58 protein-coding genes, 5 tRNA genes and 1 pseudogene (1 of these 64 cut by a window edge) are annotated in these 55,822 nt (G+C 44.1%); 32 read left to right on the forward strand and 32 right to left on the reverse strand.

The window, feature by feature from the left end:
* Positions 1-392: 392 nt before the first annotated feature.
* The 3 genes from I8J31_RS11320 to I8J31_RS11330 all read left to right on the forward strand — a co-directional run bounded on the left by I8J31_RS11320 (position 393) and on the right by I8J31_RS11330 (position 2,705).
* The gene (locus tag I8J31_RS11320) at positions 393-602 is read left to right on the forward strand and encodes a cold-shock protein (protein ID WP_024024079.1); all 210 of its coding nucleotides are present in this window, start codon (positions 393-395) and stop codon (positions 600-602) included.
* Between the two features lie 164 nt (positions 603-766).
* Positions 767-1,318 (forward strand): DUF2058 domain-containing protein, encoded by a 552-nt coding sequence (locus I8J31_RS11325; RefSeq protein ID WP_199468679.1) that lies wholly within the window; start codon positions 767-769, stop codon positions 1,316-1,318.
* A 451-nt stretch (positions 1,319-1,769) separates the two neighbouring features.
* On the forward strand, positions 1,770-2,705 hold the full coding sequence (locus I8J31_RS11330; protein ID WP_199468680.1) for a porin: 936 nt from the start codon (positions 1,770-1,772) through the stop codon (positions 2,703-2,705).
* 153 nt (positions 2,706-2,858) lie between these two features.
* Here the strand turns inward: I8J31_RS11330 and I8J31_RS11335 are convergent, their stop codons facing one another.
* Positions 2,859-3,269 (reverse strand): hypothetical protein, encoded by a 411-nt coding sequence (locus I8J31_RS11335; protein ID WP_199468681.1) that lies wholly within the window; start codon positions 3,267-3,269, stop codon positions 2,859-2,861.
* Positions 3,270-3,530: 261 nt separating this feature from the next.
* On the opposite strand from I8J31_RS11335, the gene I8J31_RS11340 reads away from it, so the two are divergent.
* Positions 3,531-4,169, forward strand: a complete 639-nt coding sequence (locus I8J31_RS11340; protein ID WP_199468682.1) for a cupin domain-containing protein — start codon at positions 3,531-3,533, stop codon at positions 4,167-4,169.
* 28 nt (positions 4,170-4,197) lie between these two features.
* A complete protein-coding gene (locus I8J31_RS11345; protein WP_199468683.1) occupies positions 4,198-4,905 on the forward strand; it encodes a fumarylacetoacetate hydrolase family protein in 708 nt (235 codons plus the stop codon).
* Here I8J31_RS11345 and I8J31_RS11350 read toward each other — a convergent pair.
* Positions 4,895-5,353 carry a DTW domain-containing protein gene (locus tag I8J31_RS11350; protein WP_199468684.1) on the reverse strand — a complete coding sequence of 153 codons (459 nt, stop codon included), beginning with the start codon at positions 5,351-5,353 and terminating at the stop codon, positions 4,895-4,897. The genes I8J31_RS11345 and I8J31_RS11350 overlap by 11 nt on opposite strands.
* 354 nt (positions 5,354-5,707) lie before the next feature.
* On the opposite strand from I8J31_RS11350, the gene I8J31_RS11355 reads away from it, so the two are divergent.
* The 3 genes and pseudogenes from I8J31_RS11355 (at position 5,708) to I8J31_RS20880 (ending at position 6,682) form a co-directional block, all read left to right on the forward strand.
* Positions 5,708-5,920 carry a cold-shock protein gene (locus I8J31_RS11355; protein ID WP_199468685.1) on the forward strand — a complete coding sequence of 71 codons (213 nt, stop codon included), beginning with the start codon at positions 5,708-5,710 and terminating at the stop codon, positions 5,918-5,920.
* A 111-nt stretch (positions 5,921-6,031) separates the two neighbouring features.
* Positions 6,032-6,238: pseudogene (locus tag I8J31_RS20875) on the forward strand (glutathione S-transferase N-terminal domain-containing protein); the annotation flags it as partial.
* Positions 6,239-6,265: 27 nt separating this feature from the next.
* A complete protein-coding gene (locus I8J31_RS20880) occupies positions 6,266-6,682 on the forward strand; it encodes a glutathione S-transferase C-terminal domain-containing protein (RefSeq protein ID WP_233402740.1) in 417 nt (138 codons plus the stop codon).
* A 45-nt stretch (positions 6,683-6,727) separates the two neighbouring features.
* Here the strand turns inward: I8J31_RS20880 and I8J31_RS11365 are convergent, their stop codons facing one another.
* On the reverse strand, positions 6,728-7,570 hold the full coding sequence (locus I8J31_RS11365; protein WP_199468687.1) for an outer membrane protein assembly factor BamD: 843 nt from the start codon (positions 7,568-7,570) through the stop codon (positions 6,728-6,730).
* 161 nt (positions 7,571-7,731) lie between these two features.
* Here I8J31_RS11365 and rluD point away from each other — a divergent pair, with 161 nt between their 5' ends.
* The 3 genes from rluD to clpB all read left to right on the forward strand — a co-directional run bounded on the left by rluD (position 7,732) and on the right by clpB (position 12,222).
* Entirely contained in the window at positions 7,732-8,715 is a 984-nt protein-coding gene (rluD, locus tag I8J31_RS11370) for a 23S rRNA pseudouridine(1911/1915/1917) synthase RluD (protein ID WP_199468688.1), read from the forward strand.
* A 60-nt stretch (positions 8,716-8,775) separates the two neighbouring features.
* A complete protein-coding gene (gene pgeF, locus I8J31_RS11375) occupies positions 8,776-9,522 on the forward strand; it encodes a peptidoglycan editing factor PgeF (protein WP_199468689.1) in 747 nt (248 codons plus the stop codon).
* Between the two features lie 120 nt (positions 9,523-9,642).
* Entirely contained in the window at positions 9,643-12,222 is a 2,580-nt protein-coding gene (clpB, locus tag I8J31_RS11380) for an ATP-dependent chaperone ClpB (protein WP_199468690.1), read from the forward strand.
* Between the two features lie 90 nt (positions 12,223-12,312).
* Here the strand turns inward: clpB and I8J31_RS11385 are convergent, their stop codons facing one another.
* The 13 genes from I8J31_RS11385 to I8J31_RS11445 all read right to left on the reverse strand — a co-directional run bounded on the left by I8J31_RS11385 (position 12,313) and on the right by I8J31_RS11445 (position 20,603).
* On the reverse strand, positions 12,313-12,900 hold the full coding sequence (locus tag I8J31_RS11385) for a TIGR04219 family outer membrane beta-barrel protein (protein WP_233402729.1): 588 nt from the start codon (positions 12,898-12,900) through the stop codon (positions 12,313-12,315).
* A gap of 542 nt (positions 12,901-13,442) precedes the next feature.
* Positions 13,443-13,517, reverse strand: a tRNA-Gln gene (locus I8J31_RS11390).
* Positions 13,518-13,534: 17 nt separating this feature from the next.
* Positions 13,535-13,611 (reverse strand) — tRNA-Met (locus tag I8J31_RS11395).
* A gap of 19 nt (positions 13,612-13,630) precedes the next feature.
* Positions 13,631-13,705 (reverse strand) — tRNA-Gln (locus tag I8J31_RS11400).
* Positions 13,706-13,719: 14 nt separating this feature from the next.
* Positions 13,720-13,796: transfer RNA gene (locus tag I8J31_RS11405), tRNA-Met, on the reverse strand.
* A gap of 9 nt (positions 13,797-13,805) precedes the next feature.
* Positions 13,806-13,880, reverse strand: a tRNA-Gln gene (locus I8J31_RS11410).
* Positions 13,881-13,993: 113 nt separating this feature from the next.
* Positions 13,994-15,085, reverse strand: coding sequence for a redox-regulated ATPase YchF (gene ychF / locus I8J31_RS11415; RefSeq protein WP_199468691.1), 1,092 nt, complete (start codon positions 15,083-15,085; stop codon positions 13,994-13,996).
* 27 nt (positions 15,086-15,112) lie between these two features.
* Positions 15,113-15,697: an aminoacyl-tRNA hydrolase gene (pth, locus tag I8J31_RS11420; protein ID WP_199468692.1), complete on the reverse strand. Its 585-nt coding sequence runs from the start codon at positions 15,695-15,697 to the stop codon at positions 15,113-15,115.
* Positions 15,698-15,716: 19 nt separating this feature from the next.
* Complete coding sequence (locus I8J31_RS11425) at positions 15,717-16,295, reverse strand: 50S ribosomal protein L25/general stress protein Ctc (protein ID WP_199468693.1); 579 nt, start codon at positions 16,293-16,295, stop codon at positions 15,717-15,719.
* Between the two features lie 69 nt (positions 16,296-16,364).
* On the reverse strand, positions 16,365-17,312 hold the full coding sequence (locus tag I8J31_RS11430) for a ribose-phosphate diphosphokinase (protein WP_199468694.1): 948 nt from the start codon (positions 17,310-17,312) through the stop codon (positions 16,365-16,367).
* 59 nt (positions 17,313-17,371) lie between these two features.
* The gene (ispE, locus tag I8J31_RS11435) at positions 17,372-18,226 is read right to left on the reverse strand and encodes a 4-(cytidine 5'-diphospho)-2-C-methyl-D-erythritol kinase (RefSeq protein WP_199468695.1); all 855 of its coding nucleotides are present in this window, start codon (positions 18,224-18,226) and stop codon (positions 17,372-17,374) included.
* Positions 18,227-18,231: 5 nt separating this feature from the next.
* Positions 18,232-18,807, reverse strand: coding sequence for a lipoprotein insertase outer membrane protein LolB (lolB, locus tag I8J31_RS11440; protein ID WP_199468696.1), 576 nt, complete (start codon positions 18,805-18,807; stop codon positions 18,232-18,234).
* Positions 18,804-20,603, reverse strand: a complete 1,800-nt coding sequence (locus tag I8J31_RS11445) for a tetratricopeptide repeat protein (protein WP_233402730.1) — start codon at positions 20,601-20,603, stop codon at positions 18,804-18,806. Before I8J31_RS11445 ends, lolB begins: the two co-directional genes overlap by 4 nt.
* A gap of 223 nt (positions 20,604-20,826) precedes the next feature.
* On the opposite strand from I8J31_RS11445, the gene hemA reads away from it, so the two are divergent.
* The 3 genes from hemA (at position 20,827) to prmC (ending at position 24,102) form a co-directional block, all read left to right on the forward strand.
* Positions 20,827-22,095 carry a glutamyl-tRNA reductase gene (gene hemA / locus I8J31_RS11450; protein ID WP_199468698.1) on the forward strand — a complete coding sequence of 423 codons (1,269 nt, stop codon included), beginning with the start codon at positions 20,827-20,829 and terminating at the stop codon, positions 22,093-22,095.
* Between the two features lies 1 nt (position 22,096).
* Entirely contained in the window at positions 22,097-23,185 is a 1,089-nt protein-coding gene (prfA, locus tag I8J31_RS11455) for a peptide chain release factor 1 (RefSeq protein ID WP_199468699.1), read from the forward strand.
* 74 nt (positions 23,186-23,259) lie between these two features.
* Entirely contained in the window at positions 23,260-24,102 is an 843-nt protein-coding gene (gene prmC / locus I8J31_RS11460) for a peptide chain release factor N(5)-glutamine methyltransferase (RefSeq protein WP_199468700.1), read from the forward strand.
* A gap of 45 nt (positions 24,103-24,147) precedes the next feature.
* Here prmC and yaaA read toward each other — a convergent pair whose 3' ends face one another.
* Positions 24,148-24,933 (reverse strand): peroxide stress protein YaaA, encoded by a 786-nt coding sequence (gene yaaA / locus I8J31_RS11465; protein ID WP_199468701.1) that lies wholly within the window; start codon positions 24,931-24,933, stop codon positions 24,148-24,150.
* 91 nt (positions 24,934-25,024) lie between these two features.
* On the opposite strand from yaaA, the gene I8J31_RS11470 reads away from it, so the two are divergent.
* From I8J31_RS11470 to I8J31_RS11480, 3 genes are all read left to right on the forward strand, one after another.
* Positions 25,025-25,210 carry a hypothetical protein gene (locus tag I8J31_RS11470; protein WP_199468702.1) on the forward strand — a complete coding sequence of 62 codons (186 nt, stop codon included), beginning with the start codon at positions 25,025-25,027 and terminating at the stop codon, positions 25,208-25,210.
* A gap of 100 nt (positions 25,211-25,310) precedes the next feature.
* A complete protein-coding gene (locus tag I8J31_RS11475) occupies positions 25,311-26,222 on the forward strand; it encodes a hypothetical protein (RefSeq protein ID WP_199468703.1) in 912 nt (303 codons plus the stop codon).
* A 187-nt stretch (positions 26,223-26,409) separates the two neighbouring features.
* Positions 26,410-27,960, forward strand: a complete 1,551-nt coding sequence (locus tag I8J31_RS11480) for a methyl-accepting chemotaxis protein (protein ID WP_199468704.1) — start codon at positions 26,410-26,412, stop codon at positions 27,958-27,960.
* Between the two features lie 95 nt (positions 27,961-28,055).
* Here the strand turns inward: I8J31_RS11480 and I8J31_RS11485 are convergent, their stop codons facing one another.
* Genes I8J31_RS11485 through hemC form a run of 4 tightly spaced genes read right to left on the reverse strand, consistent with a single transcriptional unit; the run spans position 28,056 to position 32,316 of the window.
* A complete protein-coding gene (locus I8J31_RS11485) occupies positions 28,056-29,288 on the reverse strand; it encodes a heme biosynthesis HemY N-terminal domain-containing protein (protein WP_199468705.1) in 1,233 nt (410 codons plus the stop codon).
* Entirely contained in the window at positions 29,285-30,607 is a 1,323-nt protein-coding gene (locus tag I8J31_RS11490) for a uroporphyrinogen-III C-methyltransferase (RefSeq protein ID WP_199468706.1), read from the reverse strand. Before I8J31_RS11490 ends, I8J31_RS11485 begins: the two co-directional genes overlap by 4 nt.
* On the reverse strand, positions 30,600-31,361 hold the full coding sequence (locus I8J31_RS11495) for a uroporphyrinogen-III synthase (RefSeq protein ID WP_199468707.1): 762 nt from the start codon (positions 31,359-31,361) through the stop codon (positions 30,600-30,602). The genes I8J31_RS11490 and I8J31_RS11495 overlap by 8 nt, the downstream gene beginning before the upstream one ends.
* 31 nt (positions 31,362-31,392) lie before the next feature.
* Entirely contained in the window at positions 31,393-32,316 is a 924-nt protein-coding gene (gene hemC, locus I8J31_RS11500; protein ID WP_199468708.1) for a hydroxymethylbilane synthase, read from the reverse strand.
* Between the two features lie 193 nt (positions 32,317-32,509).
* Here hemC and argH point away from each other — a divergent pair, with 193 nt between their 5' ends.
* Entirely contained in the window at positions 32,510-33,916 is a 1,407-nt protein-coding gene (gene argH / locus I8J31_RS11505; protein ID WP_199468709.1) for an argininosuccinate lyase, read from the forward strand.
* Positions 33,917-33,997: 81 nt separating this feature from the next.
* Here the strand turns inward: argH and I8J31_RS11510 are convergent, their stop codons facing one another.
* Entirely contained in the window at positions 33,998-34,702 is a 705-nt protein-coding gene (locus tag I8J31_RS11510) for a hypothetical protein (RefSeq protein ID WP_199468710.1), read from the reverse strand.
* Between the two features lie 213 nt (positions 34,703-34,915).
* On the opposite strand from I8J31_RS11510, the gene lptM reads away from it, so the two are divergent.
* The 6 genes from lptM (at position 34,916) to trxA (ending at position 39,008) form a co-directional block, all read left to right on the forward strand.
* Positions 34,916-35,035, forward strand: coding sequence for an LPS translocon maturation chaperone LptM (gene lptM, locus I8J31_RS11515; RefSeq protein WP_199468711.1), 120 nt, complete (start codon positions 34,916-34,918; stop codon positions 35,033-35,035).
* Between the two features lie 11 nt (positions 35,036-35,046).
* Entirely contained in the window at positions 35,047-36,300 is a 1,254-nt protein-coding gene (lysA, locus tag I8J31_RS11520; protein ID WP_199468712.1) for a diaminopimelate decarboxylase, read from the forward strand.
* A 10-nt stretch (positions 36,301-36,310) separates the two neighbouring features.
* Positions 36,311-37,141, forward strand: coding sequence for a diaminopimelate epimerase (dapF, locus tag I8J31_RS11525; protein WP_199468713.1), 831 nt, complete (start codon positions 36,311-36,313; stop codon positions 37,139-37,141).
* Between the two features lie 60 nt (positions 37,142-37,201).
* Positions 37,202-37,867, forward strand: a complete 666-nt coding sequence (locus I8J31_RS11530; RefSeq protein ID WP_199468714.1) for a DUF484 family protein — start codon at positions 37,202-37,204, stop codon at positions 37,865-37,867.
* Complete coding sequence (locus tag I8J31_RS11535; RefSeq protein WP_199468715.1) at positions 37,864-38,577, forward strand: HAD family hydrolase; 714 nt, start codon at positions 37,864-37,866, stop codon at positions 38,575-38,577. The genes I8J31_RS11530 and I8J31_RS11535 overlap by 4 nt, the downstream gene beginning before the upstream one ends.
* Positions 38,578-38,681: 104 nt before the next feature.
* A complete protein-coding gene (trxA, locus tag I8J31_RS11540) occupies positions 38,682-39,008 on the forward strand; it encodes a thioredoxin TrxA (RefSeq protein ID WP_199468716.1) in 327 nt (108 codons plus the stop codon).
* A gap of 340 nt (positions 39,009-39,348) precedes the next feature.
* On the opposite strand, the gene I8J31_RS11545 is transcribed toward trxA, so the two are convergent.
* From I8J31_RS11545 to I8J31_RS11555, 3 genes are all read right to left on the reverse strand, one after another.
* A complete protein-coding gene (locus tag I8J31_RS11545) occupies positions 39,349-39,549 on the reverse strand; it encodes a type II toxin-antitoxin system VapB family antitoxin (RefSeq protein ID WP_199468717.1) in 201 nt (66 codons plus the stop codon).
* 228 nt (positions 39,550-39,777) lie between these two features.
* Positions 39,778-40,428, reverse strand: coding sequence for an antA/AntB antirepressor family protein (locus tag I8J31_RS11550; protein ID WP_199468718.1), 651 nt, complete (start codon positions 40,426-40,428; stop codon positions 39,778-39,780).
* Between the two features lie 478 nt (positions 40,429-40,906).
* Positions 40,907-41,605: a pirin family protein gene (locus I8J31_RS11555; RefSeq protein ID WP_199468719.1), complete on the reverse strand. Its 699-nt coding sequence runs from the start codon at positions 41,603-41,605 to the stop codon at positions 40,907-40,909.
* A 149-nt stretch (positions 41,606-41,754) separates the two neighbouring features.
* Here I8J31_RS11555 and I8J31_RS11560 point away from each other — a divergent pair, with 149 nt between their 5' ends.
* Together I8J31_RS11560 and I8J31_RS11565 are read left to right on the forward strand one after the other, a co-directional pair.
* Positions 41,755-42,657 (forward strand): LysR family transcriptional regulator, encoded by a 903-nt coding sequence (locus tag I8J31_RS11560; RefSeq protein WP_199468720.1) that lies wholly within the window; start codon positions 41,755-41,757, stop codon positions 42,655-42,657.
* Positions 42,658-42,703: 46 nt separating this feature from the next.
* On the forward strand, positions 42,704-43,648 hold the full coding sequence (locus tag I8J31_RS11565; RefSeq protein WP_199468721.1) for an AEC family transporter: 945 nt from the start codon (positions 42,704-42,706) through the stop codon (positions 43,646-43,648).
* Positions 43,649-43,736: 88 nt separating this feature from the next.
* On the opposite strand, the gene galU is transcribed toward I8J31_RS11565, so the two are convergent.
* Positions 43,737-44,567, reverse strand: a complete 831-nt coding sequence (galU, locus tag I8J31_RS11570; protein ID WP_199468722.1) for a UTP--glucose-1-phosphate uridylyltransferase GalU — start codon at positions 44,565-44,567, stop codon at positions 43,737-43,739.
* A gap of 76 nt (positions 44,568-44,643) precedes the next feature.
* Positions 44,644-45,525: an ArgP/LysG family DNA-binding transcriptional regulator gene (locus tag I8J31_RS11575; RefSeq protein WP_199468723.1), complete on the reverse strand. Its 882-nt coding sequence runs from the start codon at positions 45,523-45,525 to the stop codon at positions 44,644-44,646.
* A gap of 103 nt (positions 45,526-45,628) precedes the next feature.
* On the opposite strand from I8J31_RS11575, the gene I8J31_RS11580 reads away from it, so the two are divergent.
* On the forward strand, positions 45,629-46,237 hold the full coding sequence (locus I8J31_RS11580) for a LysE/ArgO family amino acid transporter (RefSeq protein WP_199468724.1): 609 nt from the start codon (positions 45,629-45,631) through the stop codon (positions 46,235-46,237).
* A gap of 32 nt (positions 46,238-46,269) precedes the next feature.
* On the opposite strand, the gene I8J31_RS11585 is transcribed toward I8J31_RS11580, so the two are convergent.
* From I8J31_RS11585 to betI, 5 genes are all read right to left on the reverse strand, one after another.
* Positions 46,270-47,553, reverse strand: a complete 1,284-nt coding sequence (locus I8J31_RS11585; protein WP_199468725.1) for an MFS transporter — start codon at positions 47,551-47,553, stop codon at positions 46,270-46,272.
* 239 nt (positions 47,554-47,792) lie between these two features.
* On the reverse strand, positions 47,793-48,983 hold the full coding sequence (choV, locus tag I8J31_RS11590; RefSeq protein WP_199468726.1) for a choline ABC transporter ATP-binding protein: 1,191 nt from the start codon (positions 48,981-48,983) through the stop codon (positions 47,793-47,795).
* 3 nt (positions 48,984-48,986) lie between these two features.
* A complete protein-coding gene (choW, locus tag I8J31_RS11595) occupies positions 48,987-49,832 on the reverse strand; it encodes a choline ABC transporter permease subunit (protein ID WP_199468727.1) in 846 nt (281 codons plus the stop codon).
* A gap of 110 nt (positions 49,833-49,942) precedes the next feature.
* Positions 49,943-50,878, reverse strand: a complete 936-nt coding sequence (locus I8J31_RS11600) for a choline ABC transporter substrate-binding protein (RefSeq protein ID WP_199468728.1) — start codon at positions 50,876-50,878, stop codon at positions 49,943-49,945.
* Positions 50,879-50,982: 104 nt separating this feature from the next.
* Positions 50,983-51,576 carry a transcriptional regulator BetI gene (betI, locus tag I8J31_RS11605; protein ID WP_199468729.1) on the reverse strand — a complete coding sequence of 198 codons (594 nt, stop codon included), beginning with the start codon at positions 51,574-51,576 and terminating at the stop codon, positions 50,983-50,985.
* Positions 51,577-51,854: 278 nt separating this feature from the next.
* On the opposite strand from betI, the gene I8J31_RS11610 reads away from it, so the two are divergent.
* The 5 genes from I8J31_RS11610 to I8J31_RS11630 form a co-directional block, all read left to right on the forward strand.
* Positions 51,855-53,003, forward strand: a complete 1,149-nt coding sequence (locus I8J31_RS11610; RefSeq protein ID WP_199468730.1) for a MalY/PatB family protein — start codon at positions 51,855-51,857, stop codon at positions 53,001-53,003.
* A 64-nt stretch (positions 53,004-53,067) separates the two neighbouring features.
* Positions 53,068-53,460, forward strand: a complete 393-nt coding sequence (locus tag I8J31_RS11615) for a DUF1801 domain-containing protein (protein ID WP_199468731.1) — start codon at positions 53,068-53,070, stop codon at positions 53,458-53,460.
* A 178-nt stretch (positions 53,461-53,638) separates the two neighbouring features.
* A complete protein-coding gene (locus I8J31_RS11620; protein WP_233402731.1) occupies positions 53,639-54,307 on the forward strand; it encodes a sterol desaturase family protein in 669 nt (222 codons plus the stop codon).
* Between the two features lie 33 nt (positions 54,308-54,340).
* Positions 54,341-55,006, forward strand: a complete 666-nt coding sequence (locus tag I8J31_RS11625; protein WP_199468733.1) for a YceH family protein — start codon at positions 54,341-54,343, stop codon at positions 55,004-55,006.
* Between the two features lie 79 nt (positions 55,007-55,085).
* Positions 55,086-55,822, forward strand: the 5' portion of a protein-coding gene (locus I8J31_RS11630) for a Gfo/Idh/MocA family protein (RefSeq protein WP_199468734.1). It continues 307 nt past the right edge of the window; the window shows 737 of its 1,044 coding nt (coding positions 1-737); it begins with the start codon at positions 55,086-55,088; its stop codon lies beyond the right edge, outside the window.

The raw sequence follows: 55,822 nt of genomic DNA on the forward strand, positions 1-55,822 counted from the left end.
GCTTGCGCCTGTTTCGCAAGCTCAACGCGTCGGCGCGAATCTAATGCCAATGGCATATACATTACATTATCCAATGGGCTCAGAAGCGACCTTTTATTCGCCGCTGGTGCTTGCCATCACCGATGGTGTATAGCTAATATTTTTGTCGATCTGTAAGGAAGGGATTATATGGCTATTATAAAATTATTCAAAACTTGATTGACCCGGCCTCTTAAAGAGGATTACAATGGGCCTCGTTTAAAAGAGTTGGCAATATTTATGTCCAGAGTTGCGAATAATACGTCAGTATGTTCGGTCCTGTTAAGTCATAAGTAATACCGAGTTTTTTTAGCACTATATCGTAGATGATAACATTTGCGTATAAATTAACTTAACCTACAGGATAAACAGACATGTCTGACGTAGTAACTGGTACAGTAAAGTTCTTCAACGAAACTAAAGGTTTCGGTTTTATCACTCAGGATTCAGGTCCTGATGTTTTTGTTCACTTCTCTGCAATCAACACTTCTGGTTTCAAAACTTTGGCTGAAGGCCAAAAAGTTGAATTCCAAGTAGCTCAAGGCAAAAAAGGCCCTGAAGCTCAAAACGTTACTCCTTTATAAGGTAACGTTGCTGAGGATTCTCTCAGCAGTGCGAATGCTAAAAAGCGACTTTTAAGTCGCTTTTTTTGTTTTTGTAGGAAATGAATATGTTCTAAATTGAAATGTTAATGTCTTATATCTGTATTAATGAATGAAAGGCATTGTTGGTATCTAGGGGGAAGGGTATGGCAGCGAAGTCATTACAGGAACAGCTTTTAGGGGTTGGTTTAGTTGATAAAAAGAAGGTGAAAAAGCTTAAAGCTGAAAAGTTACAGCATAAGCAAAAAGTAAAAAATGGTAAGGCTTCCTTAGACGATAATAGTGATCGTCAAGCTGAGTTGAAACGCCAAAAAGAAGAAAAGGTAGAAAAGGATCGTAGCCTCAATTTGGAGCGTCAAAAATTGGCTGAGCAGAAAGCGATTCAGGGACAAATTAGACAAATGATAGAACAGAACCGTGTTCGTAAAGAGGATGGGGATATTGCTTATCATTTTACAGATGATAAAAAAGTAAAGAAGTTGTACGTCAGTCAAACTATGCACAACGAATTGACTTATGGCCGTTTGGCAATTGTTAAACTCGATGGTCTTTATGAGTTACTTCCAGAGCCTGTGGCTTTGAAAATTAACGAGCGTGATGATAACTATGTGCTGGTTTGTAACAGCAGGGTTGAGCGCGTAGAGGATGAAGAAGATCCATATGCAGAGTTTCAAATTCCTGATGATTTGATGTGGTAAGCACTGTTTTATTACCTTCTACTTTTTCATTTTGATCAGGGTGGCGCTAGTCTTACCCTGATTTGTCCATTTTTCTGTATATCCTGCTTAAATTTCATTTGTTTTTTGCTTTAAGTGGCGCGGCTTTCTCTCATATTTACACATAATTTTCGAATCTATAGTCGTTAAGTTGATAAAAATTGTTAGGAGTGTGCAAGTATAGCTTATTATGTGAAGTTTTATATTATTGATTAATAAAGATTTTTATCTTTTTTTTAGATATTCATTAATGATTCCATTTCCTTTTTCTTTGTTATTTTTCATTAAAAAAGACCTTAAATCGAATTTAGTATGCAAGTAGTTTGCGTGATGTTGCCTATTTTTGAGATTTGTTTAGATTATTGATCTGTTGCTTGCATGTATCAAGCGCTCACAAAAAGAACGCGTACTAACATCTATAAGGGAAACGAGAATGAAAAAATCAATTATCGCTATTGCTGTTTCTAGTGCTGCATTTGCTGCTATTTCTGCTCATGCTGCTGAAGAGTCTACAGTAGATATCTACGGTAACATCCAATATGCATATACAAACGCTGATGCTGGTAGTGACTTTGTTGATAACGGGTCAACTATTGGCTTGAAAGGTGAAACTAAAATCAATGATGATTTAACGGCTTTTTTCAAGTACGAACTTGAAGCAGATGCTGACGAAAAAGATGGTGACGTTAGTGTTGGTCTTGATCAGGCCTTTGTTGGTTTGAAAGGTAATTTTGGTAAGGCTCAAGTTGGTTCGTTTGATACAATTTACAACAACGCTATCCAAGATTCTGTGGATCAGTTTGAAAATCTTGGTTTTAAGAGTGGCGACAAGAGCTCTGAAGGTGACACTGTCGCTTATTTCTCTCCTTCTATGAATGGTTTTGAAGTGCAGCTTGCTGCTCAAGTGAAAGGTGATACAGATGCAGTTGATTCAGATGGCAATAAGGTTAATGAATTTGATGGTACAGCTGTCATGGCGGTCGCTAAATACTCTAACGATCTAGTTTCTGTCGCGTTGGGCTATGATAACCGTGAGAATACCTCAGCCGATCCTAAGGCGACAACAGGTTTGTCTGTTACTGTAATGCCCGTTGCCAATTTGTCTGTCACTGGTAAGTATGAGACAACTGATGATACCTATGATATTACTGGCTTAGCTGCACGTTATGCTTACGGTGCCGGTGATGTTTATGCTTCAGCGCAGTCTATTTCCCCAGAGGTAGGTGATGACTACAGCGAGTACGGTATGGGCGTAACATACAGCCTAGCATCAAATGTTTATGTGTATGGTGAAGTTGGTAGTTTTGAAGATGCTTCAGGTGGCGACGCTGATACTCAAACAGCGGTAGGTGTTTATTACGGTTTCTAAAATCATCCAAAGATGATTTTATTTACTCTAAGGCTCCTTATTTAGGAGCCTTATGTTAAATACGATCATTCAAGGTTCCATATTTCTTCTCTTGTAGGCAGATTGTTGGAACATTTTGGCATCAGGTGCTAGCATCTGGTGCTTTTTTTTGCCTTATAAAAAAGGACTTGGTTTTTTAGCTGGGTTTTCTGTGAACCCTGTTGCAGCTTGATATTCTTTTATCACTTGAACGAAGGTATCTGTGGCTATTTTTTTACCATATTGTTGATAAAAGCGTGAGCGAATATCTGAGGGGGGTTGTTTTGTCTGTTTGAGCTTGGCTAGTAATTGTTCTCGAAAGTTGTATTGCAGGCAGTCCGTTAGTTCGTTATCAAAGTCTTTGTTATCAGGCCATTCGCTAGCTGTTGTATTGATAAGCGTTAAGGTTATGAGATCCTTTAGCTCTTGTTCTGTTGGTAGGCATATTTCATAGATAGACTTTTGATGGCTCTTTTCTATGTTAAATAGTTCTTTGAAAAAGTGGATGTGCTCACTTTGGGATACTTCATCTGCAGATGCTGACATGATATACCTCTGTTACATAAGGTTGTAATTATTGTGGAAAGCAATCCTTATGCCATCTAGTGATTGTTTGAATTACACGCTCTTATCTTATTAACGGTAAAGGAGAACTTTTCTTTAGCTACGCTTTGTTTATATTATTGCTAATTTAAGGAATCGATTTTTAGTAGGGATGTGGGGCAATGCTCTGCCGGGGAGGAAAAGCTTGATTGTTATTTGAGCAAACCGTTAGACTGAGTTTTTGCATTGAATTGGCGGTCAGGTATGTTCAATATGGATTTTGCTCTATCTGTATTAATGGATACCAATAAAATGGATTGGATAGCCAGCCCGATGGCGGGAGTGTATAGAAAACCTTTGGCTAGGGAAGATGCAGAGAGAGGTCATGCAACTAGCTTAGTTCGCTATGAGGCTGGTTCTGTATTTCGTCCTCACCCACACCCATTAGGGGAAGAAATTCTAGTATTAGAGGGTGTTTTTTCAGATGAAAAGGGAGACTTTTGTGCAGGGAGTTATTTTAGGAATCCGCCCGGTACTAGTCATGCTCCCTATAGTAAAAATGGCTGTCTTTTATTAGTGAAACTTCATCAGTTTCAAGCAACAGACTTGAATCAGGTGTGTATTCATTCTTCCGATATTTGGTTTTCACAATCTTCTGCTGTTTGTCCATTATATGAGTATGGCGAAGAGCGAGTTTGGCTGATTCGTATAGAGAAAGGTAAAGACATATTAGCTTCATTGCAATTATCAGAAGCGGTTGAGTTATTTGTTATATCGGGAGGCGCAGTATATCAAGATAGGTCCATATTAGCCGGTACATGGTTGCGAGTTGGTGATTTCGACCTGAATGATTTACATATTCAGTCTGCCTGTTTTTTATGGCTGAAATCAGGGCATTTTTAATACTATTAAAATAATTTATGAGGTAGGTGTGAGTTATATCGTTGCTGAACAAGAGCGGGTTTGTTTGCCTATAGTTGGAAGTGAACAGTCTTTCCCTGTAGGTAGGGTTTATTGTGTGGGTCGTAATTATGCTGAGCACTCAATAGAAATGGGAGATGACCCAGAAAGAGATCCTCCGTTCTTTTTTGCGAAAGATTCGAGCTGTGTTGTACCAGTGCCTCTTTCTGCAACAACAAGCATTTCCTATCCTATGGCAACAGAGCAGTTTGAATATGAGGTTGAGCTGGTTGTCGCGATAGGGAAGGGAGGTATTAACCTTACGATGGCGCAGGCGAAAGAAGCTGTTTTAGGTTATGCCATTGGTTTGGATATGACTCGAAGAGATCTTCAAGGACAAGCTAAAAAAAAGGGGCGTCCTTGGGAAGTGGGAAAATCTTTTTCTGAATCAGCCCCTATAAGTTCTATTTTTCTTAATGAGGCCACTGTATCTGAGAGATTGTTACAGGCTGAAATCGGCTTAAAAGTGAATGGTGAGCTTAAACAAATGAGCTGTATTTCAAAGTTAACATGGTCTATTGAAGAAGTTATTTGTAAGCTGTCTGAGGTTTTTGAGTTGCGACCTGGAGATTTGGTTATGACAGGTACGCCTGAAAATGTTGGTGCTGTTGTAGTAGGTGATGAGATGCTGGCTTGGGTTGAACATCTTGGTGAGATAAGGGTTCGTGTTATTGATTAAACTCAGAAAAAGATTCTATTAATGCATCTGTTTTTGAGTGCTGATGAAGCTTAAGGAAGTGGATAGCGACTTCAGCAGTGCAAAGACCAATCTTTTTTTGATTGCGTCTTTTACTGTAGATGGACTGCTCGCCTTGAATTTCATAATAGGGGAAGCGTTTCAAATAAGGCGAGTGGTTGTGTATTTTCCTTGCCTGTTGCCAAGTGCCATCGATAAGAATGATATTTTCAATCTTATTAACGGATTCTCTCGTTAAAGAGCTTTGAGCATTTTCACACAAATATACAAGTAAGGTGTTGTTTGTTGGAAGAGCTAGAATGTCTTTGCTAGGAGATACTCTGGACCATTCTATAATGGTACATTCTTCCTTTAGTGCTTGCTTAACGAGCTGACCAGTACCATTTATTTTCTTTAATTCTTCACTATGGGTGAGTAACCAAATTTTCATATAGAGCTCTGCCTTAAGGTAAATTATCTTATATGTCGCTTTTTGTTATTTTCACATAGGCAAACGTTTTAAAAAACTACCGCTGATGGTTATATTTTTATTGTAACTTTATGCGGAAGTGTTTTTATATAGAAAGAGGTAGAAATATATAATTTCCGCCGTTACGTTTTTTTACAAAGTTATTTTTTATCGACTTTCCATTTTATTTTTAACATCATATGATCGTAGAGTGAGCATATTTTATAGTGTTTAATTTTATATGCTTAACATTAAGGATGGAGTTAAAATTTTATTGTTTTAACTCGATAAGTCGTTTGTTCATACAGAGCAATAGAGAATAAAGATGGGGTTATTATGTCAGGTCAGTTAGTTTCTGGTGTCGTTAAATGGTTCAATGATGAAAAAGGATTTGGTTTTATCGAGCGTGAAGGTGGAGCAGATGTCTTTGTTCATTTTCGAGCGATAAATGGAACAGGTCGTCTTTCGTTACAAGAAGGTCAAAAAGTAACGTTTGAAGTTACTCAAGGGCAGAAAGGTCCTCAAGCTGAGAATGTTACCGTCGTATAATTTCTTTATTGGTAACATAAAAAACCATGTAAACAGGCATGGTTTTTTTACATCTGAAGGTTGTGGTTCTGGATTAATTAAAATTTTTGAGGCATTCCATTGTTCCCCGTTTTGTACTCGTTTAGGCGTTGTCCATATGCCATAAGGGCAAGGTATGTTTTAGCTTTATTAGGTATTAAGGTTTGTCTAAGGGAAGTTATTTTAAAGTCAAAGCCTCAAGCTTTATTAAATCTAGGCGGCCGTTCTAGTGTTCCTCAACTAATTGACCTTGATAATGCTAGATATCCAGAGAGTTTGGATATTATTCATTGGGCATTGAGTATCGCTAAGGATAGGCATCAGGTTATGAGTCTTTGGCCTGACTCTTTGGTTCAAAGAAATAAAATGCTGGCTTGGATAAATTATAACGACATTTTTTTCAAATATTGGCTAGATCGCTATAAGTATGCGGATCGATTTCCTGAATTTGACGTTAATTATTATAGGCAGAAAGCTGAGGTTTTTTTACAACGCCTAGATAAGCGATTAAGTCGTCGAGTGTTTATTTTTGGCGATCAGATGAGTTTGGCTGATATTGCGATATTTCCTTTTATTCGGCAGTTTTCAGCAGTGTGTCCAATATGGTTTGATTCGGCTGATTATCCATATTTAAAGCGTTGGTTGAAAGTTTTTTTAGATTCTGAGGTGTTTAATGTTGTGATGGTTAAGTATCCCGCTTGGGATGAAGGGAAAGAAGAGATTGTCGTTCCTTGGAGTCTATGAGTATTGTTCAAAAAGGAGAGCTTGCTGCAAGCTCTCCTTTTTTAATTAGTCGAATAGTCCAAATGTGATCCAGTATAGAAAGCTTGGATCAGCATCATTTGGGAGTTCTAGCGGTGTAAAGTTTCCGCTTTCATCAAGGTACTCTGATTCTGGGAAGGTTTGTTTTAAGATGATGAGGTTGGTTTGAGCCAAGTCGGTTTGGTTTAGGTCATTATAAGACTGTATTGTGATAGCTAAGGCTTCTTCAACGGCCTGTGTGCTTGGGTAATGTTGAATAACTTCCTGTCCGCGCCGTAATGCTGAAAGGGGTGCTTTTCTTTTCAGATAATAATGAGCGACTTGCAGCTCGTGTCGAGCCACAATTTCTCGCAAAAACAGCATGCGTGCTTTGGCATCTGGTGCGTAAACGCTATCTGGAAAGCGAGAGGTCAGATCCGCTAGCTCATTAAAGGCTTTAGAAAGCTCTGTTGAGTCTCTCTCGCTCGGATCAAGATCTAGATAACGAGAAAGGTAGCTTTCGGCGCCTTTATAGGTGGCGAGTGCACGCATATAATAAGCGTAATCCACTGTCTCATTTTCAGGATGGTTTTTGATAAAGCGTTCTGCCGTAGAGTGGGAGGCAATGTAATCTCCGGCTTCTAGTTGAGCGTAAATCAAGTCTAATTCGGTTCGTATACTAAACTCACCAAATGGATAGCGTGAATCTAGGTCTTTTAGGTGCTTTATTGCTGTTGAAGGGAGACCGTCTTCTAGGGCTTGCTGTGCTTTATCATAATAAACACGCTCTGGTAGGTCGGGTTCTTGGACTTGTTTGCTTGAACAGGCAACAACAAAAAAAGAAAAACTAACGATTGCAGAGAATCGGAGCAACGAGTAATGAAATCCCATGTATAATCAAAACCTTGATATGGTAGTAGATTAGCCTCAATCGGCATTTTGTAGCGTTATTTTACGAAAAATGATGAAGTGCAAGGCGCTACACGTTTTTTTCACTTTCAGGTCCAATGATAAAACCAAAGGACTGAAAACAACAAATTAAAGTACATTGTATGGCAGAGCGCATAGTAAAAGAAGCCCAAGTTCCATTCGATTTGGGTGGTAATCGATTTGATCAGGTCGCTACAGAATTATTTAATGATTATTCTCGCTCACGGATCACTTCTTGGATTAAAGAAGGTTCCATAAGAGTAGATGGTAAGGTCACCAAACCGAAAGAAAAATTGTTTGGTGGGGAAATGGTTACATTAGATATTTTGCTTGAGGATCAGCAAATACATGAGGCGCAGGAAATGCCTCTAGATATCGTTTACGAAGATGACGATATTATTATTGTAAATAAGCCAACCGGGCTAGTTGTGCACCCTGCTGTAGGTAACCGAGACGGGACTTTAATGAATGCCATTTTGCATCATGCCCCCGAAACCGCCTTGGTTCCTAGAGCTGGTATTGTGCATCGCTTAGATAAAGAAACCACGGGGCTAATGGTGGTAGCGAAAACGCTAGCGGCGCAAACCGATTTGGTGGCGCAATTGCAAGAACGCAGTATGGGACGAGAGTATGAAGCTATCGCCATTGGTGAAATGACAGGGGGAGGGGTTGTTGATGAACCAATTGGTCGCCATCCTCATAATCGTCAAAAAATGGCAGTTGAACCCGTTCATGGTAAAGATGCCGTCACGCACTATCGTATGGTTGAACGCTTTAATAATCATACCCATATTCGTTTAAAGCTCGAAACAGGGCGTACTCATCAGATTCGTGTGCATATGGCGTTTATTCAATACCCTTTGGTTGGAGACCCACAATACGGAGGGCGTTTGAAAATGCCTAAGGCCTGTTCTGCTGATTTACAGGACAAGTTACGTAATTTTCGTCGTCAAGCATTGCACGCCAAGAAACTAGAGCTTGCTCATCCTATTACCGGGGAATGGATGGAGTGGGAAATCGATCTTCCGGAAGATATGCAACAGCTACTAGCGGCGCTAAAGAAAGATATGGTGGAATCTAGTAACGACACCCCAGAATACTTTTAACAATTTAGGCAGCTTCGGCTGCCTTTTTCTTATCTTTAATTTATATCGGTGAGGCTTGTTTTGAGCTTTTCAAATACTGCTTCTGTCATCCAGGCTGCTTGGCCTGCACCTCAGAACATTCACGCCTATGTATCGACCCGACAAGGTGGTGTGAGTGGTGCGCCCTTTAAAGGACTAAACATGGGGGCCCATGTCGGAGATGCTCTTGCTGCGGTGACAGAGAATCGTCATCTTTTTACTGAGAGTTTGGCTTTGCCTAATTCTCTTGTTTGGCTGAATCAAGTTCATGGCACTGAGGTGGCATGTTTACCATCGGCTTGCTTGCCAGATGCGGCTGATGCGGCGTTTTCAGCCCAAAAAAATCAGGTGTGTGCTGTGCTGACTGCGGATTGTTTGCCTGTCTTTTTCTGTAATAAAGCGGGAACTCAAGTGGCGGTGGCCCATGCTGGTTGGAGAGGTTTGTGCGACGGAGTGTTAGAGGCAACGCTTGAATATTTCGATAATAAAGCGGATGTGCTGGCTTGGTTTGGTCCGGCTATTGGCCCAACGGCTTTTGAGGTAGGAGATGAAGTAAAAGAGGCCTTTATGGCTATACTTCCTCAAGCAGAGCTGGCTTTTTTTCCTAAGCAAGAAGGGAAATGGTTAGCAGATCTCTATTTGCTTGCTAGGCAAAGGTTAGAGGTGGCTGGGGTGAGTCAAATTTATGGGGGAGATTATTGCACTTTCACTGATGAGCCTCATTTCTATTCTTATCGACGTGATGGCAAGACTGGCAGAATGGCGTCTGTTATTTGGATTGGAGATTAAAAAAGGCGGCTTCTTTTGATGGGTGTCAAAAAAATGACACTCCGGTATTGAAAAGCAAACTTTAATACCTATTAAGATGTTAACTCAGATATTTCATCTTGCTTTTATAAGGAGGTCATTATGCGTATCGACCGTTTAACCAGTAAGTTACAGTTGGCTATTTCCGACGCTCAATCCGTCGCGCTTGGCCAAGATCATTCCTACATCGAGCCCCTTCATTTGCTGATTGCCTTGCTAGATCAGCAAGGAGGCAGTACTCGACCTATTTTACAACAGGCAGGTATTCCGGTCGCTAAATTTCGCGAGAGCTTAAACGAGTTATTGTCTCGCCTGCCAAAAGTTCAAGATCATGACGGTAATGTTCAAATGTCGCCAGAGTTGGGGCGTTTGCTTAATTTGGCCGATAAAGAAGCGCAAAAGCGTAAAGATCAATATATTTCGTCAGAACTGGTTGTGATGGCGATGTTTGATGGTAAAGATGATCTTGCTAAAGCTTTGAAAGCAAGTGGTGTCACAAAGGATGATATAGCTGCTTTGGTTGATAGTATTCGTGGTGGCGATTCTGTGAATGATCCTGATGCTGAAGACAGTCGTCAGGCACTAGATAAATATACTGTTGATCTAACTGCCCGGGCATCTGAGGGTAAACTGGATCCAGTGATTGGTCGTGATGATGAGATACGTCGTACGATTCAAGTATTGCAACGACGTCGTAAAAATAATCCTGTGTTGATTGGTGAACCTGGTGTGGGTAAAACTGCCATTGTGGAAGGGTTAGCGCAACGGATTATTAATGGCGAAGTGCCTGAAGGTCTAAAAGACAAGCGTGTTTTATCTCTTGATATGGCGGCTCTTATTGCTGGTGCAAAGTATCGTGGTGAGTTTGAAGAGCGTTTAAAGGCGGTACTTAATGAGCTTTCAAAACAGGAAGGTCAGATTATTCTCTTCATTGATGAAATTCATACCATGGTGGGGGCAGGTAAGTCAGAAGGTTCCATGGATGCGGGGAACATGCTGAAACCCGCACTTGCTCGTGGTGAGTTGCATTGTGTTGGGGCCACTACATTGGATGAATACCGTCAATTTATTGAGAAAGATGCAGCGTTGGAACGGCGCTTCCAGAAAGTGTTGGTTGAAGAGCCAAGTGTGCTGGATTCCATTGCTATTTTACGTGGTTTGAAAGAGCGTTATGAGGTTCACCATGGCGTTGATATTACTGATGCCGCGATTATTGCTGCCGCGAAATTGTCGCAACGTTATATTACTGATCGTCAGTTGCCGGATAAAGCCATTGACCTGATTGATGAAGCGGGAAGCCGTATTCGCATGGAAATGGATTCTAAGCCAGAAGATATGGATCGTCTTGAGCGTCGTTTGATTCAATTAAAAATAGAGAAAGAAGCCTTAAAGAAAGAAAAAGATAAGGCTTCTAAGTTACGTCTGGCCGAGTTGGATGAAGAAATCGATACCCTGCAAAAGCAATTTTCAGATCTAGAAGAGATTTGGAACGCCGAAAAAGCGGCGGTCCAAGGGGCGCAAAAGTTAAAAGAAGAGCTTGAATCCGTTCGTCATGCCATGGAAGAGGCTCGTCGCGATGGCAACTTAGCCAAAATGTCAGAGCTCCAGTATGGTGTAATTCCTATGCTTGAGGCCGAAATAGAAAAAGCCAGCGAAGAGGAAGAGACGACGGAAACTCGTTTGTTAAAAAGAAGTGTTACGGAAGAAGAAATTGCCACCGTCGTTTCTCGGTGGACAGGTATTCCAGTGGATAAAATGCTGGAAGGTGAGCGCGATAAGCTCTTAAGAATGGAAGAGGCCTTGCATGAATCGGTAATGGGGCAGGATGAGGCGGTTTCAGCTGTTTCTAATGCGGTGAGGCGCTCGCGCTCTGGTTTGGCTGACCCGAATCGGCCTAATGGTTCTTTTCTCTTCTTGGGGCCGACAGGAGTAGGTAAAACTGAGCTTTGCAAATCATTGGCGAAGTTCTTATTCGATACTGAGCAAGCGATGGTTCGTGTCGATATGTCTGAGTTTATGGAGAAACATTCTGTTGCTCGTTTAATTGGTGCGCCGCCAGGTTATGTCGGTTATGAAGAAGGGGGTTATCTGACCGAAGCGGTGAGACGCCGTCCTTATTCCGTGCTTTTATTGGATGAGATCGAGAAAGCGCATCCTGATGTGTTTAATATCTTATTGCAGGTGTTGGATGATGGCCGTCTAACCGATGGACAGGGTAGGACGGTGGATTTCAGAAATACGGTTATTGTGATGACATCGAACCTAGGTTCGGATGTGATTCAAGAGTTTCGTTCTGATGATCAGTACGATGAAATTAAAGCGAAAGTGATGGAGGTTGTTGGTGTTCATTTTCGTCCTGAATTTATTAACCGTATTGATGAGACCGTGGTATTTCATCCATTATTACGTTCGCAAATTAAAGGCATTGCGACGGTGCAGTTAGCGCATTTGAATGAGCGTTTGGTAGAAATGGGCATGTCATTAACATTAAGTGATGATGCGGCAGATCATTTGGCAGAGTTGGGTTATGACCCTGTTTATGGCGCCCGTCCATTGAAGCGTGCGATACAACAGTGGATTGAGAACCCGCTTGCCAATGAATTACTGGCAGGTCAGTTTGTAATGGGTGATAACATTGTTGCAAATGTGGTTGATGGAGTGATTAGCTTTGCTAAAGCCTAATTAAGCTGCTGTAAACTAAACTAGCCTAATTGAAAAAGCCCCTGAATAAATCGTATTTATTCAGGGGCTTTTTGTTTGTATCAACCTTGTTTAGAAGTCAGCAAATACACCAATAAAGGCGCCTTTAGGCTCAAATACGGTTGAAGATTGGAATTGTTCTTCTATTGTACGATAGCCCGCTTCTAATCCAACGAAAGGCAAAGGTTGGAATTTCACTTTAAAAGTCGTATCTGTGATATCAGCATCGCTGCCGCCGCCAGATTTAAATTCCCCACCAACTGAGAAAGGTGTGCCTGGAATGCTTAGATAAGCGGATACGTAGCCCAATGGATAGGTGCCGTCTATTGTCGAGTTATTTGAATCACCTATTTGGCGAAAAGTAGCCCCTAGGTCTAGGTCAAGCCATAACAAACCAAACTCGTAGTAAAGCGTGTAGTCATTGAAGGAAAGATCTGGCTGATTTTCTTCTTCCAATGATTGATGTTGGAAGCGGACATTTGGAATAAGAGGAATTGGGTGTTCGATAGCAAGTCCAAAATAAGAGTTGCTATCTTCACCGTCGTTATTCAAAAAAACGCCAGCTTCTGCTTCAGCTCCGATGAAATCTGCTTGAGCAGCGCTTGCTAAAAGAGCAGTCGAAAGTAAAAGGGCTGGTTTGATAGAGTTTTTGAGTTTCATTGTCTTGCATCCATAGGCTAGAGATTTTTCTCATTATAGAGGCTAAGAGGACAAAATCTACAGTAAGGAAGAAAAAAACAAAGATGGATTGCTTTGAAAGCTTGTACTGACTGAGATTGACTAGGTTTGAGTAGCTGCATTCGCACCAACGAACAACAGAAGGATCAAATTGAGTTTGAAATGAAAAAGTAAGTATTGGCTGGGATAACTCTACTTGGATAACTGGATTCGCACCAACGAACAACAGAAGGATCAAATTGAGTTTGAAATGAAAAAGTAAGTATTGGCTGGGATAACTCTACTTGGATAACTGGATTCGCACCAACGAACAACAGAAGGATCAAATTGAGTTTGAAATGAAAAAGTAAGTATTGGCTGGGATAACTCTACTTGGATAACTGGATTCGCACCAACGAACAACAGAAGGATCAAATTGAGTTTGAAATGAAAAAGTAAGTATTGGCTGGGATAACTCTACTTGGATAACTGGATTCGAACCAACAAACAAAAGAAGGATCAAATTGAATTCGAAGAGAAAGTATTGGCTGGGGTAGCTGGATTCGAACCAACGCATGACAGGATCAAAACCTGTTGCCTTACCGCTTGGCTATACCCCAAAAGTAGATATGTAGAATGGTGGCTATGACTAGATTCGAACTAGTGACCCCATCATTATGAGTGATGTGCTCTAACCAACTGAGCTACATAGCCTTATTCAGTGTTCTATCGATGGCTGGGGTAGCTGGATTCGAACCAACGCATGACAGGATCAAAACCTGTTGCCTTACCGCTTGGCTATACCCCAAAATATCGATTTGTTGGTGGCTATGACTAGATTCGAACTAGTGACCCCATCATTATGAGTGATGTGCTCTAACCAACTGAGCTACATAGCCTTCGTCCATTGGCTGGGGTAGCTGGATTCGAACCAACGCATGACAGGATCAAAACCTGTTGCCTTACCGCTTGGCTATACCCCAATGGACTAACACAAAAACAATATTCGCTTAGCGACACACTGTCTCTGTGGCGCGATATTATTCATATAACCCGTTAAGGGGTCAAGTGTTTTTCTAAAAATGTTTCTAATCGGTTAGACATTAAAGCGGAAATGCATCACATCGCCATCTTTTACTATGTAGTCTTTACCTTCTAAGCGCCATTTACCCGCTTCCTTAGCACCACCTTCACCTTTAAATTGGATAAAGTCATCGTAGGCGACCACTTCAGCACGGATAAAGCCTTTCTCGAAATCAGTGTGAATAACACCGGCAGCTTGCGGCCCTGTGGCACCTTGTTTTACTGTCCAAGCACGAACTTCTTTGACGCCTGCAGTGAAGTAGGTTTGTAGGCCTAGTAGCTCATAGCCAGCACGAATGACGCGGTCAAGTCCCGGTTCTTCCATGCCCATTTCATCAAGGAATTCCTGCATTTCTTCAGCATCGAGCTCAGAAATCTCAGCTTCTAGTTGATTGCAGATAGGAACCAGCATCGCGCCTTCTGCTGCGGCGATTTCACGAACCTGATCAAGGTATGGATTGTTCTCAAAACCGTCCTCAGCAACGTTAGCGATGTACATGGTTGGCTTTGTCGTTAGCAGGTGAAGTGGTCTTACTTCTTTCTGTTGATCCTCTGACAAATCCATGGATCGTACAGGCAAGCCATCTTCCAAATGCGCTTTAATGCTTTCTAAAAACGCTTTATGAGCAATGGCTTCTTTATTGCCGCTTTTGGCATTTTTGGCGGTACGGAAAAGTTGTTTGTCGATGGATTCAATATCCGCAAAAATCAATTCAAGATTAATGACTTCAATGTCTAATTTAGGGTTTACATGGTTCGAGACATGAATCACATTTTCGTCTTCAAAGCAGCGCACAACGTGAGCAATTGCGTCTGTTTCTCGGATGTTGGCAAGAAACTTATTACCAAGGCCTTCGCCTTTAGAAGCCCCTTCAACAAGACCAGCAATATCGACAAATTCCATAGTTGTCGCTAAGACTCGTTCTGGTTTTACTATTTCTGCTAGTGCATCTAGGCGAGGATCTGGCATAGCCACCACGCCAGCATTAGGTTCAATGGTACAGAAGGGAAAGTTTTCTGCGCCAATGCCAGCTTTGGTCAGTGCGTTAAATAGAGTAGATTTACCGACGTTGGGTAAGCCAACGATGCCGCAATTAAAACCCATAGTAAAATTCCTGAATGATGTATGTGATTATGCTTTAAAACTGTGTAGCTGGTTCATGACAGAGCTTAAGTTGCCTTTTACTATGTCATCAAGATAGCGTAATGATTCGTTAATCGTGTGTTCAATCTTTGTATATTCGTCTGGCGCGGCTTTTCTTAATACATAATTTGCTACTTGGCTGGCATGGCCGGGGTGGCCGATACCGATTCTTAGTCGAGCAAATTCGCGATTATTGCCAAGTTTCGAAATAATGTCTTTTAAGCCGTTATGGCCGCCATGGCCGCCGCCTTGTTTTAATTTAACGCTGCCAGGTGGAAGATCCAATTCGTCGTGTATGACGAGGATTTCTTGAGGAAGGATTTTGTAAAACTGACAAACGGCTTGAACCGCTTTACCGCTTAAATTCATATAGGTGGTGGGAATAAGTAGATAGCACTCTTCACCAGCTATATGAACTTTACCAAATTGCCCTGAAAATTTTCTCTCAGAACGCAAAAGGCATTGACTCTGACGAGCCAATGCCTCAATCCACTGAGCACCTGCATTATGGCGAGTATTCTCGTATTCGGTGCCTGGATTGCCCAGACCCACTAATAATTTGAAACTTGCCACAATGCTGCCTTCAATGATCTTAACGTTTTGCTTTACCAATACGGCCGATAGGCTGGTTGTGATCTTCGCCTTTAAGCAAAGAAACCAATTCAACGCCTTCTGGAAGTGTTGCATCAGATAGATGGAAAACTTGATCTAGTTGGCCCTTGCTTACATCGATAATCAAAGCTTCAGGAAGGTTCGCTGGTAGGCAACGTACTTCAGCCAATTTCGTTTCGATAGTCAAACGACCACCTTGGTTTTTAACACCTTCACTTTGAGCGGCGTTGATGAAGCTTAAAGGAATACGAGTGGTAATCACTTTGTCAGCTTGAGCACGCTGAAGATCCATATGCATAACAGCGCCTGTTGCTGGGTGGCGTTGTAGTGCTTTAACAAGAACTTGCTCTGCTTTACCTTCCACAGATACTTCTACTAGGCCAGTTAAGAAGCCTGTAGTAGATACTGCTTTTAGCAGTTCGTTGTCTTTGAAAGAGATAGATTGTGGTGCAACATCGCCACCGTAGATAACGGCTGGTACTAGGCCAGCGTTACGAAGGCGGCGGCTCGCACCTTTACCTTCTTCTGTACGAGTTACGGCATTAATAGATAATGTCATGGTATTTTCCTAATAAATAATCAAAGTTTTGCCCAGAATTGCGACCCATTCCGAGCGTTAGTGTTTGGCTTAGGCCCCAAACATGGCACTGATAGACTCTTCGTTGCATACGCGACGAACAGCCTCCGCCAAAATGTCAGACATCGACAATTGGCGTATTTGAGGGCAATTAAGCGCCTCTTGTGTCAATGGGATGGTATCAGTCACGACCAACTCATCGAGCACGGAATTTGTTATGTTTTCCATGGCTTTTCCTGACAGCACAGGGTGAGTACAGTAAGCCATTACTTTTGCTGCGCCATGTTCTTTAAGTGCTTTCGCAGCAGCGCACAAAGTACCGCCGGTGTCACACATGTCATCGACCAGTACGCAGGTCTTGCCCTCGACATCACCGATCAAGTGCATGATTTGTGCTTCGTTGGCTCGTGGACGACGTTTATCGATAATTGCCAAGTCAGCATCATCTAACATCTTTGCAAAAGCGCGAGCACGCACTACGCCACCAACATCAGGAGAAACGATGGTGATGTTCTTATGTCCTTGACGTTGCAGGTCATCAAGTAATAAAGGCGTAGCGTAGACATTGTCTACAGGGATATCAAAGAACCCTTGAATTTGATCAGCATGAAGGTCAACTGTTAAAACACGGTTAATACCTACCGCAGAAATCATATCAGCGACTACTTTTGCCGTAATGGGTACACGAGCAGATCGAACACGTCGATCTTGACGAGCATAACCAAAATAGGGAATAACTGCGGTGACGCGTGTTGCCGATGCACGACGCAGAGCGTCAGCCATCACGATTAATTCCATTAAATTGTCATTACTCGGTGCACAGGTAGATTGAATAATGAAAACATCTTTACCACGAACATTTTCATTGATCTCTACCGCAATCTCTCCGTCGCTAAACTTGCCTACGGTTGCATTGCCGATAGGTAGGCCTAAACGGCGTACCACCCTGCGAGCGAGTTCAGGGTTTGCATTACCGGTAAAAACCATCAACTTAGACACTATGTATACCTTTTGTATTTTGTAGCGATGAAAAAAGACTGGTAAGGGTTAGTTGATGACTAGCCCTTATTTTTCTCAATCCACTGGTTTAGCACATCGTGAGTAGGAGAGACGTTACAACCTCGACAAACCCAAGCTTGCCATTTTTCAGGGATTGTCGCTCTCACTTGCTCAGCGTCGTGCGCATTATTGAAGGTTAAAAATAGACAAGCACCTGTCCCCGTTAACTTCACATCCCCATGGTTTTTAAGCCATAAATACGCTTCATTTACTTCAGGATTATACTTTCTGACTAGATTTAAACAGTCATTATGCCCACCCAGCTTCAAGGCGTGCGATATTCTGATGGGAGGGGTGTCTCTTGTCAAATCTTTATCGGTAAAAATTTGACAAGTTGAGACATGGCAATTGGGTTTTACTAGTAAAAAATAGGGGGTCGGTAAGGTCACCTTTTGAAGACGTTCACCAACACCCTCTGCAAAGGCTGAAAAACCCATGACAAAAACCGGCACATCAGCCCCTAATTGAACACCTAATTGAGCGAGTTTTTCGAGAGATAATTGACACTGCCAAAGTTGATTTAATGCCAGCAAAGTCGTTGCCGCGTTTGAACTGCCACCGCCAATTCCTCCTCCCATAGGTAATTGTTTTTCAAGCCTAATTGCTACCCCATAAGTGGTTTTTTTCCTAAAGGGCTCGAGCAGTTTTGCCGCCTTGTAGACAAGGTTTTCTTGCGTTGGAAGGTCTTTTATTTCAGGGCTAATGGTAACGTCTGACTCTTCATTAAGTGAGAAGTGCAAGGTGTCACATAGGTCGATAAACTGAAACAAGGTTTGTAATTCGTGATAGCCATCTTGCCGTTGACCCGTAATGTGTAAAAATAAATTTAATTTGGCAGGCGAAGGTAGTTGCATCTTAGTTACTGAATAGTCCACTGGTTGATAATCAAATTAACTCGAAAAGGAGGGTTGGAAACCTGCATTTTTTGCGGTAATGAAAGACCATCCACTTTGGTGAAGTTTTTGTAGGTGACTAACCAGCCATCCTGCTCAATCTTATTTGGTAGGTTATCGGAGTTTTTAGTCATTCGTGAAGGGGTTTGTGGATAAGCTAATCCACGTATCCAATAGGATACTTGGTCAACAGGAAATACCCAGCCGAGTTCCTGTTGTAATAGTATGGCTGCGTTTGGCCCTGTAATTTCCGTATCCTTATAAGCTAGGGTGACTTGTCCATCTGTTGTACTTTTTAATTTGGTCGCTCCTTGGCCAAATGGGCCAATGATATCAAGGGAGAAGCCGGTTGGGCTTTTTTGCCAAGTAAAGTTTCCTGAAACGGCATCCTCTTGGGTGCGAATGCCTACTCGTCCGGATGTTTCCCATGTTGAAATGGCGGCAATACTTTGTGGCGGTGGTGTCGTTGGCCCTGTTTGGTTGCTGCTACAGGCTGCTAGCAGTAATACAAGGGCAAGAGTGCTAAGAAATCGATAGATCATGGTGTGGTATCCAGCTTCATATCTTTGAGAAGAGAGGGGGAAAGTCTCTTAATGGTGTCGAGCAATAGTGGTGTATTAGGCGCTGCTTCTAAGGCTTCTATCCAGATGCTGATTGCTTGTTCGTGATGGTTTTGTTTCCACAGGGATTCACCGTAATGAGCGCCAATTTCTGCATCAGGCAGAATGGACCAAGCTTTTTCTAAATAGTAGGAGGCCTGCTCAAGTTCATTTTTTAGAAAAAAACCCCAGCCTAAGCTATCTATAATGGCAGGGTCGCTTTCGGCTTTTTCGTAGGCAGATTCGATGTATTTCATTGCTTCATCGATGCGGTCTGTTCTAGTCAGTAAGGTATAGCCTAGTGCATTAAGATATTGTGGATTGCTAGGATCTTTATTTAACAGTAGGGTTAATTCTTTTTCAGTGTCTTGCCAATTGCCAAGTGTGTCGGACAGCAAGGCTTTCCTGTAGCGCAACACATCAGATTCTGGGGTTTCTAGTAATGCTTTATTGAGAAGTTCAAGAGCTAAGTCTAGGTGGCCTTTTTCTTCATGTAATTGGTAGATGGTAAGGACTTGTTCTGGTGTGTTTTCTCGTAATGTTCTCCGTAATACCATGTCGTTTATGGTGTTTTCTCGGCCTTCATTGTAGAGCCAGAACGCCATTCTATTAGTGGCATCGGAACGCAATGCGCCTTTAACCATATCCATAGTTTCTATCGCGTCGTCTAATCGATTGAGCTGGCCAAAGGTAATGGCTTTTAAATAAAGTATTTGATCCTTGAAACCTAGCTGTCGCTTGGGAAGCAGTTTTAAGGCTTCTAGGGCTGAAACGGGGTGTTTATATTCCAGTAGGGTGCCAGTGAAATTGATACCTGCCTGTAGCTTATCTTTTTCATCCAGAGAAGACTCTCGGTAATATTTTAAAGCTTCTTTGGACTGCTGGTTTCGCACTAAAAAATCTATTAATGGGGTTTGTAGCCTTAAGCTTTTTGGAAAGCGTTTTGTTGCTACTTCTAATGTCTTTATGGCTTCCGGTGTTTGCCCTAGTTTTTCTTGGCTATAAGCCAGTATTAGATACAGAGCTTCGTTTTCTGCGATCTCCCTGTCATTAATAAGCTTTTGAGAGAGTTGTTTTGCCGCGTCATAGTGGCCGGTAAGAAACGCTAAGCGTGCCTGGCTAAGTTGAATGTAGCGATTTTGCTTTGCCTCACTAGGGAGCAGTGGCAGGGCTTGACTGATGGTGTTTATCTGCTCGCTATCACGCACATGATTATCAAGGTAAACAGGTAAGAAACTTAGCGGTATTTTGTATTGCATGGCTTGTGTTAGTAAGTCTGCGGTATCCCTTACGCGACCCTCTTTAACAACGATTTGTAGCTTTAAGGCATAGGCGGGCTCTGTTGTAGGGGCGGTTGCCAGCCATAGGTTTGCGCTACGTTCAATATTTTGTGGGTTTTGGGTAATCAGCGAAATTTGTGTTAGCCGTTCAATAAGGGGGAGGCTCCTAGATTGATTAGCTAGTTTGTAGAAGGGCTCGAAGGCCTTACCAGCACCTTCTCTTTGCAAGGTGAATTCTGCTTCTAGTAAGGATTCAATGAATTGTGGTGAAGTATTGCTTCTGGCCTCAGCTAATTCTGTGCTCTTTTCTTGAGAAGAGGGCTGAGTGGCCAGTTGATTACAAGCAGATAGAAAAACTAAGCTCATGATGGCGGTCAAGGCCTTAAAATATAGGACGAAACCATGCCTTGATGGTGCTTTTGAGTTAGGGTCACTATGTTTGCCAGTGGGAGATGGCATGTGTTTTCTCGATGTTAAATGCATATAACCCTTATGGTATCGTTAGACATTCATTATGTCAGCCTTAACTATAAACTAATCCTATTACTTTTATTGACCAGATGGGGTGCGAAAAAAAGCGATTTTCTCGTATAATGCGTCATCTTTGTATAAGTAGTCGTGTGGAGCTGTGTCTCCTTCCTGTCATGACCTTAAGATTTCGGTTTCTGAGAAGAGTTCCTGAATGCCACTAATTACTGTGGGTATTAACCACAAAACTGCGCCTATTGCGATACGTGAACGCGTGGCCTTTGCTCCCGAGAAAATGATAGATGCTTTGGCTTCTTTGGTTTCTGAAAAGAAAACTGACGAAGCTGTCATCGTGTCTACCTGTAATCGCACCGAACTTTATTGTTCGGTGGAGGACGTGAGTAAAGTGGATGAAGTGATTACTTGGCTGGCTGAGTATCACGGCATTGCCTTGCAAGAGCTCCAGCAATATTGCTACGCCCATTTAGACGATGACAGCGTGCGGCACATTATGCGAGTTGCTTCAGGCTTAGACTCTCTTATTCTTGGTGAGCCTCAAATCTTAGGGCAGGTGAAATCGGCTTATGCGGTTTCCCAACAGGGGCAATGTATTGGTCCTGAATTAGAATCTCTGTTTCAACGTACCTTTTCTGTTGCAAAGCGGGTAAGAACCGACACGGCGATAGGTGAAAACCCCGTTTCGATTGCTTTTGCTGCGGTGAGTTTGGCACAACGAATTTTTGCTGACATTAGAAAAAGTACCGCCCTATTGATTGGCGCTGGGCAAACCATCGAATTGGTTGCACAGCATTTAAAAGAAAATGGCATTAAACGTATTATTGTTGCTAACCGGACCCTAGAAAGGGCAGAAGTATTAGCCGCTGAGCTCAATGCCGAAGCCATTATGCTAGGTGACATTGGTGATTACTTACCACAAGCCGACATTGTTATTTCTTCCACCGCGAGCCAATTGCCTATTATTGGTAAAGGCATGGTCGAACGTGCTACATCAAAGCGTCGTCATAACCCCATGCTGCTTGTTGATATCGCCGTGCCGCGAGATATCGAGCCAGAAGTGGAAGATGTAAAAGATGCCTACCTTTATACGGTAGACGATCTGCACTCTGTGATCGAAGAAAATGTCAGAGCAAGGCAAGATGCTGCGAAAGCAGCGGAACAGATCGTTGATGATGGTGTGGATCATTATCGTCGTATTGTAGAATCAAGAAAAGTATCCAATTTGATTGTGAGCTTTCGACAATCAGCTGAAGCCATTAAAGACACAGAATTAGAAAAAGCGCTAAAAGGCCTGGAAACGGGTCAAACACCAGAGCAGGTAATGAACAAGCTTGCCCATGGTTTAATGAATAAGCTTATCCACCACCCAACTCGCTATTTACGCAAAGCGGGTGAAGATGCGGATCAGCAAGCACTCACTATTGCCTCAAATGTATTGGGCATTAACGAAGATAAAGACAATTAAAATGAAAGATTCGATTAAATTAAAATTAGAAAGTTTGTCCGATCGTTATGATGAACTGGCGGCGCTATTAGGTGTTGCAGAAGTCATAATGGATCAAGATCTATTTCGTGCTTATTCAAAAGAATATGCAGAGCTTGAACCTGTGGTGAAATGTTTTAATGAGTTTCAGCAAGTTGATGAAAACATTGCCGAAGCGGAACTTATGATGACGGACTCCGACCCAGATATTAAAGAAATGGGTGTAGAGGAAATGAAAGCGGGACAGCAACAAAAAGAAGCGCTGCAACTGGTTCTGCAAAAGCTACTCTTGCCTAAAGACCCTAATGATTCTCGCAACGTATTCTTAGAAGTACGTGCTGGTACTGGTGGTGATGAAGCATCTATCTTCTCAGGGGATTTATTCCGCATGTATTCTCGTTATGCGGAAACCCAGCGTTGGAAAGTCGAAATCGTGAGTGCCAGTGAAGGTGAGCACGGTGGATATAAAGAAGTGATCGCTCGAATCGTTGGTGATGGCGCCTACTCAAAATTGAAGTTTGAATCTGGTGCTCATCGGGTGCAACGTGTCCCCGCTACCGAGTCACAAGGCCGTATTCATACTTCAGCTTGTACCGTTGCCGTGATGCCAGAAATGGATGAAGTCGCAGACATTAATATTAATAAAGGTGACTTACGAGTTGATACCTTCCGCGCATCTGGTGCGGGCGGTCAGCATGTCAACAAAACCGACTCAGCGATTCGTTTGACCCACATTCCCACCGGTGTTGTCGTGGAATGTCAGGAAGAACGCTCACAACATAAGAACCGTGCAAAAGCCATGTCGCTATTGGCGTCTCGTTTACTTGCGGCAGAGCAAGAAAAGGCAGCCAGCGAACAATCGGAAGCACGTAAATCTTTGGTCGGTAGTGGTGACCGTTCTGAACGTATTCGTACTTATAACTACCCGCAAGGTCGTGTTACGGATCATCGTATTAACTTGACGCTTTACAAGCTGGACGAAATCGTTACTGGGGATTTGGATGTCTTGATTAGCCCATTGGTGAGCGAATTCCAAGCGGAGCAATTAGCGGCGTTAAGTGGTGATAACTAATATTGATATAAGAATAGGCCTTTGTGCCGCGTTACTCGCGTAGGTGTAAAAGGGTCGGAAGGTAGTGATTGCACATGCGAATTGATGAACTACTAAAAGGCGCTTCCGAGCGCCTTTATTCTGTTTCTGATACGGCACAATTAGATGCCCAGTTATTACTGGCTCATGTGTTGGATGTGGCCACGTCTTACTTTTATACCTGGCCAGAAAAACAGCTTAATCAAGCCTCCTTAGACGCGTTTGAATCCTTGTTGCTGCGTCGTGAGCAAGGAGAACCTGTCGCTTATTTATTAAAGCATCAAGCGTTTTGGACCTTAGACCTTGAAGTGGATGTTTCTACTCTTATTCCCCGTGCTGATACGGAAAGGTTAGTCGAAGTGGCCTTGTCGCTTATTGATGTCAGTGAATCTAATCATATTCTTGACCTTGGCACAGGGACAGGAGCGATAGCCTTAGCGCTGGCTGCAGAAGCACCTCAATCTACCGTGGTTGGAGTGGACCTTGTTGAGGGTGCGGTGGCGCTGGCGCAGCGTAATGCGCAGAAAAACCAGATTCAGAATGTAAGCTTTAAACAAGGCAGCTGGTTTGATGCACTGCAAAGCGAAGACGCATTTGACCTGATTGTTTCTAACCCGCCTTATATTGACCCTGAAGACGAGCATTTATCACAGGGCGATGTACGCTTTGAGCCAAAAAGCGCGCTGGTGGCAGACAATCATGGGCTTGCTGACATTGAATACATTATTCAACAAGCCCCGAGCTTTATGAAGGCAAAAGCGTATTTGGTATTTGAACATGGCTATGATCAAGCTAGAGCCGTTCGTGAGTTATTCGCTCAAGCAGGCTTTGAACAGGTCGCCAGTTTTCAAGATTTAGCGGGGAACGACAGAGTCACGATAGGGCAGTGGCCAGTTTAAGAATAAAAGAAGAGCCAGATTGACGCTTCTTTTATTCGGGCCTTATTACTTTTTAGTCGGTTGTGCACTTTCTGGGCGAATAAAGATAGGTGTATTTTTACTGGAGCGCTCTGCATCATAGCGATAGCCTGCAAGATCAAAGGCTTTGACATCTTCCAAAGTGTCACAGCGGTTTTCGATCAAGTAACGCGCCATTAACCCCCGTGCTTTTTTAGCGTAAAAACTAATCACCTTAAATTGGCCATTTTTTTCATCGAGGAAATTTGGACTAATCAATGGGGCTTTGAGCTTTTTGATATTCACGGCTTTAAAGTATTCATTAGACGCCAGATTAACCAGCAGTTCACCCTCTTCAAGTTCGCCATTGATTTTATCCACAATGATGTCTCCCCAGAACTGATAGAGATTACTGCCTCTATCGTTATTGAGTCTGGTGCCCATTTCTAAACGATAGGCTTGCATCAGGTCTAATGGCTTTAGTAGACCGTATAATCCGCTTAGAATACGCAGTTTATCCTGAGCGTAATCCATATCATTTTCACTTAATGAATAGGCATCTAAGCCTGTATAGACATCTCCCATAAAGGTATAAACTGCTGGGCGGCTGTTGTCTGGAGTATGGGATTTTTGCCATTCTTGATAACGCGATACATTTAATACGGCGAGTTTATCGCTAAGCTTCATTAGAGAAGCAATGTCTGCCGGAGTGAAGGGCTTGATAGTATCAATAAGCTGTTGGGATTCCTCTAATAACTGAGGTTGACTAAATTTATCGATGCTCGGTTTAGAGGTAACATCGAGTGTTTTCGCTGGAGAAATTAAAAACTTCATAGGGATTCCATTTGTTCTGTCGTTGCGTTTCCTCAAGATTATCCATAGAGTGTCGATAGATATCCAGACAATGCTTCAATAGAGATGGGCTATGAATGATAACCTGATACTGTTTCCTAAAATAAAGCGTTTAGATAAAGAGTGTTTTATTGAAAGTACTGCTAGTGATGAATTGAGTGCATTGCGTGCGGAATTTGACCGAGCTCGAAAAGATTGGCCTATTGAGCTGGCGGAATTGCCAGAAAATAATAAACGTTTTTGCTATGCAAAAAAGTAACACCTACAGCGTTTGGTTTTGTTAAAATATTGCTACGTTAAAATAATCTAACCATGTCTGATCGTTATCGGAATGGTTTGCCTTTCTAGAGCGAAATACCATGTTGTCTTTTCTTGTGCGCCACTCTCTTATTTTCATGTTTGTGGTTGCTATCTTAGGTTTTTTGTTTCCTAGTGCATCGCAGGCCGCTTTTCCTTTTCTTCCCGTTGTTCTGTTTACTTTGATGACTCTTACTTTATTAGGTATGAAGCAGCATGAGTTGATTCAGCGTTTAAGGCAGAAACAGGTGTGGGGTTATGCTTTATTACACTCTATTGGCTTTATGCTGTTGGCTGGTTTTATTGGTTGGCTACTGTCTTTTGACCAAGACCTTTTGCTAGCCGTCGTTGCTGTTGCTGCCACTGGGTCTTTGTTTGCTACGCCGGCGATTGTTAGAGCATTAGGGTTTGATAGCTTGCAAGCCATGGCGATGACGATAGCCACTACATTGCTCTTGCCTGTTTCTATTTTTATCACGCTTATTTTGTATCAGGATGATAATGTTGATTTAGACTTGGTGAGCTATTTTCTTCGTCTCGTAGTGTTTATATTTGGCCCCATGTTGTTTTCTTTTATGGTTCACCGCTTTGCGCCAGAAGAAGTATTAAGTCGTTTTTTAATACGCATTTCCCCCTATACGATTTTATTGGTCTTTGCGTTTCCTTTTGGCTTGATTGGTAGCTTTCGAGTACTTTTCGATACCAACTTTGAGCTTGCATTATTATATTTTTTGATTGCGACGGCGTTATGTTTCTTGTTTTCTTTGATCTCCTATTGTGTCTACCGTAAACAGGGGCCAGCGATGGCTCTCACGGCCGCTATTACCTCTGGCAACAGAAATGTATTACTAACGTATAGCATCGCAGGAGCTTTACTGGGACCCTCCTTTCTTCCTCTCGCAGGGGCCTTACAAATACCTACATATTTATTGCCAGCCCTAACTCGATGGATCAGTAAAGCTTTACTAAAGTAAAAGTATATGGGGCGGGTGATGACTGTTTATTTAGATTTAGGGAGTATCTATTCCAATAAAGTTTCACCGAAAATACTTATTCAAAAAGTCTCTATACCAATAATAAAATCCTCTTTTATATGGGCTGCTTTTGCTTTTCCCATATAAAATATCGAGTTAATGGCAGAATCCAAAAGGACGATTATTCATGCGCAAAAACCTTCCTGTTACTAAACAAGAAAGAACATTTGACCAAAATGAAAAGCTTATTTCAGCAACGAACTTAAAGGGGCAAATTATTCATTGTAATGATGCCTTTGTAAGTATTAGTGGTTATAGCAGAGAAGAGTTAATAGGCAGTCCTCATAACCTTGTGCGTCATCCAGATATGCCAAAAGAAGCGTTTGCCTCCCTGTGGGATTATCTTAATCGCGGTGAGGCTTGGATGGGTTTGGTGAAGAACCGCTGTAAAAATGGTGACTTTTATTGGGTCGATGCCTATGTGACGCCTATTATGGAAGCTGGAAAAGTGATTGGTTATGAATCGGTTCGAACTGTGCCTAAGCGAGAAGATGTTGCTAGAGCCGAAAAGGTGTATCAGCGTATTCTTGCGGGTAAACGGGTCATGCCAAACCCGGTACTGTCATGGAAGATGATTTTACCTATGGTTGGTATATTGGCCGTGGTTGTCGCTACCCTAGGGCACAGTTTACTGGCTGGTGTTGCCGCGCTTTCTGCAGTCAGTTTCATGGCCAACGTGCTTTTTCTGATGGGCAATAAAGCCCTACAAAACACCTTAAGAGAACGCCTTTCTAGTTCTTTTTTGAGTCCATTAGCTGCGATTACTTATTCTGATAAACCCTTGAACATTTCTACTCTTGAAGTCGGAGTGAAAAGCCAATTATCGCGTCTTGATACTGTACTAACACGTTTTGAAGATGAGTCGCTAAAGGTCTCCTCGCAGTCTCAGGTAGGCTTGGCTTTAACGATTGAGACGACAGAAAAAATGGTCAGTCAGCAACATGAAACTCAAGATGTTGCCGCGGCGATGCAGCAAATGACAACGACCATCAATGATGTTGCTCAACATGTACAAATGACGGCTGATAACGCTAAATCATCTTCGGAATCCGCTAACGAAGGTCGTAAAATTGTCCAGGAAACGCGTGACTCTATTCGGCAGCTAAGTGAAACCGTGAATAATATTAGTGCTACGGTCGAAGACCTTGCTAGTAACTCTGAAAAAATTGCTCAAGTAGCGCAAATGATCGATCAAATTGCCGAGCAAACTAACTTGCTGGCATTAAATGCTGCGATTGAAGCCGCTAGGGCGGGCGAACATGGTCGAGGTTTTGCTGTGGTGGCGGATGAAGTTCGTCAATTAGCGCAAAGAACCCAAGGCTCTACCCAAGAAATACACCACATTATAGAAACCCTACGCACTGGTGCCCAGCAATCGGTAGAAATTGCTAATCATGGTAAAGAAGATGCCGCGCAGGGCCTAGAAAAAATGATGTCGGCAGAAAATGCGCTTTCGACGATTGTGGATGCTGTGTCAACTATTTCTGACATGGCAATTCAGATGTCAGCGGCCGTTGAGGAACAAGCTCATGTGTCGGAGGAGATTAATAGACAGGTAGTGCGTATTTCTGACTTATCGGTTGAAAGCTCGGAAAAATCCAATATGTCGAGTGAGAGTATTCGTACCCTGCAAGGGGTAGCGACTGATATGCATGAGTTGGTAGTGCGCTTTAAATAAACCCTCAGAGTGTTAGATACAAAAACGCCGTTATGAAAATAACGGCGTTTTTGTGTTATCGCTGGTTTTATAAAACGAGGCTCTTATTTATCAAGCTAGGGTAGAGGTAGCTCTTTTAAGCTATTGCTGGCGTGATTTAGCCTGATCATCATAATGTCTTGGCTGGTTTTGGTGTCGCCCATGGCTTTTAATAGGCGGCTTAATTCAGCCAATGCTTCACTGTGTACATCTAACGATAGGGCTTGCTCGTAGTAGTCTCGTGCTTTGCCCCACAACATGAGAGACTGACTTAAACGTCCGCATACTAGGTATAAATTGGCGCTGCTGGGTTCTTTTTTTAGCCAAGCTTCACAGTTCGCCAATAATTTCTTAGTGGTATTGCTTGCCTGTAAATTACCGTATTCGTAGATCAGTCTTTCAGACCATTTTTGGTTAAGGCTGGTGCGAATAAAATGTTCAGCCTTATTTTTATCACCAAAATGGATAAGAGTCTGGGCATAGAGCTGTCGCATACTGTCATCTTGGGAAAGCGTATCCAGCTTATTCCACAGGTTTTCTACTTCGGTAACCAGTTCTTTGCTGTTTTGTCCGAGTTTATTGCGGAACTTGATTTTATCCAGCAAGGCCAAGAAAGCATTACGCTCCAAATCTAACATATTGTCGTCGTCGTAGATGCCGTCTTTTTTAAGCGTTGGGGTCAAGGTGAGAAGAGCGTCCCAATCTTTCAGCTGAGTATAAACCGCAACCAGCATTTTGAGTGTTTGCTTATGTTTCGGCTTTAGCTTTTGCAGGCGTAATAGCGAGGCCAGTGCGCCCTCGTAATGTCCTTGACGCATTTGAATTTGGCTTTGCGCAAAACCAATCGCAAAATCAGCCTCGGGTGTCGCTTTATGAGCCGATCTAAGCAAGGCTTTGGAGCGCTCATATTCGTCTTGTTCACTGGCGGCGTAGGCCGCACTGATATAATTGATCAATGGATAAGCGACATTATCAGCACTATTGGTAAGAAGCTTCTCGGCTTTATTCCAATTACCGCCAACCAATTCCAACATACCGCGAATGGTGTTCTTTGACGCCCTTTTTTGTGCCAGATTGCCGGTGATTTTAGCCAAAGAGTTACTGGGTCTTAAGGTGATAAAAAGGATACGTTTTATCCAGCTCATGACAAACAGCGTGATAATAAGCACAACCCCCAGTACCCATAGGCTGGTTTCAAGGGTAATGCCATTATAGGCAATTAACACATAGCCGCTGTCTTGACGCATCAGCAGGCCGAGTACGCCGCCAACCGCCATCATGATGACAAGTAAAAAAAGCAGTTTTCTCATGCTTTATCTCCTGTTATTGCATCAGGAATGGTGACGTTTTCGGCTTCTGGTAAAACAGTTTCTTCAACCCTCGTTTTCTCTGGAATAGTGATTGGTACGGTGTCCACTGCCGTTGCTTCAAGTTCGCTCGTATGGTTTTTTTCAGCACGGTTATTCCAGTCTTTCATCAGGGCTTTCATTGCCACAAGCGATTCTCTTGGCAGCGGAAGTTCTGGTGATGGATCAATTTGTTGCAGTGCCGTGAGACTCCCCAAAAATGAAATAACGCTTTGCGCTTGAGTATCAAAGTGTTCGGTAACGGCAGTGGCGACCCGAGATAAGGCTTTTTGATAAATGATGGTTTCGCCTTTTACTAGGGCAACTTCAGCGACATCAAGTTGAAGTTGCAAGCCCGTGACGAGCTCTTGGTATTCGGCGGGTGGCAACAGGGCTTTAATAGGCTTGTGATTGTAGTTGATGACCACAAGTGAGCGAATAGATTGCCATAGGTTCACCAAAGTCGTGGTTACTTTTTCAGTGGTTGTGATGGCTGAGTCTGGCGACTCTTCTTGTTCCGTCGTTTTTTGCCATTCTTTGGACGGTTCACGCTGGGGCAATATGGCCACGTTATCGTATAGGGCGCTCAGTTGTAGGTAATAACCCACCACATCAAATTGGCTGGTGGACTTGAGTGCCTGAATATCTTTAGCAAGGGCTTTACGGGTAGCAAAGAAAATAGGGTCTTCAAGTTCATTGAGTATATTGTCTGCGCTGGTGAGTAGGGCTTCTGCCCCGCTACTGTCAGATTCTAACAATAAACGTTGATTAGCAAGGCGAATGAGGTATTCGGCCTCGGCTAGCTTCCAGTCTTCCTTGGTGGTGTTGTTTAATCGATTTAACTTGGATTCAAGTGACAATAGCTTGTCGCTCTGTTTAGCCTGCTGCTCCTGATGAGTAAGAAGCTGAGCATTTTGTAGTTGAATCGTGTGCTCAGCGGTCTTAATTTGTCCGGCTAATTGGCTCAGTGCAGACTGGCTAAGTTTTTGAGTTTGGAGCTGGTTGCTTAGGTTCGCTTGCTGAATAGACAGCTGCTGAATATCACTAGGGAATGAACTTTGAGTCGTTTGATAATAAAGCCAGCCACTTGCGGCAAGGGCAGCAATGGAAAGCACAAGCGAAACCGATGCTACTGGAGAAACGATGGATGGGGAAACGGCCAGTGTAGAAGTCGTTTTTCCTTTCGGCTGAACTGGAAGAGCTTGTTTGGTCGTTGTCTCTGTAGAGGCATTTTCTTGAGCGGCCTCTTCTGATTGGTGCTCTTGCTTATTATTCTCAGTCATTCGATTGTCCTGTATGAAATCCAGTCGCTTTGATTAAACTATTGTCGTCAGCGCCATGTGCGCACGAGGCATTAATCCACCCCATATCCTTTGCTTGCTGATTCACTCTACTACTTGGCGTGATGATAGGAAGTGTTTTCCAATCCTGCTTATATTGTGCTACGTATTCTGAAAGATTGTGTAGGCTTTCGCCACTGGTTACCCATATTAAATTAATATCGGGCAGCATGAGGAAAGTTTGAGCGTTATATTCTGGCTTTTTTCTTTCATAGAGTGAAAGATAACTGATTTTGGCGCCTCTTTCTTCTAACTTATCGCCAAGTTCAGTGCGACCACCGACACCTCGCATAATCAGCACCTTTAAATTTTTCATCTTTACTGGCTTTAACCAGTCTAATAAGTCTTCTGAGGTATGGCCCGGGTTTGATAGGGCTGGAATACCTTCATCAAGCAAAGCTTGAGTCGTGCCTTGACCAATGCCTATCCAATGAACGCCAATAGGCAACATGGGCCAGCAGGCATCTAGCCAGTCACTGCCCAAACGAACCGCATTTTTGCTAACAAAAATCACATAGTGAAATTCATTGATATCAAAAACCTGTGAGCGAATCGCAGCCTGTTGCTTTGCTTCTTCTAGAGGCGCTATTTCAAGCATAGGTAAAGGAACAGGGGTTCCACCAAGGGTTCTAACTCGTTCACAGCTGAGCCTGTTCTCTGGTTCAGGTCGGGTAATTAGAATGCTGCAATCTTGCACTAATTTATCGCCTATTCATGTAATAGAGAGATTATTGATAAAGTGCTTTTAGTATCGTGTCTGCGCCGCGTTCAAGCAAGTCATCGGCAAGTTGAATGCCAAGTGATTTGGCATCTTCCTTATGACCACGAATTTCTCCTTGAATCATTGTCTTGCCATCTGGGCTACCCACCAAGCCTCTTAACCAGATGTTATCGCCAGTGAGTGTGGCGAAACAAGCGATGGGTGCTTGGCAACCGCCATTTAAGCGCTCGTTGACGGCACGTTCGGCAATTACTCTTAGTGCCGTTTCTTCATGTTCGAGGGGTGCAAGTAATTGCAGTGTGTCAGCATCATCGGATCGGCATTCGATGCCCATGGCGCCTTGTCCACCGGCGGGTAAGCTTATTTCGGCAGGGATTTTCAGACGAATTCTGTCCTGCATCTCAAGGCGTATTAACCCGGCGCTGGCTAAAATAATTGCGTCGTATTCCGCATTATCGAGCTTTTTCAGGCGAGTATTCACGTTGCCTCTTAATTCTTTGATTACTAAATCAGGGCGCCACATTTTTAACTGACACGAGCGTCGTAGGCTGGATGTGCCTATCACGGAACCTGCTGGTAGCGCATCAAGTGAGGCGAAGGTATTGGAAACAAAGGCGTCGCTTGGATCTTCGCGCTCACAAATAATGGCGAGACCTAAGCCTTCAGGGAAGGCCATGGGAACGTCTTTCATGGAATGCACCGCAATGTCGGCACGGCCATCTAATAAAGCGTTTTCCAGTTCTTTAACAAACAGTCCTTTGCCACCGATTTTGGAAAGGGGAGAGTCTAAAATTTGATCGCCTCTGGTCGTCATACCAAGCAGTTCGACATTAAGGTGAGGGTAGAGCGCTTCTAATTGCGCCTTGACCGTATTGGCTTGCCAAAGAGCGAGTTGGCTTTCTCTGGTGGCGACCACAATTTTATCTTTCACTGCTTCTCCTAATTCATTGGTAGATAGGTAAATATCCCTAAAATTATCGCCATCATGATACTCCCAATGAAGAATGTCGTCATCTGTCTATATTTTGCAAATCGAGGCCGTCGTTTTGCCTTTGCTGGCTTTATAAGTCAGGGCGCATAAGGTACCCTTTGCAGCTGATTGAATTTCTCTGGGAAGGAACTGAATGACTGATACAACTAAAACCACAAACCAGCAATGGGGTGGCCGTTTTTCTGAGCCTGTTGACGCTTTTGTGGCGCGCTTTACGGCTTCTGTTGAATTTGACCAACGCATGGCAAAACAAGACATCCAAGGCTCGGTTGCGCATGCCAAAATGCTCACCAGCATTGGTGTGTTAACAGAAGAAGAACGCGATCAGATTATTCAAGGTTTAAGCGAAATTGAAGAAGAAATTCAGCGCGGTGAATTCGAATGGTCGATTGAGCTAGAAGATGTGCACATGAACATCGAAGCACGTCTGACGCAAAAAATTGGCATCACAGGTAAAAAACTTCACACTGGCCGTTCGCGTAACGACCAAGTGGCGACAGATATCCGCCTATACATGCGTGATGAAGTGGACTTTCTATTAGAGGAAGTAACGCGTATGCAGCAAGGTATATTGAGCCTAGCGGAAAAAGAAGCCCACACCATCATGCCGGGGTTTACCCACTTGCAAACGGCGCAACCAGTTACCTTTGGTCATCACCTAATGGCTTGGTATGAAATGGCCCAGCGCGATTACGAGCGTTTAGTGGATTGCCGTAAGCGTATCAACATTCTACCGCTTGGTGCCGCGGCATTGGCGGGCACAACCTACCCAATTGATCGTTTTATGACAGCCGATTTACTGGGCTTCGAACGTCCAACTTATAATTCGTTGGATTCCGTAAGTGACCGTGACTTTGCGATTGAATTTACCGCTGCGGCCTCAGTGATCATGATGCACATGTCCCGTTGGGCAGAAGAAATGGTGATGTGGGCGTCAGCGCAATTTAACTTCATCTTCTTGCCAGACCGTTTCTGCACCGGCTCTTCCATTATGCCGCAAAAGAAAAACCCAGACGTACCGGAATTGGTACGTGGTAAAACCGGTCGAGTGTACGGCCATCTAATGAGCTTACTAACCTTGATGAAGTCGCAATGCTTGGCGTACAACAAGGACAACCAAGAAGACAAAGAACCGTTATTTGATACCGTAGATACCTTAAAAGGGTCATTGCGAGCCTTTGCTGACATGATTCCTGCTATCGAGTCTCGCAAAGACAACATGTACGAAGCGGCGCGCCGTGGTTTCTCTACCGCAACCGACTTAGCCGATTATCTAGTACGTCAAGGTGTTGCCTTCCGTGATGCCCATGAAGTGGTGGGTAAAGCGGTAGGTTACGGTGTGAAAGAAGGCAAAGACTTGTCTGAAATGACACTGGAAGAGCTGAAAGGCTTTGGCACCATGATCGAACAAGATGTCTTTGATGTGCTGACGCTAGAAGGTTCTGTTGCGGCCCGTGACCATATTGGTGGCACCGCACCGAATCAGGTGTTGCTTGCGGTAGAACGTGCGAAAACAGAGTTGCATGCACGTTTAGCTTAAGCTATTGATTAACATAAAAATATAGACGTAAAAAGCGACGCTTCTGCGTCGCTTTTTTGTTTTGTCTTTTATTAATTTGAACTACTGGCCAAGAGAAAAAGGCGAACTTGGACCCAACAGGGTGCTCGGTGTAATGTTCAGCTCAAAGTGAAAGGATTCTGTTTGGCCATTACAGCCTGCGAATACAATTACCCAGCCTTCGTCACTGCCTTCTTTTGGTATGCGCCAACAAACGCCTTTAATATTAACGTAACGGGTGCCATCGGCATCTTCTGTAATAGGGTAATCAACCTCTTTTACTTGTCCTTTCAAATACTCTCTTTGCGCTTCTTGCGACTCTTCTATCTGTGCTTGTAAGGTGGGAGAGAAAACCCCATTTAAATTTTCACTTTTAGCATCTGACGAGAGTGAAATTTTTGATAAGTCCAGTAAGGCTGGTTTTTCAATCTGGCTAATGTCCACATGGGGCGTATTTGACTCTGTCATCAGGTTGCTATTCGACGAGTCAATGGCAGAGTTTCTATTAGTGTCACCTTGTAAGCCCGGTAAATTAATTTGTTGCTCTATGTCCGTTGTCTCTGCATCCTGATTAATAACGATGGCTTTCGACTGCTTTTTTTCTGCTCCGTTAGCAGGTAAAAGAGACACTTCAAAGCTGGATTGTACAGAATTCTGCTCAACACCAAAATGCAACCAATGGGTGTTATCCAACACAGCAATGAACAACATATGAATGACGGCGGCACTGACTAGCGCGATTGTCCAAGGAGCTATGCGTTTTTTCATAAAATGTCTTAAGTGTCAGCTTTGTGAATAGCTGAGAGTATCTATATCCCAAATTACCATGGCTTTACATAGCTGGTGGCAAATGGTGCGAATTCAAGTGATACGTTATTTCTACTATCCGTAAAGAATATTAATGTAATTAGCCCGCTAGGGTTGGGAAACGCTCAGGCTGCAAGTATACTGTCTCGATCAAATATTTAAGAGATAAAGACGATGTTTAAGTGGCTTTCAGTATGTCTTTTGGCTGTTTTTTTAATGGCTTGCGGAAATAAAGGTGCACTTTATTTACCGGATGACACTGCTGGCTCACAACAAGAACCGTCTTCTGACTGAGGATTCCCTTTTTGGACTTTTTTAATTACTCCGATCAAACATTGCACGCTGAAAATGTGGCTTTGTCTGATATCGCGGCCCAATACGGCACGCCATGCTACGTGTATTCACGGGCGACCTTCGAACGCCATTACAATGCCTATGCAGAAGCTTTTGCTGCTCACCCAACATTAATCTGTTACGCAGTAAAAGCCTGTTCAAATATCGCCATTCTAAATGTCTTAGCACGTTTAGGTTCTGGCTTTGATATTGTCTCCTTAGGTGAACTAGAGCGCGTACTGAAAGCGGGCGGCGATCCTGCGAAAGTCATGTTTTCCGGATTAGGCAAACAAGCAGTAGAAATGCGCCGTGCACTAGAAGTGGGTATTCACTGTTTTAACGTGGAATCCGAAGCCGAACTGCACCGTTTGAATCAAGTGGCGGGTGAGATGGGCAAAGTCGCGCCGGTTTCTTTGCGCGTGAACCCAGACGTAGATGCCAAAACCCACCCTTATATTTCAACGGGCTTAAAAGAAAACAAATTCGGTATCGATATTAAAGACGCCGTGCGCATCTATAAAATCGCACACGAACTGCCAAACCTAAACGTGATGGGCGTAGACTGTCATATCGGTTCTCAGCTTACCGAGCTAAAACCCTTTCTTGATACCTTTGACCGTCTGATTCGCTTGGTGAACGAATTATCTGAAGCGGGCATTAAAATCAAGCATCTCGACCTAGGTGGCGGCCTAGGAGTACGTTATCGTGATGAAGTACCACCATCGCCGGCGGACTATGCCAAACTGATCTTAGAAAAAGTCAAAGGCTTAGACGTGACCTTGGCGTTTGAACCGGGCCGTTCTATCGCGGCGAATGCGGGCATTTTATTGACTCAGGTTGAATTCCTAAAATGCAACGATCATAAGAACTTTGCCATTATTGATGGCGCGATGAACGATCTTATCCGACCTTCTCTTTACAGTGCTTGGATGAACATTGTGCCTGTGTCTTTACAGCCAACACCGGAAGGTGCGCGTGTCTATGACTTGGTTGGGCCGATTTGTGAAACCGGTGACTTCCTAGGTAAAGACCGTGAACTAGACATTCAAGCGGGTGACCTGCTTGCGGTTCGTTCAGCGGGTGCCTATGGCTTTACCATGGCGTCGAACTACAACAGCCGTAATCGTGCCGCGGAAGTGATGGTCGATGGTGATACCACCCATCTGATCCGTGCTCGCGAAACGATTGAACACCAGCTAGCTGGCGAGCAAGTCTTGCCAGACTAAGGAGTTCACCTTGTTGTTAAAGTTTACCAAAATGCATGGGCTCGGAAATGACTTTGTCATGGTCGATGCGGTATCCCGAAAAGTGTTTTTTAATCAGAAACAAATTGAACGGTTAAGCAATAGAAACTGGGGCATTGGCTTCGACCAACTCTTGGTGGTTGAGCCACCTTCCCACCCTGAAATGGACTTTCGTTACCGTATTTATAATTCCGATGGCACGGAAGTGGAACATTGCGGCAATGGTGCTCGCTGCTTCGCTAAATTTGTTATTGATAGAAACTTGACCAACAAGCGTATTATCAATGTAGAAACCAAGCGTGGTCAGATTCAACTACGGGTGCTGGAGGACGGCTTGGTCACCGTGGACATGGGCGCGCCAAGTTTCCTGCCAAAAGACTTGCCTTTTACTGCCGAGCCTTCCGAGTCGCTTTATACAGTTCGCGCTGGCGCAGAGGAATATAAGATCACGCCGGTGTCTGTGGGTAACCCCCATGCCGTGTTGAAAGTAGATCAATTAACCGATGACCAAGTGGCGAAGGTCGGTGCTCTGTTAGAGAGCCATGAACGCTTTCCGCAAAAGGTTAACGTCGGCTTCATGCAAGTGCTTAACCCTGCCGAAATCAACTTGCGGGTATACGAACGTGGTGTCGGCGAAACTCAGGCTTGTGGAACGGGCGCGTGTGCTGCGGTGGTTGCCGGTATCAAACAAGGCTGGTTAGCTTCAAAAGTGACAGCGCATTTACGAGGTGGTGACCTAAACATCGAATGGCAAGGCGAAGGCCAGCCCATTCTCATGACAGGGCCCGCAGAAAAAGTATTTGAAGGTCAAATTTACATCTAGAAACCGTGCTTAGACGTTACTAGCAACGTCATCGAGCGCAGGTTTCTTAATAGAGGCAGTATGAGCGAAGAAGAAGTCATTCAATACTTATCAACCACGCCCGATTTTTTTAGTCGGAATACGGAATTATTGGAAAGTTTGACACTGCCTCACCCCGCGAGTGGGAAGGCAATTTCGTTGCTTGAATACCAAGTAAACTTACTGAGAAAGTCAGCGGCGGACTACCGTAGTCAATTCGAACGCCTTGTTGATGTGGCCCGTGAAAACGAATCCACCATGCAAAAAAGTCGTCGCCTTGTACTGGCCGGTTTAAATTGCGCTTCATTAGACGACCTTGCTGTAGTGATCGATGACATGGTGCGGGACGACTTCGAAGTGGCTCATCATGCCTTTGTTTTATTCGATGAATATGAAGACAGCGCCATTCGCACTCACTTCTTAGTAGAAGATGACATTGCCTTATCTCATACCTCTGGCTTTAGTGAATGCTTCTGCGGCGAACTGCCGAAAAATGAAATGGACTACCTCTTCTTTGATGATACTAAAAACATTCGTTCCGTTGCTGTGCTGCCATTACAGTCTCGGACCGGTGGCGAGATTAAAAAATACGGTGTCTTGGTATTGGGCGCAGAAAACAAAGCCGCGTTTGATAAAGAAAAGGGCGCCATGTTTCTACAGTACATCGCCGACCTGTTAAGCGCTATTCTATTGAGGCTGGTGCCATGAGCGTGCTGGTTACCTTTGACCTAGACAACACCCTATGGGACGTATCGCCCGTTATTGTGCGTGCTGAATACGCCATGGAATCTTGGTTCGAAGACCGCTTTCCGGGGTTTTCTGCAAGCTACTCCTTTGCTGTACAGCAAGAATTAAGAGCAAACATACTCGACCAATATCCTGACCTAGCGCCGAATCTAACCGCCCTACGATTAGAAGTGTACAAACTCGCGTTAAAAGCCTTTGGTTTGCCATCGGAAGAAGCAAAAAACGTCGCAGAATCGGCGTTAGCGCATTTCTGTGAGTGGCGTCAAAAAGTCGACCTCTTTCCCCATACCCTTGATGTACTCGAAGAACTGAATCAAGACTATTCATTAGCCGCCATCACCAACGGCAACGCCGATGTGTTCCACCCCTATGTGGGGCTTGGGCAATACTTTGAATTTGCCATTCGAGCGGATCAAGTGGGCGTGGCGAAACCTTCGGCGGAGCTGTTTCATCTCGCCGCCGAAAAATCCGGCTACCCACTTTCCCAAATCGTGCACATAGGCGACCACCCAATAGACGACGTCTATGGTGCTTCCAATGCGGGCGCGAAAAGCATCTGGTTTAACCGTCACGGCGCTCAGCGCTGGGGGGATGATTGGGGCACTCGATCCGATGCGGAAGTGCATTCCCTCTTGGAGTTGCCCATGGCGATTCGCTCCCTCATCTCATAGTGATTTTCTATCGCACTATTAGAGCGAACTCATTTTTACCAGAATGATTTAGTGCTACACTTACGCCAATTCATTAGCCAAATATAGATTTTAAGGAAACTCCCATGAGTGAGAACATAAGCCAAATTACCGATGCCCAATTCGCAGAAGAAGTATTAAATTCTGACACACCTGTACTGGTTGATTTTTGGGCACCATGGTGTGGTCCATGTAAAATGATCGCGCCAGTACTAGAAGACATTGCCGTGGAGTTTGAAGGCAAATTGAAAATTACGAAATTGAACGTTGATGAAAACACAGAAACGGCACCAAAATACAACGTTCGTGGTATTCCGACACTGCTTATCATTAAAGGCGGTGAAGTGGTAGGAACAAAAGTCGGTGCCGTGTCTAAAACTCAACTTATCGAGTTTATCAACGACGCGATCTAAGCAACGCGGTAAGAATTCCGTTAGTCAGCACCATCCACTAACGCTAGAATCCAGCATTTGATTACAGATGCTGGATTTTTTTATGGCCGCAATAATATTTCTTAACATTCTTTGTGGTGAGTCCCGCGTCAAAAGCAGGTACATTGTTTTGATAAAGCGTTAGTGACTTGCTCAAGCATTACCAACAGCAACTTCCTAATGCCTTTGTCTATTATTAACCGCAGCGCAATTGACCAAAGCACTTTACAAATACGCCAACTCAATGCATCGAAAAGACTTAAGATCTCATTTTTTTGGCGCAGATGATCAATCTATATCGAGCTATCAACCAGCACCATGATTATTTGGCCTCTGCACTTTGGCGGCGCGGAGTCAACTCTGCCAAAGGCTCAGAGCTTCCTAGCATGGCCAAACGCCGTGCGCTTTCCCGTTCAATTAACGCCTTTAAACCTTCTTGCATCAAAGTGTTTTTTTCTTTTACACCGGTTAACTCCACGGCTTGTGCATATAACTCGTCATCAATGTTTAACGTGGTACGCATCTCTCTTTTTCCTAGGCATGAATGTAAGCACCAGTATATGACTACCTTTGTGCTTGAGGAAAAAATAACCGTCTAGCCTTCACTAAACCACAGCATGAGAGAATCGAATCATGATGGTCACCTTCGTTTCCCAATGCACAGTAAGCCGCAGTGCACGCGGCTTAGTCACAGCGATAACCCCACCTTAATCCTCCCCTTCGAAGACACAAGGGGAGGAGATTTCGCTTTTTAGTTGTCCATAAATTGGCGGTTGATGTGGGTTTTGAGGTTGGTGATGTGTTGGTCCATCCAGATGGATAGGGCGTGCAGTTCGATGGTTTTGTCTCGGTAGAGCGATAGGGTTTCGATGGTTTTGCTGATTTCGTGAATGGGCAAGACGACTAGGTCTTCGTCTGGTACGCTGGCTTTGGCCACTTTGCTGAGTTCGCTGTATTGGTCGAGGTCGCTTTGCCTAACGTGGGCGCTGATGGGCAAGGGCGTGGTTGCTGTCAGGGCTAGGTGTAAGCGTCGTTGAACCTGTGGTGTGTCTTGAGGTGGAATATAGCGGTTTTGTGGGGTGTCGCCGTGTCTTAGGTAGTCGCTGGCTTGTTTGGCGAGGTCGCTGTCTTCTTCCATGGCCATTTCGTAGGCCATGTCTAGGCTGATGAAGTAGTCTTTGGTTTTTTGCACGGCAGACGCGGTGTCTGAGGGGCGGATCAGGTTGTCTATTAAGACAAAGTCTCTGTCTCTGACAAAATACAGCTTGGTGCGTTGGGTGTTCACCCATTCGAAAAAGTCGCGGTCAAGTTGCAGAAAGGTATGAAGGTCACGGGCGCTGACGGTGTCGGCGGGTTGTCCGTTGAGTAAGCAGGTATAGAAGGGAATCCGTTTAATAGCCATGGTTGGCCTCCTACGTTTAAGGTGTTAACCACCTTTTATGAGGTTCGAAGCTCAATAAAAGGTGGTGGGTCTAAACCGGGTTCGAACTACCGCACGTAGGAGCGGCCTAGCCGAAGCTAGCCCAACAAAGACCCACCATATAGGCGGATCTCGGCCATAAAAAAACACGCACTGCGTGTTTTAGGCCGCTACGTACACGGGGTTCGAATCCCGACACTGGATTTTGCCAGTGCAAGAGGAATGCTAGTGTAAAACGGGAAAAGGGTCAATAAATGGAAAGGTCGGCGGTTTAGAGCGCAGTGATAACCCCTCCTTAATCCTCCCCTTCGAAGACATAGGGGGAGGCGATTCGTGCATCTGCTTGCCTTTAACTCTCACTTCGAAGGCATAAGGGGAGGAGATTCGTGCATCTGTTTGCCTTTAATTTTTGCTTCGAGGACATAGGGAGAGGCGTTTCGTTCACTGGCTTTGTGCTGCTTTATTCTAGGTCAAAGATGATGGCTTTGACTCTTTCTTGGCCGGTGTTTTTTAGGTCAAGGGCGGTTTCTTTGGTGATTTTTGCACCGTCGCCCGGTTTGAGTGTGGTGCCGTTGTTGAGGCTCAGTTCGCCTTCTATTTGGTGTATGTAGACGTTTCGGCCCGCTTCTATGGTGAGTTTGTCTTGTGTTTGTGGCGCGAGGATCAGTTGGCTTAGGCTGGCGTTTTGTTTGATGCTTAGGGTGCCGTTGGCGCCATCGGGTGTGATGACGGTGGTGATGCCTTGTGCTTCACCAAAGGCTTTTTGTTGGTAGCCGGGGGCGCCGCCGGTGACGTTGGGTTGTATCCAGATTTGTAAAAATTTCAGGGTGTCTTTTTCAGAGGCGTTGAATTCACTGTGGTAAATACCTTTGCCTGCGGACATCAGTTGAAATTCGCCAGCGGGCAGTTCTTCTACGTTACCAGCGCTGTCTTTGTGGGCGATGCGGCCTTGTAATACGAGGCTGATGATTTCCATGTCTTTGTGTCCATGGGTATCGAACCCGGCACCGGGTGACACTGTGTCGTCGTTGATAACGCGTAGGTGGGAAAAGCCCATGTGTTTTGGGTCGTAGTAGTTGCCGAATGAGAAGGTGTGGAAGCTGTTTAACCAGCCAAAGTTAGCTGGACCGCGGTCTTCTGCTTTGCGCATTGTGATCATTGGGTTTCTCCTGTTGCTCTGGCTAGGTTGGTTTAGCTGGCATGGTTATGGGTAATGGGATGATGAAGCCAGTGTAATCACAGATGAAAAGAAAGAATATCGGAAGCTTTTGAGCTAGTATTTCAAAATATTTGAACAGAGGGTTGGTTATGGCTTATGCGGTGACGTTGGAAGCGTTGAGGGTGTTGGAAGCGATTCATCAGTTGGGCAGTTTTGCCGCCGCGGCGGACGCTTTGTTTAAGGTGCCTTCGGCGCTGACCTATACGATGAAGAAGCTGGAAGAAGATTTGGGGGTGGCCTTGTTTGATCGCTCTCGTCAGAAAGCCGTGTTGACGCCGGCGGGTCAGTTGGTGTTGGAGCAGGGGCGTTATATTTTGGATGCGGCGACAAATTTGGAAGATTTGGTCAAACAATTTGAATCAGGCTGGGAACCTAAATTAAGAATCGCTCGGGATACTGTTATGCCTGAGTTACCACTGATGTCTGTGGTAGGGGCGTTTTTGTCTCTTAATCGTCCTGTTGAATTGAGCTTGTCGGAAGAGGTATTAGGCGGTGCTTGGGATGCTTTATACGATAACCGAGCCGATTTAGTGATAGGTGCCACGGGGGATTTACCAAAAAACCATGTTCATACTCGTGTGCTTGGTGAAGTGAAGTTTGTGTTTGCTGTGGCTCCGACTCATCCACTGGCGTTGGTGGATGGTGTGATTAGCGCGGCTCAATTAAAGGAGTATCCTGCGATTGTGGTGGCGGACAGTTCAAAAGTTTTACCCTCACGAAGTTTGGGGTTGTTTGAAAGTAGGCAGGTGCTTAGGGTCGATAGTATGGGCAGTAAAATTGAAGCGCAGTGTTTGGGGTTGGGTGTGGGCTATTTGCCAAAACATATTATTGTTAATGAATTAGCGTCTGGTCGTTTGGTATTGCGTGAATGTGAAATACCAAGACCGAATCAGGTGACGTATTTGGCGTGGCGAAAAGATGAACCCGGTCGTGGCTTGTCGTGGTTTGTTGAGCAGTTGGCGAAGCAGGATTGGCAGTTGGCGTCTGTTTGACGTTTAGGTTTGCTGTGTTATTGGGCGCTTATTTTAAGGGGTTGTTGTGTTTTCTTTGTCCTTGTCTATTTTACCGGTTTTTCTATTGTTGATGACGGGCGCATTGTGCCAGCGTTTTCGTTTTCCTATGGCGGGTTTTTGGGGCGGTGTGGATAAGTTGTCTTATTGGGTGCTGTTCCCTGCTTTGTTGTTTAGTAACACCTCGCAGATTGATTTTTCGAATCCTATGCTGCCAAGGTACGCGATGATTCTGTTGTTGGCTTTGGTGGTGACGGCGTGCTTTGTTTTTATCACGGTGTGGTTGTTAAAGGTGCCTGCGCCGACAGGGTCTTCTATGTTGCAGGCGGGTGTACGCTTTAATACTTTTATTGTGTTGGCGATTGCCAGCAGTGTGTATGGCGATGAGGGCTTGGTGTTGGCGGCACTGGGCGCTTCGATATTGATTCCCTCTATTAATGTGTTTTTGGTGGTGGCCATGGTGTTGATGCATGGCAAGCCCGCAGGTGGGGATGCCTCGGCGTCTTTGTCGAGTTTGGTCAGCGGTGCCCTGATTCGTAATCCTCTGATTGTGTCTATTGTCTTGGGCAGTGGGTTAAATCTGTTCGGTTTAACGCCGATTGTGTTGTTGTCTGATGTGTTGGGGATGTTGGCTCAGGCGGCCTTGCCTTTGGTGTTGCTGGCGGTAGGGGCGAGTGTACGTTTGGAAGTGATTCGATCTGTCGGCGCGACGTTTGTGTTGTCGTCTCTGGCTCGGTTTTTGGTGTTTCCTTTGTCTATTGTTGTGATGTGTTGGTGGTTGGATGTTCGTGGTTTGCCGGCGTTGGTGGCGATTCTGTTTGGTGTGGTGCCAACGGCCACATCGGCTTATGCGTTGGCGCGACAGTTAGGTGGCGATGCGGATCGTATGGCGGCTTATATTACGTTGCAGACGATTTTGGCCGTGGTGAGTTTGCCCGTTAGTGTGTGGTTGAGTCAGTTTTATTTGGGTTGAGTGTCTGTTGGGAATAAAAAACCAGCGCTGTTATATGACAGTGCTGGTTTTTTTGTGTTTGTTTTCGGCGGTTGATTAGATGGGGTTGTTACTCTTGCTCTTTGTAGATGTTTTCGTAGCAGAAGTTAGTGGCCCCAACAAAGCCATCGACGCTGCCACAGTCAAAGCGTTTGCCTTTGAATTTGTAGGCCAGCACACAGCCTTCTTTTGCTTGTTGCAAGATGGCATCGGTAATTTGTACTTCACCATTGCGACCCGCTGGTGTGTTGCGGATTTTATCGAAGATGTCTGGGGTTAAAATATAGCGACCAATAATGGCTAGGTTAGAGGGGGCTTCTTCTTTTGCCGGCTTTTCGACCATGTCGGTGACGCGAAACAGGCCTTCCATCATGGAGTCGCCTTTGATCACCCCATATTTGTGCACTTCGTCTTCTGGTACTTCTTCGATGGCCACAATGGTGCAGCGGAATTGGTTATAGAGTTTGACCATTTGTGCCATGACACCATCGTCTTCACCGAAGCAAAGGTCGTCGGCAAGTACTACACCAAAGGCCTCATCACCGATTAAGGGTTCGCCTGTTAGGATGGCATGACCTAAACCAAGCATGTTGTTTTGACGGGTGAAGGAGAAGTTCACATTGTCGATTAGGTGGCGTATACCTTCTAAATATTGCTCTTTACTGGTGCCTGATATTTGGTGTTCGAGTTCGTAGCTGATGTCAAAATGGTCGGCAATGGCGCGTTTACCACGGCCCGTGACAAAGGTGATGTTGTTTAGGCCTGCGGCTTCCGCTTCTTCTACGCCGTACTGAACAAGGGGTTTATTAACGATAGGCAGCATTTCTTTTGGCATGGATTTGGTAGCAGGTAAAAAACGGGTGCCATAACCAGCAACGGGGAATAGACATTTGCGAATCATACTTTTTCCTTAAAATTACTTTGTAAAATGGCGATCCAAAAATAAAGCATCGGACGGCCTGAGTTGTTCGGTAGCATTAGTATAGAGCATCTTTTGTGACAGTTAATATCACCTTGGTTAAGCGATCCAATACTGGGGAGCCCAGTTTGTACCAATGCCAATAAAGAGGCAAGACAAGTTGTCTATCTGGAAACAGGGAGATGAGCCTTCCGGTTTCCAATTCACTCTTTATTTGTACGGTGGGGATCAAAGCACAGACTGTGCCACTCAAGACTAAGTCTAAAAAACCATGGGGCGAAGGGTACCAATGGCTATTACGAATATTGGCTTTTATTTGTAAGCATTCACTTTGGTAGCGCCCCCATAGTTCGTCATATTCGTCATAAATAAGTGACGGGGCTTGTTGGATGGATGCGGGGGTGATATCTCCGTGCAAATGGGTTTGTATGAAGCTTTTTGTGGCCACCAGTTCGTATTTCATGTTACCCAGAAATAGGGAGTCTCCTCCGGCGACGGGGGTGCCTGTTTGGCTGATGCAGGTGATGACTTCGCCTTTTTGCAGTAGGGCTCGGGTGTGAGCTTGGTCCGCAGATTTGATGTGCAGCTTGGTGTTGCTAATGTTTGAGAATGCATTAACAACTTGTGTGAACCAGGTGGCTAATACGTCGTTGTTAACGGCAATGCTAAGGGGTTGGTTAGAAACACTCGATTGCATGTGCTCTTGCAAACCTTCTTCTAGCATGGTGACTTTATTGATATGTGCGAGAAGTTGCTGCCCTAATGGGGTAGCAACAACAGGCCGGGCTCGAATCAATAAGGGTTGTCCATATTCTTGTTCTAGGCGTTTGATGTTTTGCGAAACCGCAGATTGTGTGAGGTTTAAGTGTTGAGCGGCTTTGTCAAAGCTTTGAAATTGCAGTACCGCGTGTAAGCAGGTGAGTGCTCTGTAGTCCATCATATAAAATATTAATTTTTCTAATGTAGCTTTAGTTTAATTAATTTTAATTTATGCTTCTTGGTGCGTAATATCAACCACAAATTTGGTAGAGGTGTAGGTTGGTATGTTGGCATTTTTGAGTGGGGCTATCACGGGGGGCGGTTTAATTGTCGCCGTGGGGGCGCAAAATAGTTTTTTGTTGGAGCAGTCATTAAAGCGCCATTATGCGTTTCCTCTTGCTTTGTTGTTTATTCTAAGTGATGTCATTTCGATTTCGTTGGGGGCGTTTGGCCTTGGCTTGGTGCTGCAAAGTCACGACTGGCTGTTGTCGGTATCTCGTTGGGCGGGTGTGTGTTTTTTGGTCTGGTTTGCTTATGGGAAGTTACGTGCGTCCTTTCAAGAAGAGCATCTTATTTTAGAGCAACAGAGTAAGCGTCTTGCTGTCTGGCCATTATTTTTAATGGCGTTAGCGGTGACTTGGTTAAACCCGCATTTTTATTTGGATACCATGATTTTAATGGGCAGCTTAGCGAATCAGTGGCAAGGCGATAAATGGGAATTTGTGTTTGGTGGTACTGCGGCTGCGGTTGTCTGGTTTTTGTCGTTGGCGTTTATCGGCAAGTTATGTGCGAAGTGGTTAGAAAAAGCCGCGTTCTGGCGCTGGTTTAATAGGGTGAATGCCTTGTTGATTTTTGGGATTGCTTTCAAGATTGCGACACAGCCATTGTCGTGATTGATCAATGGCTGTGTGCTTATTTTGTGAGATTAGAGTTTGATCTCGACTTCGTGGCTTTCTTCTAGGGGTTCAATCGAAGAGTCCGCTTCGATTAACATTTCTGCGGTAGCCACCGAACTGACCGCCAGTGCGACTTGAATTTGGTCCCCTTGCTCTTCGATAACCATCGCTGGCTGGTAATGAATACGATAAATTGCGACTAAAGCGACGGACATGTTCATGGCGGCGACAAACCAGAATAGAGCGTCAATTCTGATCATGTCCATCAATGAGGCTGCGATAAGCGGCCCTGTCATCCCACCTATCCCGTTAAGTAAAATCATGCCGCTACTGGCAGACAGAATTTGCTCAGGACGTAATTGGTCATTCATGTGGGAAGACGCCAAAGAATACATGGGGAAGGTAAAGGCGCCAACTAAGAACATGCCAACCATCATCAGTATTTGGTTGTTCATGTTATTACCGAGTGGCACGACCATCGCTGTGATCGCTCCCACAATACCCACCCAAAGTATGGTAACGCGTCTGTCTTGACGGTCTGACAAGAGGCCGATGGGCCATTGTAGGAACATGCCGCCAATATAGCTGGCACCAATGAATAAAGAGATCTCGATCACGTCCATGCCAATGCTTTGCGCATAAAGCGCTCCAAGACCCAGCAAGGCCCCTGAGGTTGCGCCAGCTATGGTGACCCCGGTTACGCCAAGAGGGGCGGTTTTTATGAGACCCAGAATATTGAGTTTTTCAGGCACATTGATGGTAGGAGAAGGCGTACGTACCAAGAGCAGCGGCACCAGGGCTAATGAGATCAACACAGACGTTAAGATGAACAGACCATAGCCACTTGGGGAAGATAGGTTCAATAAGAACTGGCCAAGGGTTTGGCTGGCCCAGATTTCGATAATGTAGATAGAAAACAAGCGACCACGGGTGTTGTTGGTGGCGATATCGTTTAACCAGCTTTCGGTGACAATGAATAATGCGGCGTAGCACAGGCCCGTGCCCATCCGCATGAGCATCCAAAACCATGGATTCACCACCACGGATTGCATCAGAATGGTGATGGAAGCTAATGAAGCAACGGCCGCAAATACTCGAATATGGCCGACGTTTTTTACCCAGTCTGGTACCAATAGGGAGCCAATGATAAAGCCTAAATAATAGGCCGACATGATTAACCCTGTCGCGGTCGTATCGAAGTTTTCTAATGAGGCTCGAATACCGATTAGTGAGCTCTGTAAGGCACTGGCCATGGTGAGTATGGCGATACCAAATAGCAGACTCCAGATCGGAAATAGGGTTTGCTTGAACATGCCGTGTCCTTTGAACTAACAGGGTTGAGAAGTCAGAAGTTTTGGTCACTTCATTGAGTGCTATTTTTGCCGACTATACGGGGGAATTCTGTGAATGCAATCACTAATTTACATTGGAAACCAAAATACATTTGCGTCATGAAAGTAGGGGAATAGTTGGTGATTAACTCTAGTCTAAAAACGACAAAAAGCCCCCTGAAGTTGTCGCTCAAGGGGCTTTTAGACAAGTTTATATGAAATTAGGTTTCTTCAAGGTCACGGCTAAAATGCTTGCCGAGTAGGGCGTGGTAGAAGTTGTGATCGCCTAATATGCCAACACATTGCTCGTATTCTTCAAGTACCATGAAGCGGTTAGAGTGATAACGAATCTCTACGGCGTCGCGCATTTGAATGTTCGCTGGGACTTTCAGTACGGTATTGTTAGGGACATCGTCTAGTGCCATTCCGGGGTTCCAAATAGCAGTAGGGATTTCACCGTTTTGATCTTGAACGGAAGTGAGCTTACCATCGCTCAGTTCAAGCCAAGTGTCTTTATCGAGATAGGTTCTATCGCCTTCGACCGTTAGCTCTTTAACTGGTGTCATGAGCGAGTCGCCACGTAGGACGTTGAGTGGATTTGTATGAGCAACGAATTTTTCAACGTATTCTGTTGCCGGGTTTAAGACAATTTGCTCTGGCGAATCTTCTTGAATGATTTTTGCCGACTCCATAATCGCGATTTTTGTGCCTATTTTTAGTGCTTCGTCTAAATCATGGCTAACAAAAATGATGGTTTTATTCAGGCGTTTTTGCAGTTCAATCAGTTCGTCTTGTAGTTGTGTGCGAATCAAGGGATCGAGAGCCGAGAAGGGCTCATCCATTAGTAGAACGTCGGTGTCCATGGCAAAGGCGCGAGCCAGACCAACACGCTGGCGCATACCACCAGACAGTTCGTCAGGTTTTTTGTCTGCCCATTGATCCAAGCTGACCATTTTAAGCTGTTCACGCGCTTTGATAAGGCGTTCTGCTTTGCCCATGCCTTGCATCTCTAAACCAAAGGCAACGTTTTCTAGCACGGTGAGCCAAGGCATTAAAGCGAAGCTTTGAAAGACCATGGATACACGGTGGGTGCGCATATGACGTAAAGTCGCTTCATCGCATTTCGCCATGTCGACCATTTTGTCACCATCGCGTACTAAGCAGCGGCCACGAGCCACTTTATTCAAGCCATTAATAGCGCGTAATAGGGTGGATTTTCCTGACCCTGATAGCCCCATTAAGACACATATTTCACCTTCATTGATTTCGATATTGGCGTTTTGCACACCAACGACATCGCCAGTTAGGCCAATGATCTGGTCACGGGTTTGTCCTTGATCCATTAAAGGCAGTGTTTTGGCTTGGTTGTTACCAAAGACGATGTCTAGGTTTTCAATTGTTACAACAGCCATGAATTAGCCCTCTTTTCTTGCTGACGGTGATTTACAAATGCGGTCGAGCATAATGGCGACTAATACAATGGCGACACCGGCTTCGAAGCCTTGTGAAATGTTTACCGTGTTTAGTGCTCTGATGACGGGTTTTCCTAGGCCGTCTGCACCGACAAGTGCTGCGATAACCACCATAGACAATGACAGCATGATACATTGGGTAATGCCTGCCATGATGTTTGGCATAGCGGCAGGTAGTTCCACTTTATAAAGTAGCTTTGATTTCGTACAACCAAAAGACAACCCTGCTTCGAGTAATTCACTCGGCACCTTGCTGACGCCTAGATAAGTCAAACGTATGGGCGCAGCAATGGCAAAAATAATGGTAGAGATTAACCCCGGTACATAACCTAAACCAAACAGAATCAGTGTTGGAATAAGGTAAACGAAAGTCGGGATAGTTTGCATCAAATCTAAAAGCGGGCGCAGTATGGTGTAAAGCCAAGGGCGGTGGGCGGCGGCAATACCAATAGGCACACCAATTAATACGCTAATGGTGGTTGCTGAGACAACGAGTACTAGGGTTTGAACGGTTTCGATCCAGTAACCCATATTAATAATGAATAACAAAGAGGCGGTAATAAAAACGAGTAAACCGATACTACGGTGGAGAAACCACACGCCCACTAAAATGATTGCGATGACAGCGAGAGGATGTACCCACTCAATAGCGTCGACCATGGAAACAATTAAGGTTTCTATGATAAGAGAAATTAGGTCAAAAAAGCCGGAGGCCGCGCTCACTAACCAGTCTACAAAGGTCTCCATCCAAGCGCCAAGAGGGATTTTATTATCCGTCAGCCAATTCATTCATTCTTCTCCCTATCTTTATTATGAAACACCCTTGGCAGGCCAAGGGTGTTTTGGTGCAGGTGCTTATGCATTAAATGCAATAAAGCGTACTTAAGCAGGTCTTGAAGTTACAGGCCTAGGTGAGCTTTTACGGCGGTAAGACCGTTACCACCGGACTGAGTTTTTACGCCAGCAAGCCAAGCATCAAGTGCTCCTGGGTTAGCCTTTAGCCATGCTTTTGCCGCCGCCGCTGGTTTTTTTCCATCGTCTAAGATAGCGCCCATGATTTCGTTTTCCATTGGCAAGGTGAATTTCAAGTTGCTGATCAGCTTGCCAAGGTTTGGACATTGCTGAAGGTAACCGGCACGCACGTTGGTGTTGACATCAGCACCACCAAAATTAGGGCCGAAGTAGTCATCGCCACCTGACAGGTATTCCATTTCGAAGTTAGCATTCATTGGGTGTGGTGCCCAACCTAGGAAGGCAATCCATTTGTTTCGGCGAGTGTTACGGCTCACTTGTGAAAGCATGCCAGCTTCGCTGGATTCTACTAGTTGGAATTTGCCTAGGCCGAAGGCATTTTTATCTATCATATCTTGAATGATGCGGTTGCCGTCGTTACCCGGTTCGATACCGTAGATACGACCGGCGAATTCTTTACGATGCTTTGCGATGTCTGCGAAGCTGGTGACGCCAGCAGCATAAGCGTCTTTGCTGACTGCAAGGGTGTATTTAGCGCCCGTTAGGTTGGCGCCAAGGTCTTCTACCGTGCCCGCTTTTAGATAAGGGTCGATATCCGCTTGCATGGTTGGCATCCAGTTACCTAGGAATACATCAATATCGCTATTGGCAAGTGACGTGTAAGTGACTGGAACCGACAATAGCTGGGTTTTTGCTCTGTAGCCTAAACCTTCAACAAGTTCTGAGGCGACTGCTGTGGTGGCGGTAATATCGGTCCAGCCCACATCAGAAAAGCGTACAGTTGAACAGTCCGCTGCCATTGTTAAGCCAGAAACACCCGCGATACTGACCGCGACAGCGGCCTTTTTAGCTCTATTTAACATAACTTATTCCTCGTTTTTGATGAAATTTCGTTTTATTTAAGTCGTAGAATGACAATAAATCTATCTTGCTTCGTGCAAAAGTCTTTAGAAGTCGTTGTTATTGTTTAATTGCTTATTCGTTTTTCAAATATAAGGTCTAGGTATTGCTGTATTTGTTGTGTCGACTGTTTTTTATTGATACCACCTGCCAACGAACCTCTTAGCCACATGCCGTCTATTAATGCGGCAACCGTTAAGGCAATGTTACGTGCCTCGGGAGTATCGAACTCTTCTTTTAATACAACGACCAACGATGTTTGTAAGCGCCGAGAGTAGACTTTTTGTAATCGATATAAATAAGGTGTGTGCATAGCAGATGCCCAAAACCCCATCCAAGCTTTAACTGCTTGAGGGCGTGTTTGGGACTGACTAAAACTGGCTTTTACAATGGCCATAATTTTGTTCTTAGTAGGCTTACTTTTTGCCTTGGTGACTTCCAGTGTTAGTACTTCAAAAAATTCACGAATTAAGCTTTTCATGGTTTCTTCAAATAGGCCGTCCTTACCACCAAAATAATGGTTGATAATCGCTGGAGAAACGTCTGCTTTTTTACCGATTACGCTGACGGTTGCTCCTGCGAAGCCATACTTGTCGATGGCCGCAATGGCGGCTTCAATAAGCTGAGGCTTGCGGATTTCTTGCATTCCGACTTTGGGCATTGAGAATCCTTTTTATTAAACACCAGTTTAATGAAAACTATACTAGGCTGCTTTGTTGATTTGGGTCAACCCTTGACAAGACTAAATCTTAGTGCTCTAAGTAAATTAACTTATTGATATATATAGGTAATATGGAGGTGTGAAATATTTTTGGGTTTTTTTGATACTGTTTTTGTCGGTATAAGATAAAAAATAAGCATTCTTTTCTATTTTTCGCGGTATTTTTTAAGGTAAATTTGTTTTATCTCGTTACAAATACCTTGCTTGGAGCCCTATAAATGGAAGTGTTTCCTACTGCGTTTGATTTAGAAATTGATCGATTAGATATGAATAGTGATAAGTGGTCTAAATACCCACAAGAGATTATTCCTATGTGGGTAGCGGATATGGATTTTGATTCGCCAGACTGTATAAAAGCGGCGTTAAAGAGGCGTGTGGATGAAGGTGTGTATGGTTATACCCATGTTTCTAACGCTTTAGAGAGTGCTATTCAGTCCCACCTTATGTCCCATTATGGTTGGCAGGTGTCGGCCTCGAGTTTGGTCCATTTACCTGGTCTCGTATGTGCTTTGCATTTGAGTGTGCGTGCTTTTTCTAACCAAGGCGATGGCGTTATTGTCCCAGGTCCTGTCTATTATCACCTTACTAAAGCACCGTTATTAGCCGATCGAGAACTGATTAATGTCGATATGGTTTTGCAGGAAGATCGTTGGGTGCCAGATATGACGATGTTTGAAGCGGCTTGTGCTAAATCCAATAGTAAAATGATTTTGCTGTGTAATCCGCATAATCCGGGCGGTACGGTTTATCGTAAAGAAGAGTTACTTGCGATGCATGCTTTAGCTGAAAAATATAATTTGCTGGTGGTGAGCGATGAAATTCACTGCGACCTTATCTTGGATGATTTATCCCATGTTCCTTTTGCTAGTTTAAATAAAGAGGCGGCGAATCGTACCATTACATTAATGGCGCCAAGCAAGACGTTTAATGTTGCTGGGTTGGGATATGCCTTTGCCGTGATCGAAAATGTCACAATTAAAAAGGCTTTTAACAAGGAAAAAAATGGGCTTGTCCCTTTTCCTAATATGCTTGGCCTAACCGCTGCCACTGCAGCCTATGAGGAGGGGCAGGAGTGGCATCAAGCATTGCTCAAGTATTTGGTTGGGAATCGTGATTTTTTACAACAATATCTAGCCTCTACGCCGTTGAAAATGTCACATTTACCAGCGACTTATTTGGCGTGGATTGATGTCTCAGCCTTGCAATTATCAGACCCATATACGTTTTTTTTAGAGGCTGGAATTGGTGTTTCAGATGGTAAAGATTTTGGCAATTCCAACTATCTTCGCCTAAACTTTGGTTGTCCAAGGTCACGCCTAGAAGAAGCTGTGAAGCGTATTGAAAAAGCATTAAAAAAAGTACAATAGGTTATATTTTTTCTTTATTTTTCAATCAATTAAGTCGGCATGATCAATCTATAGGAGAGCTGTTATGTTGACTTTGCCACTTGATAAATTTGCTATTAATTATATCCGTCATGCGTCGCCTGCGATGCGTGATGATTTGCAGGAAATCATTGATATGATGAGGCTTATTGCTCCAGAAGCTGAGTTGGTTAGTGATCTGGGGATTCCGTATTTTGAGCAAAATTCGAATTTGCTTTATGGGGTTGCTGCGCGTGCTGACCATTTATGCGTGTACTTTTCAGATAAAAAGATTTCATATCCATTTTTGAACCGATTGTCTCATGTGCAATTTGGCGATAACTGTTTGATTATTCACCGTTTAGAGGATGTTAATCTAAATGTTTTGGCTGAGCTTTTTGGGCAGCTTAAGGTGCATTTTGTTATGAATAACCGCGACCGTAGTGTTTCTATTCAATAGCGCCTTTTCCTTCTAGAGTAGATATAGTATTGGTTTCTTTTTCTAGGTCGCTGATTTGATGATAGATTTTACTCTGCGCGTTGGTATTTTTTTATTTATATTGAGTTTACTGTTCATATGGCAGTGTTTTTTGCCCCGAGGACCTTTGTTGCAATGGCGACAACGTTGGCGTCATAACATGGCTTTGTTAGTGCTTGGGGCTTTGTGTGTTCGGCTTGTGCAGCCTTTGTTATTGTCTTTTGTTGCTGTGCTGAGTCTGGATGTTGGCTTGTTGGATGTGCTCGCTTTGCCTTTTTGGTGGTCTTTTTTGATAAGCATTCTCTTGTTAGATTGTCTTATTTATTGGCAGCATCGATTATTCCACCGTATACCTTGGTTGTGGTGTTTACATAGGGTGCATCATTCTGACCCTGAATTAGACGTAAGTTCTGCCGTGCGTTTTCACCCATTAGAAATTCTCCTGTCTCTTTTTATTAAGGCATCTGCTGTTTGGTTCATCGGGATACCTGTGGAAGCTGTGTTGGTTTTCGATATATTGCTTAATGCCTCAGCCATGTTTAATCACACTAATGCGAGGTTGCCTGCTAAGATGGAATCTTTCGTTAACCGCTTGCTGGTGACGCCTGATATGCATCGTATTCATCATTCTAGGTTGTCCAGCGAAGCGGATAGTAATTATGGTTTTTGTTTAAGTATCTGGGATTCACTGTTTGCTAGTAGGACATGGTTGGCTAGCCAAGGGGATGAATGTTTGTCGATAGGGATGCCAAATACTAAGGCATATCGCCCTATGTCCTTAAAGGCATTGTTAGTGATGCCATTTAAGAATTTCAGAACGCTCCCATAAATATCAATACATAAAATATCATTAGGGAAAATTATGAGCTATCACCAAATCAGCTTTATTGAAATGCGTATTCTTGGTTGCCTCATAGAAAAAGAGATCACCACACCGGATCAATACCCACTGAGTTTAAATGCACTTATTAATGCCTGTAATCAAAAGTCAAATCGTGAGCCCGTAACCCGTTATAGCGAATTGGATGTGCAAGATGCGGTTGATGGCTTGGTTGCACGGGGCTTGATGACTGAAGTATCAGCAGCTCACAGTAGAGTAAGCAAATACCAACATAGATTTTGTAATACGGAGTTTTCTGATTTACAGCTTTCTCCTGCTGAGACCGCGGTTGTTTGTTTATTATTTTTGAGAGGCGCCCAAACACCAGGCGAACTGCGTTCACGCAGTGGTCGTTTGCATGCTTTTCAGAGTCGTGAGGAGGTAGAGCAAGCCTTATCTTCTTTACAGGAGATGACTGGCGGTCCTTATGTTTGTCAGTTGCCTAGAGAGCCTGGTAAGCGTGAGCAGCGCTATCAAGAATGCTTTTGCATCGAGCATGATATTCCACAACAGGCTGCCACGGCTCAAACGTTTGATGCTGATGTGGAATATACAGAGCAGCTTGAACAGAGGGTGTTGGTTTTAGAAGAAACAGTTAAGAACTTGATCGAGCGCATACAGCGGCTTGAAAGTCCCAGTGGACTATAATGACATTTAGCGTCAGACTTAGCTGATTTGGAACACCTCTTTTGTTTTGGGGTGGCTTTATGCTTGTGAGGAGGATCTTATGAAGACGTTGCGCTGGGGTATTATTGGTACAGGTTACATTGCCCACTTGTTCGCTAGTGATTTTGCTCATGTTAAGTCTGGTGAGCTTAGGGCTGTGGCATCTCGTAATAAAGAGTCTGCTGATCGGTTTTCCGCTGAGTTTGATATTGAGTTGGCGTTTGTGGATTACTTCTCATTAATTAACAGTCACGAGGTTGATGTTATCTATATCGCTACGCCTCATGTCTATCACTATGATCTAGCAAAAGCCTGTATTTTGGCCGGTAAGGCTGTGTTGTGTGAAAAGCCTTTTACGCTGAATGAAATGCAATCACGTGAACTTTATGAGTTAGCAGAAGAAAAGAATGTTTTTATTATGGAAGCCATGTGGACGCGCTTTAATCCTGTTATTGAGCAAGTCATCGAATGGGTGGAAGAGGGTGAGATTGGGCATCTTCATAGTGTGCAAGCGAACTTTAATTTTGTTGCACCAACTGACCCTAGTCATCGTTTAATGAACATTGAGTTGGGTGGTGGGGCATTATTGGATATTGGTATTTATCCAGTGTTCTTAGCGCAATTGTTTTTTGGCAAGCCGGATTTTATACAGAACCAGGCGGTGCTAGGCGATACGGATGTGGATCTTTTTGAACAAATCTTATTGGGTTGGGAGAGTGGTCAATTAGCCTCTTTGGAAGCCTCTTTGATTTCCTGTAACCCTAATCGTGCGGTACTTTCTGGTTCAAAAGGTTACAT

Source organism: Marinomonas transparens (assembly GCF_016463975.1).
Lineage (GTDB): Bacteria > Pseudomonadota > Gammaproteobacteria > Pseudomonadales > Marinomonadaceae > Marinomonas > Marinomonas transparens.

Excerpts from the sequence above, each read along its gene's own strand:
- I8J31_RS11330 (WP_199468680.1), top strand. The coding sequence starts at position 1,770 with ATGAAAAAATCAATTATCGCTATTGCTGTTTCTAGTGCTGCATTTGCT.
- clpB (WP_199468690.1), top strand. The coding sequence starts at position 9,643 with ATGCGTATCGACCGTTTAACCAGTAAGTTACAGTTGGCTATTTCCGAC.
- I8J31_RS11470 (WP_199468702.1), top strand. The coding sequence starts at position 25,025 with ATGAATGATAACCTGATACTGTTTCCTAAAATAAAGCGTTTAGATAAA.
- I8J31_RS11385 (WP_233402729.1), bottom strand. The coding sequence starts at position 12,900 with ATGAAACTCAAAAACTCTATCAAACCAGCCCTTTTACTTTCGACTGCT.
- argH (WP_199468709.1), top strand. The coding sequence starts at position 32,510 with ATGACTGATACAACTAAAACCACAAACCAGCAATGGGGTGGCCGTTTT.
- I8J31_RS11535 (WP_199468715.1), top strand. The coding sequence starts at position 37,864 with ATGAGCGTGCTGGTTACCTTTGACCTAGACAACACCCTATGGGACGTA.
- yaaA (WP_199468701.1), bottom strand. The coding sequence starts at position 24,933 with ATGAAGTTTTTAATTTCTCCAGCGAAAACACTCGATGTTACCTCTAAA.
- I8J31_RS11580 (WP_199468724.1), top strand. The coding sequence starts at position 45,629 with ATGTTGGCATTTTTGAGTGGGGCTATCACGGGGGGCGGTTTAATTGTC.
- I8J31_RS11510 (WP_199468710.1), bottom strand. The coding sequence starts at position 34,702 with ATGAAAAAACGCATAGCTCCTTGGACAATCGCGCTAGTCAGTGCCGCC.
- I8J31_RS11490 (WP_199468706.1), bottom strand. The coding sequence starts at position 30,607 with ATGACTGAGAATAATAAGCAAGAGCACCAATCAGAAGAGGCCGCTCAA.
- I8J31_RS11575 (WP_199468723.1), bottom strand. The coding sequence starts at position 45,525 with ATGATGGACTACAGAGCACTCACCTGCTTACACGCGGTACTGCAATTT.
- I8J31_RS11340 (WP_199468682.1), top strand. The coding sequence starts at position 3,531 with ATGTTCAATATGGATTTTGCTCTATCTGTATTAATGGATACCAATAAA.
- I8J31_RS11325 (WP_199468679.1), top strand. The coding sequence starts at position 767 with ATGGCAGCGAAGTCATTACAGGAACAGCTTTTAGGGGTTGGTTTAGTT.
- choV (WP_199468726.1), bottom strand. The coding sequence starts at position 48,983 with ATGGCTGTTGTAACAATTGAAAACCTAGACATCGTCTTTGGTAACAAC.
- I8J31_RS11625 (WP_199468733.1), top strand. The coding sequence starts at position 54,341 with ATGAGCTATCACCAAATCAGCTTTATTGAAATGCGTATTCTTGGTTGC.
- I8J31_RS11335 (WP_199468681.1), bottom strand. The coding sequence starts at position 3,269 with ATGTCAGCATCTGCAGATGAAGTATCCCAAAGTGAGCACATCCACTTT.
- I8J31_RS11445 (WP_233402730.1), bottom strand. The coding sequence starts at position 20,603 with ATGCCATCTCCCACTGGCAAACATAGTGACCCTAACTCAAAAGCACCA.
- betI (WP_199468729.1), bottom strand. The coding sequence starts at position 51,576 with ATGCCCAAAGTCGGAATGCAAGAAATCCGCAAGCCTCAGCTTATTGAA.
- I8J31_RS11610 (WP_199468730.1), top strand. The coding sequence starts at position 51,855 with ATGGAAGTGTTTCCTACTGCGTTTGATTTAGAAATTGATCGATTAGAT.
- lptM (WP_199468711.1), top strand. The coding sequence starts at position 34,916 with ATGTTTAAGTGGCTTTCAGTATGTCTTTTGGCTGTTTTTTTAATGGCT.
- galU (WP_199468722.1), bottom strand. The coding sequence starts at position 44,567 with ATGATTCGCAAATGTCTATTCCCCGTTGCTGGTTATGGCACCCGTTTT.
- hemA (WP_199468698.1), top strand. The coding sequence starts at position 20,827 with ATGCCACTAATTACTGTGGGTATTAACCACAAAACTGCGCCTATTGCG.
- ispE (WP_199468695.1), bottom strand. The coding sequence starts at position 18,226 with ATGCAACTACCTTCGCCTGCCAAATTAAATTTATTTTTACACATTACG.
- choW (WP_199468727.1), bottom strand. The coding sequence starts at position 49,832 with ATGAATTGGCTGACGGATAATAAAATCCCTCTTGGCGCTTGGATGGAG.
- lolB (WP_199468696.1), bottom strand. The coding sequence starts at position 18,807 with ATGATCTATCGATTTCTTAGCACTCTTGCCCTTGTATTACTGCTAGCA.
- I8J31_RS11560 (WP_199468720.1), top strand. The coding sequence starts at position 41,755 with ATGGCTTATGCGGTGACGTTGGAAGCGTTGAGGGTGTTGGAAGCGATT.
- I8J31_RS11485 (WP_199468705.1), bottom strand. The coding sequence starts at position 29,288 with ATGAGAAAACTGCTTTTTTTACTTGTCATCATGATGGCGGTTGGCGGC.
- I8J31_RS11365 (WP_199468687.1), bottom strand. The coding sequence starts at position 7,570 with ATGGGATTTCATTACTCGTTGCTCCGATTCTCTGCAATCGTTAGTTTT.
- I8J31_RS11475 (WP_199468703.1), top strand. The coding sequence starts at position 25,311 with ATGTTGTCTTTTCTTGTGCGCCACTCTCTTATTTTCATGTTTGTGGTT.
- I8J31_RS11425 (WP_199468693.1), bottom strand. The coding sequence starts at position 16,295 with ATGACATTATCTATTAATGCCGTAACTCGTACAGAAGAAGGTAAAGGT.
- I8J31_RS11480 (WP_199468704.1), top strand. The coding sequence starts at position 26,410 with ATGCGCAAAAACCTTCCTGTTACTAAACAAGAAAGAACATTTGACCAA.
- I8J31_RS11615 (WP_199468731.1), top strand. The coding sequence starts at position 53,068 with ATGTTGACTTTGCCACTTGATAAATTTGCTATTAATTATATCCGTCAT.
- I8J31_RS11555 (WP_199468719.1), bottom strand. The coding sequence starts at position 41,605 with ATGATCACAATGCGCAAAGCAGAAGACCGCGGTCCAGCTAACTTTGGC.
- prmC (WP_199468700.1), top strand. The coding sequence starts at position 23,260 with ATGCGAATTGATGAACTACTAAAAGGCGCTTCCGAGCGCCTTTATTCT.
- I8J31_RS11620 (WP_233402731.1), top strand. The coding sequence starts at position 53,639 with ATGGCTTTGTTAGTGCTTGGGGCTTTGTGTGTTCGGCTTGTGCAGCCT.
- I8J31_RS11600 (WP_199468728.1), bottom strand. The coding sequence starts at position 50,878 with ATGTTAAATAGAGCTAAAAAGGCCGCTGTCGCGGTCAGTATCGCGGGT.
- I8J31_RS11320 (WP_024024079.1), top strand. The coding sequence starts at position 393 with ATGTCTGACGTAGTAACTGGTACAGTAAAGTTCTTCAACGAAACTAAA.
- prfA (WP_199468699.1), top strand. The coding sequence starts at position 22,097 with ATGAAAGATTCGATTAAATTAAAATTAGAAAGTTTGTCCGATCGTTAT.
- ychF (WP_199468691.1), bottom strand. The coding sequence starts at position 15,085 with ATGGGTTTTAATTGCGGCATCGTTGGCTTACCCAACGTCGGTAAATCT.
- I8J31_RS11550 (WP_199468718.1), bottom strand. The coding sequence starts at position 40,428 with ATGGCTATTAAACGGATTCCCTTCTATACCTGCTTACTCAACGGACAA.
- I8J31_RS11545 (WP_199468717.1), bottom strand. The coding sequence starts at position 39,549 with ATGCGTACCACGTTAAACATTGATGACGAGTTATATGCACAAGCCGTG.
- I8J31_RS20880 (WP_233402740.1), top strand. The coding sequence starts at position 6,266 with ATGAGTCTTTGGCCTGACTCTTTGGTTCAAAGAAATAAAATGCTGGCT.
- rluD (WP_199468688.1), top strand. The coding sequence starts at position 7,732 with ATGGCAGAGCGCATAGTAAAAGAAGCCCAAGTTCCATTCGATTTGGGT.
- I8J31_RS11355 (WP_199468685.1), top strand. The coding sequence starts at position 5,708 with ATGTCAGGTCAGTTAGTTTCTGGTGTCGTTAAATGGTTCAATGATGAA.
- I8J31_RS11585 (WP_199468725.1), bottom strand. The coding sequence starts at position 47,553 with ATGTTCAAGCAAACCCTATTTCCGATCTGGAGTCTGCTATTTGGTATC.
- trxA (WP_199468716.1), top strand. The coding sequence starts at position 38,682 with ATGAGTGAGAACATAAGCCAAATTACCGATGCCCAATTCGCAGAAGAA.
- I8J31_RS11350 (WP_199468684.1), bottom strand. The coding sequence starts at position 5,353 with ATGAAAATTTGGTTACTCACCCATAGTGAAGAATTAAAGAAAATAAAT.
- I8J31_RS11530 (WP_199468714.1), top strand. The coding sequence starts at position 37,202 with ATGAGCGAAGAAGAAGTCATTCAATACTTATCAACCACGCCCGATTTT.